The 52,730-nt window shown below is 68.0% G+C and carries 56 protein-coding genes and 2 pseudogenes; 42 read left to right on the top strand and 16 right to left on the bottom strand.

Annotated features, from left to right (window positions below; all coding sequences use genetic code 11):
* Nucleotides 1–21 precede the first annotated feature (21 nt).
* The 3 genes from N416_RS0101890 to N416_RS0101880 are packed head-to-tail and all read right to left on the bottom strand — an operon-like array spanning nucleotide 22 to nucleotide 2,840.
* Nucleotides 22–1,251 carry an amidohydrolase family protein gene (locus tag N416_RS0101890; protein WP_024440443.1) on the bottom strand — a complete coding sequence of 410 codons (1,230 nt, stop codon included), beginning with the start codon at nucleotides 1,249–1,251 and terminating at the stop codon, nucleotides 22–24.
* A gap of 16 nt (nucleotides 1,252–1,267) precedes the next feature.
* A complete protein-coding gene (locus N416_RS0101885; protein WP_024440442.1) occupies nucleotides 1,268–2,416 on the bottom strand; it encodes a thiolase family protein in 1,149 nt (382 codons plus the stop codon).
* A 10-nt stretch (nucleotides 2,417–2,426) separates the two neighbouring features.
* Nucleotides 2,427–2,840 carry a Zn-ribbon domain-containing OB-fold protein gene (locus N416_RS0101880; RefSeq protein WP_024440441.1) on the bottom strand — a complete coding sequence of 138 codons (414 nt, stop codon included), beginning with the start codon at nucleotides 2,838–2,840 and terminating at the stop codon, nucleotides 2,427–2,429.
* A 113-nt stretch (nucleotides 2,841–2,953) separates the two neighbouring features.
* Here N416_RS0101880 and N416_RS0101875 point away from each other — a divergent pair, with 113 nt between their 5' ends.
* Together N416_RS0101875 and N416_RS0101870 are read left to right on the top strand one after the other, a co-directional pair.
* A complete protein-coding gene (locus N416_RS0101875) occupies nucleotides 2,954–3,973 on the top strand; it encodes an NAD-dependent epimerase/dehydratase family protein (RefSeq protein WP_024440440.1) in 1,020 nt (339 codons plus the stop codon).
* The gene (locus tag N416_RS0101870) at nucleotides 3,970–4,761 is read left to right on the top strand and encodes a thioesterase family protein (protein ID WP_024440439.1); all 792 of its coding nucleotides are present in this window, start codon (nucleotides 3,970–3,972) and stop codon (nucleotides 4,759–4,761) included. Before N416_RS0101875 ends, N416_RS0101870 begins: the two co-directional genes overlap by 4 nt.
* Nucleotides 4,762–4,773: 12 nt before the next feature.
* Here the strand turns inward: N416_RS0101870 and N416_RS0101865 are convergent, their stop codons facing one another.
* On the bottom strand, nucleotides 4,774–5,988 hold the full coding sequence (locus tag N416_RS0101865; RefSeq protein ID WP_024440438.1) for a CaiB/BaiF CoA-transferase family protein: 1,215 nt from the start codon (nucleotides 5,986–5,988) through the stop codon (nucleotides 4,774–4,776).
* Between the two features lie 104 nt (nucleotides 5,989–6,092).
* Between N416_RS0101865 and N416_RS0101860 the strand changes: the two genes are divergently transcribed.
* Nucleotides 6,093–7,628 (top strand): aldehyde dehydrogenase family protein, encoded by a 1,536-nt coding sequence (locus N416_RS0101860; protein WP_024440437.1) that lies wholly within the window; start codon nucleotides 6,093–6,095, stop codon nucleotides 7,626–7,628.
* A 34-nt stretch (nucleotides 7,629–7,662) separates the two neighbouring features.
* On the opposite strand, the gene N416_RS0101855 is transcribed toward N416_RS0101860, so the two are convergent.
* The 3 genes from N416_RS0101855 to N416_RS0101845 all read right to left on the bottom strand — a co-directional run bounded on the left by N416_RS0101855 (nucleotide 7,663) and on the right by N416_RS0101845 (nucleotide 11,033).
* Complete coding sequence (locus N416_RS0101855; protein WP_024440436.1) at nucleotides 7,663–8,874, bottom strand: cytochrome P450; 1,212 nt, start codon at nucleotides 8,872–8,874, stop codon at nucleotides 7,663–7,665.
* A 74-nt stretch (nucleotides 8,875–8,948) separates the two neighbouring features.
* Entirely contained in the window at nucleotides 8,949–10,229 is a 1,281-nt protein-coding gene (locus N416_RS0101850; protein ID WP_024440435.1) for a cytochrome P450, read from the bottom strand.
* Nucleotides 10,230–10,247: 18 nt separating this feature from the next.
* Nucleotides 10,248–11,033 (bottom strand): SDR family oxidoreductase, encoded by a 786-nt coding sequence (locus N416_RS0101845; RefSeq protein ID WP_024440434.1) that lies wholly within the window; start codon nucleotides 11,031–11,033, stop codon nucleotides 10,248–10,250.
* A gap of 125 nt (nucleotides 11,034–11,158) precedes the next feature.
* Here N416_RS0101845 and N416_RS0101840 point away from each other — a divergent pair, with 125 nt between their 5' ends.
* A complete protein-coding gene (locus N416_RS0101840) occupies nucleotides 11,159–11,977 on the top strand; it encodes an NAD(P)-dependent oxidoreductase (RefSeq protein ID WP_024440433.1) in 819 nt (272 codons plus the stop codon).
* Between the two features lie 14 nt (nucleotides 11,978–11,991).
* Complete coding sequence (locus N416_RS0101835; RefSeq protein ID WP_024440432.1) at nucleotides 11,992–13,419, top strand: aldehyde dehydrogenase family protein; 1,428 nt, start codon at nucleotides 11,992–11,994, stop codon at nucleotides 13,417–13,419.
* 5 nt (nucleotides 13,420–13,424) lie between these two features.
* On the opposite strand, the gene N416_RS0101830 is transcribed toward N416_RS0101835, so the two are convergent.
* The 3 genes from N416_RS0101830 to N416_RS0101820 are packed head-to-tail and all read right to left on the bottom strand — an operon-like array spanning nucleotide 13,425 to nucleotide 16,686.
* Nucleotides 13,425–15,074, bottom strand: coding sequence for an acyl-CoA synthetase (locus N416_RS0101830; RefSeq protein ID WP_024440431.1), 1,650 nt, complete (start codon nucleotides 15,072–15,074; stop codon nucleotides 13,425–13,427).
* Nucleotides 15,062–15,679, bottom strand: coding sequence for a cysteine hydrolase (locus N416_RS0101825; RefSeq protein WP_024440430.1), 618 nt, complete (start codon nucleotides 15,677–15,679; stop codon nucleotides 15,062–15,064). Before N416_RS0101825 ends, N416_RS0101830 begins: the two co-directional genes overlap by 13 nt.
* Nucleotides 15,676–16,686 (bottom strand): aromatic ring-hydroxylating dioxygenase subunit alpha, encoded by a 1,011-nt coding sequence (locus tag N416_RS0101820; protein ID WP_024440429.1) that lies wholly within the window; start codon nucleotides 16,684–16,686, stop codon nucleotides 15,676–15,678. Before N416_RS0101820 ends, N416_RS0101825 begins: the two co-directional genes overlap by 4 nt.
* A gap of 91 nt (nucleotides 16,687–16,777) precedes the next feature.
* Between N416_RS0101820 and N416_RS0101815 the strand changes: the two are divergent.
* The 3 genes and pseudogenes from N416_RS0101815 to N416_RS0101810 all read left to right on the top strand — a co-directional run.
* A pseudogene (locus N416_RS0101815) lies at nucleotides 16,778–17,032 on the top strand (NAD(P)-binding protein); the annotation flags it as partial.
* Between the two features lie 86 nt (nucleotides 17,033–17,118).
* Nucleotides 17,119–17,202, top strand: a pseudogene (locus N416_RS23685) (nuclear transport factor 2 family protein); the annotation flags it as partial.
* Entirely contained in the window at nucleotides 17,199–18,245 is a 1,047-nt protein-coding gene (locus tag N416_RS0101810) for a TIGR03857 family LLM class F420-dependent oxidoreductase (protein WP_024440427.1), read from the top strand. The pseudogene N416_RS23685 and the gene N416_RS0101810, both read left to right, overlap by 4 nt.
* Before the next feature lie 10 nt (nucleotides 18,246–18,255).
* Here N416_RS0101810 and mftR read toward each other — a convergent pair whose 3' ends face one another.
* On the bottom strand, nucleotides 18,256–18,852 hold the full coding sequence (mftR, locus tag N416_RS0101805) for a mycofactocin system transcriptional regulator (protein ID WP_024440426.1): 597 nt from the start codon (nucleotides 18,850–18,852) through the stop codon (nucleotides 18,256–18,258).
* Between the two features lie 105 nt (nucleotides 18,853–18,957).
* On the opposite strand from mftR, the gene mftA reads away from it, so the two are divergent.
* The 7 genes from mftA to mftG all read left to right on the top strand — a co-directional run bounded on the left by mftA (nucleotide 18,958) and on the right by mftG (nucleotide 25,550).
* Nucleotides 18,958–19,053 (top strand): mycofactocin precursor MftA, encoded by a 96-nt coding sequence (gene mftA, locus N416_RS22360; protein ID WP_081654424.1) that lies wholly within the window; start codon nucleotides 18,958–18,960, stop codon nucleotides 19,051–19,053.
* Between the two features lie 2 nt (nucleotides 19,054–19,055).
* Nucleotides 19,056–19,361, top strand: a complete 306-nt coding sequence (mftB, locus tag N416_RS0101795) for a mycofactocin biosynthesis chaperone MftB (RefSeq protein WP_024440425.1) — start codon at nucleotides 19,056–19,058, stop codon at nucleotides 19,359–19,361.
* Entirely contained in the window at nucleotides 19,358–20,551 is a 1,194-nt protein-coding gene (gene mftC, locus N416_RS0101790; protein ID WP_024440424.1) for a mycofactocin radical SAM maturase, read from the top strand. Before mftB ends, mftC begins: the two co-directional genes overlap by 4 nt.
* Before the next feature lie 2 nt (nucleotides 20,552–20,553).
* Nucleotides 20,554–21,744, top strand: a complete 1,191-nt coding sequence (gene mftD, locus N416_RS0101785; protein ID WP_024440423.1) for a pre-mycofactocin synthase MftD — start codon at nucleotides 20,554–20,556, stop codon at nucleotides 21,742–21,744.
* A 195-nt stretch (nucleotides 21,745–21,939) separates the two neighbouring features.
* Nucleotides 21,940–22,686 (top strand): mycofactocin biosynthesis peptidyl-dipeptidase MftE, encoded by a 747-nt coding sequence (mftE, locus tag N416_RS0101780; protein ID WP_036457006.1) that lies wholly within the window; start codon nucleotides 21,940–21,942, stop codon nucleotides 22,684–22,686.
* Nucleotides 22,683–24,095: a mycofactocin biosynthesis glycosyltransferase MftF gene (mftF, locus tag N416_RS0101775; RefSeq protein ID WP_024440421.1), complete on the top strand. Its 1,413-nt coding sequence runs from the start codon at nucleotides 22,683–22,685 to the stop codon at nucleotides 24,093–24,095. Before mftE ends, mftF begins: the two co-directional genes overlap by 4 nt.
* Nucleotides 24,096–24,101: 6 nt before the next feature.
* A complete protein-coding gene (gene mftG, locus N416_RS0101770) occupies nucleotides 24,102–25,550 on the top strand; it encodes a mycofactocin system GMC family oxidoreductase MftG (protein ID WP_024440420.1) in 1,449 nt (482 codons plus the stop codon).
* Here mftG and N416_RS0101765 read toward each other — a convergent pair.
* Nucleotides 25,532–26,785, bottom strand: coding sequence for a cytochrome P450 (locus N416_RS0101765; RefSeq protein ID WP_024440419.1), 1,254 nt, complete (start codon nucleotides 26,783–26,785; stop codon nucleotides 25,532–25,534). The genes mftG and N416_RS0101765 overlap by 19 nt on opposite strands.
* A gap of 114 nt (nucleotides 26,786–26,899) precedes the next feature.
* Here N416_RS0101765 and N416_RS0101760 point away from each other — a divergent pair, with 114 nt between their 5' ends.
* Complete coding sequence (locus N416_RS0101760) at nucleotides 26,900–28,552, top strand: carboxylesterase/lipase family protein (RefSeq protein WP_024440418.1); 1,653 nt, start codon at nucleotides 26,900–26,902, stop codon at nucleotides 28,550–28,552.
* A gap of 70 nt (nucleotides 28,553–28,622) precedes the next feature.
* Here the strand turns inward: N416_RS0101760 and N416_RS0101755 are convergent, their stop codons facing one another.
* Nucleotides 28,623–29,096, bottom strand: a complete 474-nt coding sequence (locus N416_RS0101755) for a hotdog fold domain-containing protein (protein WP_024440417.1) — start codon at nucleotides 29,094–29,096, stop codon at nucleotides 28,623–28,625.
* A gap of 457 nt (nucleotides 29,097–29,553) precedes the next feature.
* Between N416_RS0101755 and rpsJ the strand changes: the two genes are divergently transcribed.
* From rpsJ to rpsQ, 11 genes are read left to right on the top strand one after another with little or no spacing between them, the layout of a single operon-like run.
* Nucleotides 29,554–29,859 carry a 30S ribosomal protein S10 gene (rpsJ, locus tag N416_RS0101750; protein ID WP_003883485.1) on the top strand — a complete coding sequence of 102 codons (306 nt, stop codon included), beginning with the start codon at nucleotides 29,554–29,556 and terminating at the stop codon, nucleotides 29,857–29,859.
* 14 nt (nucleotides 29,860–29,873) lie between these two features.
* Complete coding sequence (gene rplC / locus N416_RS0101745; RefSeq protein WP_024440416.1) at nucleotides 29,874–30,527, top strand: 50S ribosomal protein L3; 654 nt, start codon at nucleotides 29,874–29,876, stop codon at nucleotides 30,525–30,527.
* Nucleotides 30,527–31,183: a 50S ribosomal protein L4 gene (gene rplD, locus N416_RS0101740; RefSeq protein WP_024440415.1), complete on the top strand. Its 657-nt coding sequence runs from the start codon at nucleotides 30,527–30,529 to the stop codon at nucleotides 31,181–31,183. Before rplC ends, rplD begins: the two co-directional genes overlap by 1 nt.
* Entirely contained in the window at nucleotides 31,183–31,485 is a 303-nt protein-coding gene (gene rplW, locus N416_RS0101735) for a 50S ribosomal protein L23 (protein ID WP_024440414.1), read from the top strand. Before rplD ends, rplW begins: the two co-directional genes overlap by 1 nt.
* Nucleotides 31,486–31,512: 27 nt before the next feature.
* Complete coding sequence (gene rplB, locus N416_RS0101730; RefSeq protein ID WP_024440413.1) at nucleotides 31,513–32,349, top strand: 50S ribosomal protein L2; 837 nt, start codon at nucleotides 31,513–31,515, stop codon at nucleotides 32,347–32,349.
* A gap of 17 nt (nucleotides 32,350–32,366) precedes the next feature.
* Complete coding sequence (rpsS, locus tag N416_RS0101725; RefSeq protein ID WP_024440412.1) at nucleotides 32,367–32,648, top strand: 30S ribosomal protein S19; 282 nt, start codon at nucleotides 32,367–32,369, stop codon at nucleotides 32,646–32,648.
* Nucleotides 32,645–33,253 (top strand): 50S ribosomal protein L22, encoded by a 609-nt coding sequence (gene rplV, locus N416_RS0101720; RefSeq protein ID WP_024440411.1) that lies wholly within the window; start codon nucleotides 32,645–32,647, stop codon nucleotides 33,251–33,253. Before rpsS ends, rplV begins: the two co-directional genes overlap by 4 nt.
* Nucleotides 33,253–34,101: a 30S ribosomal protein S3 gene (gene rpsC / locus N416_RS0101715; RefSeq protein ID WP_024440410.1), complete on the top strand. Its 849-nt coding sequence runs from the start codon at nucleotides 33,253–33,255 to the stop codon at nucleotides 34,099–34,101. The genes rplV and rpsC overlap by 1 nt, the downstream gene beginning before the upstream one ends.
* A 2-nt stretch (nucleotides 34,102–34,103) precedes the next feature.
* On the top strand, nucleotides 34,104–34,520 hold the full coding sequence (rplP, locus tag N416_RS0101710) for a 50S ribosomal protein L16 (RefSeq protein WP_024440409.1): 417 nt from the start codon (nucleotides 34,104–34,106) through the stop codon (nucleotides 34,518–34,520).
* Complete coding sequence (gene rpmC, locus N416_RS0101705; RefSeq protein WP_024440408.1) at nucleotides 34,520–34,762, top strand: 50S ribosomal protein L29; 243 nt, start codon at nucleotides 34,520–34,522, stop codon at nucleotides 34,760–34,762. Before rplP ends, rpmC begins: the two co-directional genes overlap by 1 nt.
* Entirely contained in the window at nucleotides 34,762–35,079 is a 318-nt protein-coding gene (gene rpsQ / locus N416_RS0101700; RefSeq protein WP_024440407.1) for a 30S ribosomal protein S17, read from the top strand. Before rpmC ends, rpsQ begins: the two co-directional genes overlap by 1 nt.
* 82 nt (nucleotides 35,080–35,161) lie before the next feature.
* Here the strand turns inward: rpsQ and N416_RS23680 are convergent, their stop codons facing one another.
* Nucleotides 35,162–35,500, bottom strand: coding sequence for a hypothetical protein (locus N416_RS23680; RefSeq protein WP_024440406.1), 339 nt, complete (start codon nucleotides 35,498–35,500; stop codon nucleotides 35,162–35,164).
* Between the two features lie 47 nt (nucleotides 35,501–35,547).
* Nucleotides 35,548–35,805, bottom strand: coding sequence for a hypothetical protein (locus N416_RS23675; protein WP_231383957.1), 258 nt, complete (start codon nucleotides 35,803–35,805; stop codon nucleotides 35,548–35,550).
* Between the two features lie 240 nt (nucleotides 35,806–36,045).
* Between N416_RS23675 and N416_RS0101685 the strand changes: the two genes are divergently transcribed.
* The 14 genes from N416_RS0101685 (at nucleotide 36,046) to N416_RS0101620 (ending at nucleotide 46,024) form a co-directional block, all read left to right on the top strand.
* Nucleotides 36,046–38,394, top strand: a complete 2,349-nt coding sequence (locus N416_RS0101685; RefSeq protein ID WP_024440404.1) for an arylsulfatase — start codon at nucleotides 36,046–36,048, stop codon at nucleotides 38,392–38,394.
* 4 nt (nucleotides 38,395–38,398) lie between these two features.
* The gene (locus N416_RS0101680; protein ID WP_024440403.1) at nucleotides 38,399–39,268 is read left to right on the top strand and encodes a formylglycine-generating enzyme family protein; all 870 of its coding nucleotides are present in this window, start codon (nucleotides 38,399–38,401) and stop codon (nucleotides 39,266–39,268) included.
* A gap of 286 nt (nucleotides 39,269–39,554) precedes the next feature.
* Nucleotides 39,555–39,923, top strand: coding sequence for a 50S ribosomal protein L14 (gene rplN / locus N416_RS0101675; RefSeq protein ID WP_024440402.1), 369 nt, complete (start codon nucleotides 39,555–39,557; stop codon nucleotides 39,921–39,923).
* Nucleotides 39,924–40,241, top strand: coding sequence for a 50S ribosomal protein L24 (gene rplX, locus N416_RS0101670; RefSeq protein ID WP_024440401.1), 318 nt, complete (start codon nucleotides 39,924–39,926; stop codon nucleotides 40,239–40,241).
* A gap of 2 nt (nucleotides 40,242–40,243) precedes the next feature.
* A complete protein-coding gene (gene rplE / locus N416_RS0101665; protein WP_024440400.1) occupies nucleotides 40,244–40,807 on the top strand; it encodes a 50S ribosomal protein L5 in 564 nt (187 codons plus the stop codon).
* A gap of 2 nt (nucleotides 40,808–40,809) precedes the next feature.
* Nucleotides 40,810–40,995 carry a type Z 30S ribosomal protein S14 gene (locus tag N416_RS0101660; protein WP_024440399.1) on the top strand — a complete coding sequence of 62 codons (186 nt, stop codon included), beginning with the start codon at nucleotides 40,810–40,812 and terminating at the stop codon, nucleotides 40,993–40,995.
* 19 nt (nucleotides 40,996–41,014) lie between these two features.
* Nucleotides 41,015–41,413 carry a 30S ribosomal protein S8 gene (gene rpsH / locus N416_RS0101655; protein ID WP_013830245.1) on the top strand — a complete coding sequence of 133 codons (399 nt, stop codon included), beginning with the start codon at nucleotides 41,015–41,017 and terminating at the stop codon, nucleotides 41,411–41,413.
* 13 nt (nucleotides 41,414–41,426) lie between these two features.
* Nucleotides 41,427–41,966: a 50S ribosomal protein L6 gene (rplF, locus tag N416_RS0101650; protein ID WP_024440398.1), complete on the top strand. Its 540-nt coding sequence runs from the start codon at nucleotides 41,427–41,429 to the stop codon at nucleotides 41,964–41,966.
* Nucleotides 41,967–41,968: 2 nt separating this feature from the next.
* Nucleotides 41,969–42,376, top strand: a complete 408-nt coding sequence (gene rplR / locus N416_RS0101645; protein WP_024440397.1) for a 50S ribosomal protein L18 — start codon at nucleotides 41,969–41,971, stop codon at nucleotides 42,374–42,376.
* Between the two features lie 34 nt (nucleotides 42,377–42,410).
* Complete coding sequence (gene rpsE, locus N416_RS0101640; RefSeq protein ID WP_105295603.1) at nucleotides 42,411–43,106, top strand: 30S ribosomal protein S5; 696 nt, start codon at nucleotides 42,411–42,413, stop codon at nucleotides 43,104–43,106.
* Between the two features lie 2 nt (nucleotides 43,107–43,108).
* On the top strand, nucleotides 43,109–43,291 hold the full coding sequence (gene rpmD, locus N416_RS0101635) for a 50S ribosomal protein L30 (RefSeq protein WP_019738973.1): 183 nt from the start codon (nucleotides 43,109–43,111) through the stop codon (nucleotides 43,289–43,291).
* Nucleotides 43,288–43,728, top strand: coding sequence for a 50S ribosomal protein L15 (gene rplO, locus N416_RS0101630; protein WP_024440395.1), 441 nt, complete (start codon nucleotides 43,288–43,290; stop codon nucleotides 43,726–43,728). The genes rpmD and rplO overlap by 4 nt, the downstream gene beginning before the upstream one ends.
* A gap of 133 nt (nucleotides 43,729–43,861) precedes the next feature.
* The gene (gene sppA, locus N416_RS0101625) at nucleotides 43,862–45,631 is read left to right on the top strand and encodes a signal peptide peptidase SppA (protein WP_024440394.1); all 1,770 of its coding nucleotides are present in this window, start codon (nucleotides 43,862–43,864) and stop codon (nucleotides 45,629–45,631) included.
* 87 nt (nucleotides 45,632–45,718) lie between these two features.
* Nucleotides 45,719–46,024, top strand: coding sequence for a DUF732 domain-containing protein (locus N416_RS0101620; protein ID WP_024440393.1), 306 nt, complete (start codon nucleotides 45,719–45,721; stop codon nucleotides 46,022–46,024).
* A gap of 22 nt (nucleotides 46,025–46,046) precedes the next feature.
* On the opposite strand, the gene N416_RS0101615 is transcribed toward N416_RS0101620, so the two are convergent.
* Nucleotides 46,047–47,279 (bottom strand): EstA family serine hydrolase, encoded by a 1,233-nt coding sequence (locus tag N416_RS0101615; protein ID WP_024440392.1) that lies wholly within the window; start codon nucleotides 47,277–47,279, stop codon nucleotides 46,047–46,049.
* Nucleotides 47,280–47,703: 424 nt separating this feature from the next.
* On the opposite strand from N416_RS0101615, the gene N416_RS23065 reads away from it, so the two are divergent.
* Nucleotides 47,704–52,692, top strand: a complete 4,989-nt coding sequence (locus N416_RS23065; RefSeq protein ID WP_155943301.1) for a PE family protein — start codon at nucleotides 47,704–47,706, stop codon at nucleotides 52,690–52,692.
* Nucleotides 52,693–52,730 lie beyond the last annotated feature (38 nt).

Raw genomic sequence — 52,730 nt, 5'->3', positions numbered from 1 at the left:
TGAACGCAGCGTCAACGAACGTCAGGCGTCGGCGAGCTCCGGTGGCGTGAGCGCGGCCGGATCCGGGTTCGCCAGCGGGCGTCCCATGAACCGGCGAGCGTTGTCACCCATGAAGTCATAGGTCCGCCGGACGTCCATGCCCTCGGCGTACTTCCAGAATCCATTCGGCTCGGCCAGCCCCTCGGGATGCGGATAGTCCGACCCGAACAGCACCTTGTCCCAGCCGACGGTCTCCACCACATCGGAGACGGCGCCCTCCCAGAACGGGCTGACCCAGATGTTGCGCCGGAACACGTCGTGCGGATGCTCCGGGAAGTTCTGCGGCATCTTCTTGTAGAGGTCCCCGAAGTCATCGAAGAGCGGCCGGATCCAGGAACTGCCGTTCTCGACGCTGGCGATGCGCAGCTTGGGGAAGCGGGTCAGGGTGCCATGGCAGATCAGCGCGGTGATCATGTCAGCGATCTCCCGGTGCCCCAACACCATCCAGCGGAATGCGCTCTGAGTCATGAAGTTCTGCGTGTAGGGCGGTTCCCAGCGGCCGACGTAGTCGTCCAGCGGCGGGAAGCTGGCATGCAGCACGATGGGTAGGCCGGCAGATTCCACATCACGCCAGAATGGGTCGAACTCCGGCAGCGCCGGGGAGCGCCAACCGTGGATACCGTTGACCGGTCCGGGTTTGATCAGCGCCACCGCTGCACCCTGGCTGAGGATGTACTCCAGTTCCCGCTGGGCGCCCTCGACTTCGGAGAGGTTGATGATCGGCGTGGAGAACACCCGGCCGCCGTAGTTATAGGTCCAGTGTTCGGCCATCCACTGGTTCAACGCGTGGATGATGGCCAAGGTGAGCTCGGGGTCGTCGGCACTGGAGTGCTCGACCAGGCTGGCCAGCGTGGGGTAGTTCAACGCTTCGGTGACGCCCTGGCGGTCAAGTTCGGCGACCCGGTCCGTGGGGTTGCGGGTGGCCGCCGGTGCTTCGATGGCGGGGCCTTGCATCTCGCGCAGAGTCAGGCCCTCGGTGTTCTCCCCGGCGAAGAACTTCTCGTGTGCACCCGGCGCGGCGACCCGCTCGAAGGTGGGGTTGGGGATGAAGTCGCTCACCTTGCCGTTGATGATGATCCGGGTCTGACGGCCGATCTGGGCGAATTGGACTGCCCGCGCGTACTTCTCCGGCAGGTGTTTGGTCAGTGCCTCGGGGGTTTCGTACATGTGTTGGTCGGCATCGAAGATCGGTGCGTCACGGAACTGACTCATGGCGTGGTCCTTGCTGCTAGCGGGTCAGGATGGTGGCCGCAGCGGTGCCCGGTGCGCCGTAGAGCTGGGCGAACCCCACCTTCGGCTCGCCCGGCACCTGGCGATCGCCCGCTTCACCGCGTAGCTGGCGGACCAGCTCGTGAATCTGGCGCAGTCCCGAGGCGCCGATCGGTTCGCCGTTGGCGATCAGGCCGCCGTCGGTGTTGACCGGCAGTGGCCCGCTGATCTCGGTCGCGCCGTCGGCGAGCAGCTTCTCCTGGTCGCCGTCGGCGCAGAAGCCGCACTCGGCCATGTGGATGACCTCGGCCCCGGCATCGGTGTCCTGCAACTGGATCACGTCGACGTCTTTGGGTGCGACACCGGCCTTTTCGAAGGCGGCGCGGGCGGCGTACACGGTGGGAGCCACGTCCTCGGTGACCGGGGCGAAGGTGGTGTTCACCTCGTAGGCGCCGTAGCGCCGGGTGCGGACCTCCACCGCGCGCAGGTACACCGGCTTGTCGGTGTAGCGGTGCGCGATGTCGGCGCGGCACATCACCACCGCCGCCGCGCCCTCGTCGGGGGCGCAGAACATGTACTGGGTCAGCGGGTAGTTCAGCATCGCCGAGCCCAGGATGTCCTCCTCGGAGATCGGCTTGCGCCGGAAGGCGTTGGGGTTCAACGCGCCGTTGCGGAAGTTCTTGGCGGCGACCTTGGCCAGCGTCTGCTGGGAGATGCCGTGATCATGCAGGTAACGATTGGCCTTCATGCCGAAGAACTGGGTGGTCAGATACTGGCCGTTCTCCGCGTACCACCGCGGCATCCCGACCAGCGCCGGGTCTTCGGTGAACGCCCCGCGGGGGTGTTTGTCCAGGCCGACGGCAATGCCGATGTCGTAGTCGCCCAGCGCGATACCGTCCGCGCAGACCTTGACCGCGCTGGCCGCGGTGGCACACGCGTTGAACACGTTGGTGAACGGGATGCCCGACAGCCCGACCATCCCGACGATCGCGTCCGGGTTGGCCACCGTCCAGCTGCCGCCGGTGGCGGCGCCGATGTCTTTCCAGTCCACCCGCGCGTCGGCGACCGCGGCGAAGATGGCGTCGACCCCCATCGCCATCGCAGACTTGCCCTCGAAGCGCCCGAACGGGTGCAGCCCGACTCCGATGATCGCTACCTCATTGGCCATTGCCGATCTCCTAAACCGGCCGGAAGGCGAAGGTGATGATCTCGTTGCCCTCGGCGTCGGAGGTGAACGGCACCATGACCAACTCAACCGGCATGCCGAATTCCAGTGTGTCCGGGTCGTTCTCGGTGAGGCGGCCTTCGACCCGGATGACATCGCCGAGCTGTACCAGACCCACGCCGTACGGCACGAAGTCCTTTCCGGTGGGGCCCAGATACGGCGCCCCAGGCGGAAAGCCCTGGGTGGTCCAGGCCACCAGGGTTCCGGTGCGCGGCAGCAGTTCCCGGCTCATCTTGTCGCCGCTGCAGCTCGGGCAGCGCGGCTGGGCCGGAAAGACCGTGGCGTCGCAGTCCGCGCAGCGACTGCCGACCAGCTGTGGGCTTACCTCCGGCCAGGTCGAGATGTCGGGAGCTAGCGCCTTCTGCATGGGACCTCCCCGCAATGGGTCTATTAACTGTAATGCTTACAGTAATGTACGATGGCGCGAGTTGACCAGCGGGGTTCTCCCAGTGCCCGACGGTCACGGTAAGGGGCCCGGGGATGACTTCGAACGATGAGTCGGCGGTCGATCGGCGGCGTGCGCTCGTCATGGGCGCCAGCGGAAACGTCGGTGCCTGCGTCACCCGCCACCTGGTCGCCCGCGGTGACGATGTGCGGGTGCTGTTACGCCGTTCGAGTTCTACCCAGGGGATCGACGGACTCGACATTCAGCGGCACTATGGCGACATCTTCGACACTGAGGCCGTCGCCGCGGCCATGGCGGATCGTGACGTCGTGTATTACTGCGTCGTCGACACCAGGGCTGAACTCCGCGACCCCGCGCCGTTGTTCCGCACCAACGTCGAGGGGCTGCGCAACGTCGTGGAGGTGGCCGCCGACGCCGACCTGGACCGGTTCGTGTTCCTGAGCACCATCGGCACTATCGCGGTGGGCCGTAACGGCGAAACGGTGGACGAAGAGACGCCGTTCAACTGGGCCGACCAAGGCGGCGCTTACATCGCCTCCCGTCGTGAGGCCGAACGCGTGGTGTTGTCTTATGTCGCCGACCGCGGCCTGCCGGCCGTGATCACGAACGTGTCGAATCCGTACGGCCCACCGGATTGGCAGCCGCGCCAAGGCATGCTCGTTCAGTTCGCCGCGCTGGGCAGGATGCCGGCCTACGTGCGTGGCGTGGGTTCGGAGGTGGTGGGAATCGACGACGCCGCCCGCGCGATGCTGCAGGCCGCAGACCGCGGACGGATCGGTGAGCGTTACATCATTTCCGAGCGGTATATGAGCCAGCGCGAGATGCTCACCATCGCAGCAGAAGCGGTCGGAGCCACACCGCCACGTATCGGTGTACCGATGTCGATCCTGCATGTGGCGGGCCACCTGGTGAGCGCCCTGGGCGCTCTGCTGCGTCGTGACTTCGCGTTCACCGCAACGGGGGCACGCCTGATGGCGCTGACATCGCCCGCCGACCACGGCAAGGCCACCCGGGAACTGGGATGGCACCCGGAACCGACCGAGCACGCGATCCGCCGTGCCGCACAGTTCTACCTGGAGCGCAGTACGACATGATTCCTTTTGTGGTTCGTCGTGACGGCGACCTGGTGCCGAACCCGATCGCGCACGGCGGGTGGGGGCCGACCCTCGGGGGACAGGTGGTGGGCGGACTGCTGGCCCGTGCCGTCGAGCAGCACGTGGGAGACGACGGCCTGCAGCCGGCGCGACTGACCGTCGAGATCCTGCGCCGGGTGGCCTGTGCACCGCTGCGGGTCGATGCGTCGGTGGTTCGCTCCGGCTCGCGGATGCGTGCGATCGACGCCGAGATGACGCAGGGCGGCGAGCTGGTGGCCCGTGCTTCGGCGCTGTACCTGCGCCGCGGTACGCAGCCCGACGGTGACTTCTTCACCACCGAGGTCCACCTGCCGCCGGTCCCGGAAGAACCGGCCAGACTGGACGATTCGGTGCCCATGTTCATCCGGGCCTACGGCACCGAGGACGGCACAGTCATCCCGTGGCAGCACGCCGGGCCTCGCTATGCGTGGCTGCGTGAGATCCGCGACCTGGTCGAGGGCGAAGAGCTGACGCCGTTCGTCCGGGCGGCGATGGCCGTCGACGTCACCGCCTCGCTGACGAATTTCAGCACCAAGGGGCTGGGGTTCATCAACGCCGACTACACCTTGACCCTGAGCAGGCTGCCCGTCGGCCCGTACATCGGCCTGGCGGCGCTGACCCACTACAGCGACGCGGGCGTGGCGACCGGAAGCGCGAGCCTGTTCGACACTCTCGGCCCGATCGGCAGCGGTGTGTCGACCGCCATCGCGAACCTCAATTTCGACGCCGACCGGAAATACGATGGGTAGGTCCGGCGCCGGCTAGGCGATAGCGCCTGACTCCTTGAGCTTTTCGATGCGGTCCCAGTCGATCCCGAGTTCCATCAAGACGATCTCAGTGTGCTCGGATGCCTGCGGGGAGCGGGTCGTCTCCAGCGGTTCATGGTTGAACTGGACCGGACCGCGGACCACTTTGAACGCCGGCCCACCGTCGCCGGCTTCGACTTCGACGATCATGTCGTTGGCGATGGCCTGTTCGTCGGAGCCCAGGTCGACCAGGCTCTGGAACGGTGCCCACTGGCCCCTCATGGTCTTGAGGTGCTGACGCCAGTATTCGAAGGGCTTGGAGCCGATTGCGTCGACGATCAGTGCGCCGGCCGCCTCGGCGTTCTGCATCAGCGGCAGGACGTCGGAGAAGCGGGGGTCGTCGGCGGCATCGGGAATGCCCAAATGCTCGAAGGTGTCCCGGATGTATCCGGTCGGGCTGACGATGCACAGATTGATGGTGCCGCCGTCGGAGGTGGTGTAGTTGCCCAGGAACGGATTCGCCGGTAAGCCGCCGGATTGCGGCATAAGTGCACGCATGGCTTCGCCGGTCTCCATGCCCTGGGTCACGCTGGCGCCGGCCGCCCACCATGCGGTGGAAAGCAGCGAGACGTCGACCTCGAGGGCTTCCCCGGTGCGCTCGCGATGCAGCAGCGCGGCAGCGACGCCGCCGGCGATGTTCATGCCGCCGACCGAGTCGCCGAACGCCGGGATCCCCTGGGACAGTGGCGCACCGAGCTGCTCGGGGCTCAGGGCGTGCCCCACTCCGCTGCGGGTCCAGAACGCGGTGCCGTCGAAGCCGCCGGTGTCGCGCTCGGGGCCCTTGTCGCCGTATGCGCTGCCGCGGGCATAGATGATGTTCGGATTCGCGGCGCGGATGTGCTCCACATCGAACTTGTTCTTCTGCCGTGCCCGGGGCAGGTAGTTGGTCAGAAATACGTCGGCGGAGGCGGCGAGCTCGTAGAGCACCTGCTGGCCGTCCGGGGTTGAGACGTCGATGCCGACGCTGCGCTTGCCGCGGTTGGGATGTTCGATCAGCGGATGTCGGTCGGGGTCGAGTTCGAAGCCGCCCATTCGGATGAAGCCGCGCTGGGTGTCGCCGCGCACCGGGTGCTCGACCTTGATGACGTCGGCTCCCCAGTCGGCCAGGATCGCCCCGGCCGCCGGGACGAACGTGAACTGCGCGACCTCCAGTACCCGGAAGCCGTCCATGACCTTGATCAACTCAGCGCGCTCCTGCCGCCGTGCGAACCTCTGGAGAACCAATTGAAGTATTCTACTGTAATATTTACGGTTGGGGTTCCGAAAGGGATGGGGTGAGCGCCGTCGGACAGCGGGCCAGCAGCGTGGAGATAGGCGAACGGGCTGCTGCGGCGGCCGAGTCGCGCCTGCTGATCGACGGCAAATTGGTGGCGGCGGCCTCGGGTGCGGAGTTCGGCAATCACAGCCCGGCCACCGGGCAGTTGTTGGGGACCACCGCGGCGGCCGATCGCAGTGACATGCACCAGGCGATCGGTGCGGCCCGGCGGGCGTTCGATGACACCGATTGGTCGACCAATCGCGAGCTGCGCAAGCGCTGTCTGACGCAACTGCAGTCGGCGCTGGAGGCGGAGAAGGAAGAACTGCGCACCGAGCTGATCGCCGAGGTCGGCTGCCCGGTGATGACGACCCAACTGGCACAGCTGGATTGGCCCCTCGTCGACGGGCTGCGCTACCCGGGACGGTTGATCGACGAATTCGAGTGGGAGCGGCGACTCGACGGTGGCGGACTGTTCGGCGACCGCAACGTCCGCACCGTCGTCAAGGAGCCGGTCGGTGTGGTTGCGGCGATCACGCCGTCCAACTTTCCGGTCGAGGTGATCCTCAACAAGCTGGGGCCTGCCCTGGCGGCCGGCAACACCGTGGTGCTCAAGCCCGACCCGAACACCCCGTGGAACGCCACCCGGCTGGGCCGCCTGGTCGCTGAGCGCACCGACATCCCGGCCGGGGTCCTCAACGTGGTGCCCACGCCGTCCAACGAGGTCGCCGGACTGCTCGGCACCGACCCGCGGGTCGACATGGTCTCCTTCACCGGATCCACCGCGGTCGGCAAGCTGCTGGCCCGCAACAGCGCCGACACCATGAAGCGGACCTTCCTGGAGTTGGGGGGAAAGTCGGCGCTGATCGTGCTCGACGACGCCGACCCGGCCAAGGTGATCCCCGGAGCAGTCGGAGTGTGCGTGCACGCCGGGCAGGCCTGCGCGGCCACCACCCGGATGCTGGTGCATGCCAGCCTCTTCGACGAGTTAGTCGCCTCGGTCACCGCGGCCTTCGCGGCCGTCACCGTGGGCGACCCGGCGCTGCCGCAGACCCTGGTCGGCCCGCTGATCAGCGCCGCACAGAAGCAGCGCGTGCTCGACGCCTACGCGCAGGCTCGCCGCGACGGTGCCGAGATCACCACCGGCGGCGGCGAAGTCACCGGCCTGCCGGACGAGCTGGCGGGCGGACACTACGTGCAGCCGACGGTGATCGTCGGGGTCGACAACAGCGCCGCCATCGCGCAGCAGGAGGTGTTCGGGCCGGTGCTGGTGATGCTGCCGTTCAGTGACGACGACGAGGCGGTGCACATCGCCAACGACAGCGCCTACGGGCTGGCCGGTGCGGTGGTCTCGGCATCGAACGGACGGGCACTGGACGTGGCGCGCCGGATCCGCACCGGCGCAATCGGCGTCAACGGCGGCATGTACTACGGCGCCGACGCGCCGTTCGGCGGCTACAAGAGCAGCGGCTGGGGCCGGCAGTGCGGAATCGAGGGATTCGCGCAGTACTTGGAGACCAAGACGATCGGCTACCGCAAACCGCGCGGCACCTGACCCGCAGCCGCCGCGCGGGCGTGAGCCGGCAGACTTATCGGGCGGTGAAGGTCACCGGCAGCGAACGCGGGGAGCGAAACGGCTGCCCGTAGATGTGCGGGTTGTCATCGGTGAGCAGGGTGATCTCGCCGAGGCGGTCGAGCAGACATTCCATCGCGACCCGCATCTCCATGCGGGCCAGATGTAGGCCCATGCAGGTGTGCTCGCCGGCGGCGAACGTGATGTGCGGAATCCATTTGCGGAAGATGTCGAATTCCTCCGGCCGTTCCCACCGGGCCTCGTCGCGGTTCGCCGACCCGATGCAGACGTCGACGACGGCGCCGGCGGGAACTTCGACGCCGGCCACCGCGGTGTCGCGGATGGCGGTGCGCTGCACCGTGGTCAGCGGCGTCTCGTAGCGCAGCCCTTCCTCGATGGCGGCGCCGATCAGATCGTGGTCGGCGCGCACCGCGGCGAACTGTTCGGGATGGGTGAGCAGCAGGTACAGCAGGTTGCTGGTGGCCCGATACGTGGTCTCCAGGCCGGCCGGCAGCAACAGGCGAAGAAACGAGAAGATCGCTTCGTCACTGAGCTTTTCGCCATCGACCTCCGCGGTGACCAACTCGCCGATGATGTCGGAGGTCGGGTGGGACTTGCGTTTTTCCATCTGGGCCAGGAAATAGTCCTTCAACTCCGCCGAAGCGGCGAATGCCCGCTGGTAGTCGGCGGCGTAGCTGATCAGCTCGATCGCGCGCTGGCGGAACCAGGGCAGGTCCTCTTCGGGCAGGCCCAGCAGCTTGGAGATGACCCGGGTGGGGAATTCGAAGGTGAAGCCGGACACCAGATCGGCGGTGCCGTCGGCGATGAACTCGTCGATCAGAGCGCTGCAGACCGGGCGGACCACCTCTGGTTCCCAGTGCACCAGGGATTTCCGCTTGAACGCCGCCGAGACCAGATTGCGATGCTTGCGGTGCGGTTCGCCCTCCATTGCCAGGATCGTCGGTCCGATGAACAGCCCGATCGTGACGTCGTAGATGTGCGAGTTGAAGGAATCCGCCTCGCGGAAGACCTGATTCACCGCCTCGAAGGAGACCGCGGCGAATGGGGTCTTGGGCCGAAGCGATGCCGGGGTCTTGGAGTAGTCCATCACCGTTCCGGGGAAGACTCCGAGTCCCTCTCGCTTGCTCCGGAAGTACGGATAGGGGTTCTTCAGGTAGTCGGCCGGCTTGTCGAGTGCGGCAGCGATGTCGTCGACCTGGCTGTCCACGGCTGATCTCCCGTCGGGTGTAGCTACATACTGTAAGGATTACAGTAGATGATTGAGCAAGTATGGCACCAGGGTCAGGCCAGGCTGATCGGCAGCCGCTTGATGCCGTGCACGAAGGTGCTCTGCAGGTATTCCGGCTCGCCCAGGGTGACCTCGGGCAACCGGGTGAGCAGTTCGTAGAACAAGTGGCGCAGCTCCATCCGGGCGACGTGGGTTCCCAGGCAGTAGTGCGCGCCACCGCCGCCGAAGCCCAGGTGTGGGTTGGTGGCACGGGTGACGTCGAACTCGTGCGGCCGGTCGAACGCCGACTCGTCGCGGTTGGCCGAGCAGTAGTACATCGCCACCTTCTCGCCGGCCTTGATCTCGGTCCCGGCGACCTCGGTGTCCACCACCGCGTGGCGGGCGAAGACGAGTACCGGCGTCGCCCAGCGCACGAACTCCTCGACCGCCCCGCCGATCCGATTGTCGTAGTCGGCCAGCAGCCAGTCGCGCTGCTCGGGATGTTCGACGAGGGCCTTGAATGCGTGCGTGGTGGCCTGCTTGGTGGTGTCGTTGCCCGCAGAGCCCAGCAGCACCATGAATGAGCCGAGCTCGGAGTCGGTGAGACGGTGGCCGTCGACCTCGGCATTGACCAACGCGGTCATCAGGTCATCGTGCGGTTCGGCGCGGCGGCGCTGTGCCAGCTCGACGCCGGAGCCGGCAAGCACGCCCAACTGCGTCATGACGTGTACGGCCCGCTCCTCCAGTGAGGTGTACTCGTCGTCACTACTGCTGAACAGGCACTCGGCCGCGTAGGCGACCTTCTGCTGGTCGGCAGGGTCGATGCCGATCATGTCGGAGACGGTGCGCATCGGCAGTATGCCGGAACAGCTTGCGACGAAGTCGATCTGGTCGCCGCTGCGCAACTGGGTCAGGAGGTCGTCGACGATGCTGCGGGAGTTGGCCTTGATCTGATCCTCGATGCGCCGGACCTGCCGCGGCGTGAATCCCGAGCTGATGAGCTTGCGGTATCGGGTGTGATCGGGTGGGTCCATCGCCAGGAAGAACGTCATGTTGCGCTGGATCTCGGCCGGCATCGGGTCGACGCTGACGCCTTCGCTGGAACAGAACAGCTCTTCGTGCTGGCTGATGAATTTGACGTCGGCGTGCCGGGTCGCCGCCCAGAATCCGGTCTCCTGATGGGGGAACACGGACTCCATCGGCCGGTGCCAGGTCAGGCCCGGTTCGCTGCGCAGCGTCGCGAACGTCTCGTCCCGGGTCCGGAAGTCCTTGCCCCAGAACTCGGTTTCGGAGATGTCGTGGCGATGGTAGGGGTGCGGCGATGTCGGTGTGGCGGGTGATGAATCCAGTGTCATGGTTTCCTCTCGGGGGGCCTACGCGGGGATGGGTGTGCCGGCGGTGATCGCGGTGATGAACCCGCCGTCGACGAGAACGTCCTGGCCGGCGATCCATCTGGCGGCGGGGGAGCCCAGGAAGTCGATCACCGGCACGATGTCGTCGACGCCGGCGTGCCGGCCGACAGTGGCGCGGACGGTGTCGAGCAGCTGTTTGCCCATCGACTGCTCGAAGTCGGGCAGGATCGGCGTTTCGACGGGGCCCGGACTCACCGTGTTGATCCGTACGCCGTACTCGGCGTGTGCCGTCGCGGCGCGCCGCTTGGCGTACAGGATCATCGCCTGCTTGGAGGTGCTGTAGACCGGGTAGGCCGGGTCCTGGCCGGCCTGCCAGCGCAGGACTGCCTGCGCGTCGGTCGCTTCGAGCAGGCCGTTGAGCACCGCGATGCGCTGCTCCCACCCGAGTGCCGCCGTCGACGCCACCGCGACCACCGCCCCACCGCGACGAAGTCGCGGCAGCAGGCCCTCGGTCATCAGGCGCATGCCCAGATAGTTGACTGTCAGCACATCGGCAGTCGAGGCGGTGCCCGGTAGTCCGGCGACGTGGGCCAGCAGGTCCCAGCCGTCGCCGATCCCGGCGGCGAACTCAGCGATGGCCGCCGGATCCCGGAGGTCGCAGCGGGCGTATTGCGACGCCGGCGTGTCCTGGGTGCCCACGTCGACGGCCAGAACGAAATCTCCGCGCTCGTAGAAGTGCGCGGCGGTGGCGGCGCCGATTCCCGACCCCGCGCCCACGACCACGACCTTGCGCTGCGGGTTGGTCATCCTGGCCAGCCTTCTGGTGTACCCGAAAAGTCGACAGTAAGCACGACTGTAACTAATTCGGCGCTTGCGGACAATGTTACGGTTGCCCTTACCGGATAGCCGAAAGCCGCCTTGAGGAGCCGAGAATGAGCGCAACCGGCCAAGTCGTCGGATTCGTGGGAGCCGGCCAGATGGGCGAACCGATGGTCGCGCGCCTGGTCGCCGCCGGCTATCGCGTGCAGGTGTACGCGCGCCGGCCCGAGGTGCGCGAGCGGCTCGCAGACGTCGGCGCCGTACCGGTCGACTCGGTGGCCGCGACCGCCCGCGATGCCGGCATCGTGATCAGCTGCCTGTTCTCCGACGCGCAACTGCGTGAGGTTGCCGGCGGACCCGACGGGCTGATGGCCCATGCCGACTCCAGCACAGTCGTGGTTTCCCACACCACCGGGACGGTGAGCACGTTGACCGACTTGATCGCAGCGTTTCCCGATGGGCCGGTGCTGGTCGATGCGCCGGTCAGCGGCGGCGCCCACGACATCGCCGCGGGTAACCTGACCGTGCTGCTCGGCGGCCCCGACGACGCGGTGGCCCGCGCCCGCGAGGTGCTGGCCGCCTACGCCGATCCGGTGATCACCACCGGTCCGCTGGGCACCGCGCTCAATCTCAAGCTGATCAACAACGTGCTGTTCGCCGCCAATGCGCAACTGGTCGCCGCCGCGGTCGAGCTGGGCAAGAGCCTCGGGGTTCGCGACACCAGTCTTTTCGAGGCGCTGTCGCAGTGCAGTGGCGGCAGCCGGGCTGCGGGTTATGTGCAGTCGGCCGGGGGAGTGGACAGCTTCGCCAAAGTCGTTGCGCCCTTTATGCGCAAGGATGTGGCGGCCTGCATCGAGGCCGCCGCGGACCGGGGCGTCGAACTGGGTCAGTTGCGGACCGTGGCCGAGAACGGGCCACTGGACCTGTCGTGACCGAACTGCGCAACCTGCTGGAGACCCAGCGCCGGTCCTTCGTCGCCGACGGGCCGCCCGATGCGGCCGTGCGGCGTAACCGGATCGACAGGCTGGTGGCTCTGGTGCTGGACAACACCGACGTTCTGGTGGATGCGATGGCGCAGGATTTCGGCACCCGGTCGCGGGCCGCGTCGTTGGCCACTGAGTTGGTCGGCATGATCCCGGTGATCGAGCACACCAGATCCCATGTCCGGCAATGGATGCGGTCGTCGAAGGTGATGCGGGCAGCGCGACTGGCCGGGTTGCGGGCTGAGGTTCAGCCCAGCCCGCTGGGCGTGGTCGGGATCATCGGCCCGTGGAACTTCCCGCTTCAGCTGGTGGTTGTGCCGGCGGCGGCAGCGTTCGCGGCGGGAAATCGGGTGATGATCAAGATGTCCGAGATCACCGAGCACACAGGCGAATTGATGAAGCAGCTCGCACCGTCCTACTTCGCTGACGACGAACTGTCCGTCGTCACCGGCGGGGCCGCGGTGGCGGCCGAGTTCGCGGGACTGCCGTTCGACCACATGTTCTTCACCGGATCGCCCTCGGTGGGCGCGTTGGTGCAGCGCGCCGCGGCCGACAACCTGGTGCCGGTGACCTTGGAGCTGGGCGGGAAGAACCCCGTGGTGGTCGCACCCGATGCCGACATCGCGCGCTCGGCGAAACGGATCGCCACGGCCCGGATGGTCAACGGCGGCCAGGTCTGTGTGTGCCCCGACTACGTGCTGGTTCCCGAGCGCGACGTGGAGGCGTTCATCGACACCGCCCGCTCCACGCTGCAGCAGATGTTCCCGACCATTATCGCCAACGGCGACTACTGCTCCAGCGTCAACGAAGCCAACTTCGATCGGGTGCTGGGCCTGATCGACGACGCACGGGAGCGCGGTGCGCTGGTGGAGGCCGTCGCACCCGACGGGGAGGTGTTGCCCGACCGCGGCACCCGCAAGATCGCCCCGACCATCGTGCGCAACATCGATGCGAACATGCGCATCGCCGAGGAGGAGATCTTCGGACCGGTGCTGGCGGTGCAGCCCTACCGCAGCCTCGACGAGGCGATCGATCAGATCAACGCCCGCCCTGCGCCGCTGGTGGCCTACTGGTTCGGACCCGCCGGCAAGAACTTCCGGGATTTCGTGCGCCGCACCCGAAGCGGTGGGGTTGCGCGCAATGACTTTGCCGCGCAGATGATTCCCGCCGGTGCCCCTTTCGGCGGGGTGGGGCGCAGCGGAATGGGCGCCTATCACGGCAAGGCGGGCTTCGACGCGTTCAGTCACCACCGGACGGTGGTCGGCTCCGACCTGCCGTTCAGCATGACCGGCAGTGCGGCGCCGCCGTTTCGGCCCGCGATGCGCTTCTACGCCGACGCGATGCTGCGCTCGGCGCGCAACCGGACTCGCCGGCGGATCAAACGCGGCTGACGACGCTAGCCCTGCTCGGCCTGTTCGCGCGCCCACCGGTAGTCGGCCTTGCCGGCCGGGCTGCGCACGATCGTCGACCGGAACACGACTGCTTTGGGCAGCTTGTAGCGGGCGAGTGACCCGCCGGCGTGCTCGATGAGTTCGGCGGCCGTGACGGCGGCATTCTCGGCAAGGGCCACCACGGCCACCACCTCCTGGCCCCAGCGTTCGCTGGGCCGTCCGGCGACCACCACGTCGACGACACCCGGATGTGAGGCGAGCGCCGTCTCGACTTCCTCGGCGAAGATCTTCTCCCCACCGGAGTTGATCGTCACCGAATCCCGGCCGAGTAGCTCGATCGAACCGTCGTCCAGGTGCCGGGCCCGGTCGCCGGGAACGGCGAAGCGCGCCCCGTCGATCACCGGGAACGTCGCGGCGGTCTTGGTTGCATCGCCCTTGTAGCCCAGCGGGACGTAGCCGCGCTGGCCGAGCCAGCCCAGCCCGTCGTGCCCGGGTTGCAGCACGGCCCCAAGGTCCTCGGCCACCACGCAGGTGTCCGGTCCGCCGGCGAAGGTTCCGGTGGAGACGGCACCCGAGGTCGACATGTGACGCATCTGGGCGCCGGTCTCCGACGAGCCGACCCCGTCGATCACCATGGCGCCGGGCAGGGTCTCGACGATCTGCTGTTTGACATATGGCGTCAGCAGGGCGCCGCCGTTGGCCACCACCAGCAGCGACGACACGTCGGCGCTGCCCTTGCGGATCGCATCCAGCAGCGGCCGGGCCATCGCGTCGCCGACCACGGTCACCGACATCACTTTTTCCCGCTCTATGGCGCGTACCACGTCATCGGCGTCGAAATGGTCCACAACCGAAGGGAAGACCAGGGTTTGGCCAGTGTTGATCGCGGTCATCACGGCCCACTGCGCGGCGCCGTGGATCAGCGGCGGCAGGATCATCAGCTTGATCCCCGGGTTCGCCCCGGCCGGCCCCACGATGTCATCGATGGAGCTGACCTCTTCGGCGGTCATCAGGTTGCGGCCGCCGAACGAGCCCATGAAGATGTCGTGCTGACGCCAGAGCACGCCCTTGGGCATCCCGGTGGTGCCACCGGTGTAGAGCACATACAGGTCGTCGGGTGAGGGTTGCACCGGTGGCGGCTCCGGGGAGCTGTCCGCCAGCACCGTTTCGTAGTCGACCGCCCCGTCGAGCAGGGCGTTGCCGGAGTCGTCGGCGATCTGGATGAGCACCTTTAGCTGGGGAAGCTCGGGGAGCACCTCGGCCAGGGTGGGGGCGAACGCGGCGTGATATACCAGCGCGGTGGCGCCGGAATCAGCCAGCAGGTAGGCCAATTCCTTGCGCACGTAGCGGTAGTTGACGTTGAACGGCGCCACCCGGGCCCGGAAGCTGCCCAGCAGGGTTTCGACGAACTCGTTGCCGTTGTAGGCGTAGATCCCCAACAGATCCTGGCCGGTCTCGTGCGCAGACAGGTCCGACCGCGGCGTGTGGCACCCCAGCCCGCGAGAGTGCAGGTAGGACGCCAGCCGGTTGGACCGCTCGAGGATCTGCGCGTAGGTGTAGCGCCGGTCGCCCTGGATGATCATGTCGCGGTCGGGAATCGCCGCGGCCACGGCGTCGGTGACCTCCGGCACGGTGAACTGGGTCAGGGTTGCCACGTGTCCATCAGCTCCTGTGTGGTGGTGATCGTCGCCAGCAGCGACAGCGTGTTGTCGATGATGGCAGCACCGTACTCGGCCGGGACACCGGCCACCGCGTCGCGGGGCACCACCACGCGGTAGGCGGCGTTGACCGCGTCCATCACCAGGTTGGGGATGGCGACGTTCAGCGAGACCCCCACCGCGACAACGGTGGATATTCCCAGGTTGCGCAGGATTGCATCCAGATCGGTTCCGCCCATCGGCCCGAGGCCGTGGTAGCGGCTGAGTACCAGGTCAGCCGGCTCCGGCCCGAACTCGGGCAGCAGGGTGGCACCGGCGCTGCCCGGATCGATGCGCACCGCGCGGCGGCCGGCGGAAAACAACCGCGCGTTGTGGTTGGAACCCAAGCCGTCCGGGCGACGGTGCACCAGGCAGTGCACCACCGCAACGCCGACCGACCGCGCCGCCGGCAGCAGCCGGCTGATGTTGGGCAATGCCTCACGGCGCGCCTCGTCGGCGAGGGCCGCCAGGCCAGCGTCAGGCCCCACCACCGCGCCCTGCAGCTCCTGGGTGATCAGTGCGGTGTGCGCAGGCGCTACCAGGTCCGCCAGCGCGGCGGTCATGTCAAGACGGCCTCGGTGGGCGGCACATCGTAAAACTGTGTCGCCCATTTCCGCAGCGTCATAAACGGTTTCGCGTCGACTTTGGACAGTGCCGGATTCTGGATGTAGCGCTGGTAGCGCCAGATTCCCAGGTCGTCTTCGACGGTGGTCAGGAACTGCTTCTCGACCCGCGTGCGCACGTCATCCGGCGGTGCCTCGGAGTCATCACCGGGAATCCGCGGCCACCAAATCGAATAGAACAGGTCCGAGCGGCCCTCGTCGACCGGGGTGCAGGTGAAGATCAGCCGATGCTGCTGCACGCCCTCGAAGATGCTGATCGCCCCGCCGAGCCCGAACAGATGGCTGTGGAACCGCAACGCCATCTGCTCCGGGTCGTCGGCGCGCTCGTCGGGCCAGCCTGCGACGAACTGCCATTCCTGGTCGGCCATCTTCCAATCGAGCATCCTCGGCGTCACCGTCGCGTGGTGCACGTACCGGAAATGTGCGCTGTCAGCGGCATTCTCGGCGACGATCTGCGGGTGGACCGGTTCGCCCTCCAGGCGTCGGGAGAACTCCGGGTAGGCCCGGTAGTAGTCCTGCGGACCGGCGGGGAACTGCGGAAACTTGCCGAAGATGTCGGGCATCTCCCAGTGGGGTTCGGCGCCGTCGGGGTGGTGCCATGCGAACACGCAGCCGTGCTGTTCGCGGACCGGGTAGACCCGCAGGCGCAACGCCTTGTTCGGCCGGTCCGGCTGATAGGGGATGAACTTGTTGCAGCCGTCGGGGCCCCACTGCCAGCCGTGGAACGGGCACTCGACCCGGTCTTCGACCACCGTGCCGCCGTGGCCCAGGTGGGCGCCCATGTGCTTGCAGTGCGCCTCCATCACATGCACTTCGCCGTCGGCGTCGCGGTAGGCGACCAGGTCCTCGCCGAAGTAATGCAGAGCACGGGTGGTTCCGGCGGCGAACTCCGGTGACCAGCCGATCATGAACCAGCCGGTGACCTTCCAGGTGAACGGAACCTTCATGGCATTTCCTCCCACGGCATCCAACTGAATACCGTACCGTAAACCCATCGATAGGCAACCCTGCGGAGCGTCGACGAAAGGCGGCCGAACGATGGCTGACGCCGATGAGCCCGAGGTTCTCGACGCGCTGATCATCGGCGCCGGCTTCTCGGGCCTGTATGCCCTGCATTACCTGCGCCAGTGCGGGGTCCGCGCCCGCGTGCTGGAGGCCGCCGAAAACGTCGGCGGGACATGGCTGGTCAACCGGTATCCCGGCGCACGCTGCGATATCGAAAGCGTCGAGTACTCCTACAGCTTCTCCGAGGAGATCCAGCAGGAGTGGACGTGGACCGAGACCATGCCGGCCGGGTGACGCTCGGTCACCACTGCCGAGGCCGATGCGCTCGACGTCTTTCCCGGCCGGGACACGCCGGTGGTTCGCGAAGTCCTGGTTCCAGTATGGAAGTGTTCCGCGTGATCGACGGCAGGATCACCGAGGTGTGGAATGACGGCTACAAGCAAGGGGTTTGGGCATGACTGACCGGGTCCTCGACGAACTGGGCTACTACTTGCTGGCCGGCGCCGGCGGGGAAGGCCCGGCCGCACTGATGGATGAAGCCCGCCGTGGGGAGGGCCTCGGGTTCGGGACCGCGTTCATCTCCGAGCGCTGGAACGTCAAAGAGGCGTCGTCGCTGGTCGGGGCCGCGTGTGCGGTCACCGACCGGATGCAGATCGCCACCGCGGCAACCAATCACAACACCCGCCATCCATTGATCACCGCGTCATGGGCGACCACCATGCACCGATTGTCCGGGGGACGGTTCACCCTGGGCATCGGCCGCGGTGTGGCTGCCATGTACGCCGCGTTCGGGATCCCGAACGTCACCACCGCGCAGATGGCCGACTTCGCGCAGGTGATGCGCCGACTCTGGACAGGCGAGGTGATCTTGGGTCACGACGGGCCGATCGGCCGCTATCAGGTGCTGTTCTTGGACCCGGACTTCCATGAAGACATCCGGCTGGCGCTGGTGGCGTTCGGGCCGAAGACGCTCGAGTTGGGCGGCACGTTGTTCGACGACGTCATCCTGCATACCTACTTCACTCCGGAGACCTTGCAGCGCAGCGTGAAAACGGTGAAGGACGCCGCGGAACGAGCCGGCCGCGACCCTGCCAGCGTGCGGGTGTGGTCGTGCTTCGCCACCGTGGGCGATCACCTGCCCGAAGATCTGCGGCTCAAAAAAACGGTGGCGCGCCTGGCCACCTATCTACAGGGCTACGGCGACCTGCTGGTGCGCACCAACAACTGGGACCCGGCCGTGCTGCAGCGCTTCCGCGAAGACCCGGTGGTGACATCGATCCCGGGCGGTATCGACCACAAGGCCACCGCCGCGCAGATCGAGCACATCGCGACGTTGATCCCCGACGAGTGGCTGGAACCGGCGGCCACCGGCTCCGCCCGGCGCTGCGCCGAGCGCATCCGCGAGGAGTTCGGCTACGGTGCCGACGCGCTGATCATGCACGGTGCCACCCCAGACGAACTGGAGCCGGTAGTGGCCGCCTATCGCGATATCGCGGGGTAACTGCTGATACTCAGTCCAGGCCACCGCGGATGGCGTCGAACGCCTCGCCGAGGACCTGTGGCAACACCAGCGACTCATCGCCCAGCCAGCGTTCGTATGCGCTGAGCGCCACCCCCAGCATCATCCACGCCACCGTCTGCGGACGCAGCTCATCGGCGTCCAGACCCGCCCGGCGTGCCACGAACTCCGCGATGACGTTGCGCCAGCCGGCGTACATCGTCATCGAGTAGGCCTGCAGCTCATCGGTCTGCAGGATCACCCGCATCCGTCGGCGGTGCCGCGCTGTCTCACTCGCGCCGAATGTGTTGAACGCCAACAGCGCCGCACGCAGCGCGTCACCGAGTGGCGCCGCGGGCTCGATAGCGTCCAGCAGTTCCCGCAATTGGTGCAGGTGCGCGTCGAAGTCTCCCCACGGGATGGCGTTCTTGCTGGCGTAGTACCGGAACACCGTGCGACGGCCGATGCCGGCGGCCTGCGCTATGTCATCAACGCTGACCTCGCCGAATCCGCGGGCGGCGAACAGGTCGATCGCCACGTCGGTGATGTGCTGCGGGGTGGTGGAGCGACGCCGCCCGGCGCGTGGCTGCGGACCCGGCGTACCGCCCATCTGACAGCCCCACTTCCTTTACGGCACTCGATGCCATATTCTGTCCGAGATTGTGACCGACACGACAGTCCTTTGTCGAACCCGAACGTGAGAAAGGCCCGCGTCATGGACCAGAACCAGCAGAACGACACCAATGCCGAGCTCGTGACCGAAAGCCTGGTCGAAGAGGTGTCCATCGACGGCATGTGCGGCGTCTACTGACCATGCCGGAGGTCGCCGTGGCCTCGGAGGCAACAGCGTTCGACCCCGACCGCGGCTGGGAGCTGCACCCGCAGGTGGCGCTCCGCCCGGAGCCGTTTGGTGCGCTGCTGTACCACTTCGGCACCCGTAAGTTGTCGTTCCTGAAGAACCGCACCATTGTCGAGGTGGTGCGGTCTCTTCCGGACCACGACGATGTCCGATCCGCCTGCCGCGCAGCCGGAGTCGACGATGTCGATCAGGGTCCGTACCTGCATGCGCTGCGCGTGCTGGCGGATTCGAAGATGCTGATGCCCAGGGAGGGCCAATGACTTCCGTGGCACCGGTGCCCCGGCTTATCGAACAGTTCGAGCACGGGCTTGACGCTCCGATCTGCCTGACGTGGGAGCTGACCTACGCCTGCAACCTGGCGTGCGTGCACTGCCTGTCCTCGTCGGGTAAGCGCGACCCCCGCGAGCTGTCCACGCAGCAATGCAAGGACATCATCGACGAACTCGAACGCATGCAGGTGTTCTACGTCAACATCGGTGGCGGGGAACCCACAGTGCGCTCGGACTTTTGGGAACTGGTGGACTACGCCACCGAGCACCACGTCGGGGTGAAGTTCTCCACCAACGGTCTGCGAATCACCCCCGAGGTGGCGGCCAAGCTGGCAGCCAGCGACTACGTCGACGTCCAGATCTCCCTGGACGGCGCCACCGCAGCGGTCAACGACCCGATCCGCGGCCCCGGCTCGTTCGACATGGCGATCCGGGCCCTGGAGAACCTCGCCGCGGCCGGATTCTCCGACGCCAAGATCTCAGTCGTCGCAACCCGCCACAACATCGACCAGCTTGATGACTTCGCCGCCCTGGCCAGCCGCTTCGGCGCCACGCTGCGCATCACCCGGTTGCGGCCATCGGGACGAGGCGCCGACGTGTGGGATGACCTGCACCCGACCGCCGACCAGCAGGTTCAGCTCTACGACTGGCTGGTGGCCAACGGGGAGCGGGTGCTCACCGGCGACTCCTTCTTCCACCTGTCCGGCCTCGGCGCGCCCGGCGCGCTGGCCGGGCTGAACATGTGTGGTGCGGGGCGCGTGGTGTGCCTCATCGACCCCATCGGTGATGTCTACGCCTGCCCATTCGCCATCCACGACCGTTTTCTGGCCGGAAACGTGCTGTCCGACTCAGGATTTGGGACGGGCTTCGGCAACGTCTGGAAGAACGCCCCGCTGTTTCGTGAACTGCGGGAGCCGCAGTCCGCCGGCGCCTGCGGAAGCTGCGACCACTACGACAGCTGCCGGGGCGGCTGCATGGCGGCAAAGTTCTTCACCGGCCTGCCACTGGATGGACCCGATCCGGAATGCGTCCAGGGTTACGGTGCACCAGCGCTGGCCGCCGATCGCACCAAGCCCCGCCCAGCCACGGACCACTCCCGCGGCAAGCCGATCACCACTGTGGTGCCGTTGACGCTGTCGATGCGTCCGCCGGCCCGCCTCTGCAATGAAAGTCCAATCTGATCATGGCTCGTAATGTCTGGTTCGAAACTGTCGCTATTGCCCAGGAACGAGCCAAAAAGCGGCTCCCGAAGTCCGCTTACTCCTCGCTGATCTCGGCCAGCGAAAAGGGTCTGACGGTCAGCGACAACGTGGCGGCGTTCAGCGAACTGGGATTCGCCCCGCACGTGGTGGGTGTACCGGCCAGCCGCGAACTGTCGACAACCGTGATGGGGCAAGAGATCTCGATGCCGGTGATGATCTCGCCGACCGGCGTGCAGGCGGTCGACCCGGAGGGCGAGGTGGCCGTCGCGCGGGCGGCCGCGGCGCGCGGCACCGCGATGGGTCTCTCATCGTTTGCCAGCAAGCCGATGGAAGAGGTCATCGCGGCCAACCCCAAGACCTTCTTTCAGATCTACTGGCTGGGCGGACGCGACGCGATCGCCGAGCGGGCAGAGCGTGCCCGGGCGGCCGGGGCCGTCGGGATGATCGCCACCACCGACTGGAGCTTCTCGCACGGGCGGGACTGGGGCAGTCCCACGATCCCGGAGAAGATGGACCTCAAGACCATGGTCAAGATGATGCCGGAGGCTCTCACCAGGCCCGGATGGTTCCTGCGCTGGGCCAAGACCATGCGTCCGCCGAGCCTGCGGGTGCCCAACCAAGCGGGCCCCGGCGAGGCCGGGCCGCCGTTCTTCCAGGCCTACGGGGAGTGGATGGGCACCCCGCCGCCCACCTGGGAAGACATCGCCTGGCTGCGTGAGCTGTGGGGCGGGCCCTTCATGCTCAAGGGCGTGATGAGGGTGGACGATGCGAAACGTGCTGTGGACGCGGGTGTTTCGGCCATCTCAGTCTCCAACCACGGCGGCAACAACCTGGACGGCACCCCGGCGACGATTCGGGCGCTTCCGGCCATCGCCGAGGCTGTGGGCGACCAGATCGAAGTGTTGCTGGACGGTGGCATCCGGCGGGGCAGCGATGTCGTCAAGGCGGTGGCGCTGGGAGCGCGTGCGGTGATGATCGGACGCGCCTACCTGTGGGGGCTGGGCGCCGCCGGACAGCCCGGGGTGGAGAACGTCTTGGACATCCTCCGGGGCGGCATCGACTCGGCCCTGATGGGCCTCGGCCGGGCCTCGGTGCACGATCTGACTGCGGACGACATCCTGATTCCGGCCGGATTCACCCGGGCGCTCGGCGTGCCCGCCGCCGGGGTCTAGGCGGCCGGCCGGGGTCCGCCTCTCGTCGGAGCTGCGTATCCACCTGCTAAATCGGCGCCAGTCCTGATACGCCCGTGGCGTACGGGACGGACGTGATCAGCTGAGACCATTTCGGGCCTCTGCCGCGAAAAATTAACGCCTGTCGTAGTCGCCAACAACTGGTGTACGACAGGTGAATTCGCTTACCATCGTCCGATGGCGGTTGGCGGCGAGCTCGGTAGATCGACGTGGAGCGAGCTGCAGAACCAGCTACAAGGTCAGCTGCCGGGGCGGGGGATGATGCTTCTGGTCCCGGTGGGGTCGACCGAGCAGCACGGCCCGCACCTACCGCTGGACACCGATACCCGGGTCGCGCGGGCGCTCGCCCAGCAGCTGGCCGAGCGGTCGGCGGGTGCCGGGGCGGGGCCCGGCACGGCGGTCGCGCCGGCCATTGCCTACGGGGCCAGCGGCGAGCATCAGAGCTTTGCCGGCACCATCTCGATCGGCACCGAGGCGCTGATCCAGCTATTGCTGGAGTACGGCCGCTCCGCCTGCTGCTGGGCGCAGCGGGTGGTCTTCGTCAACGGCCACGGCGGCAATGTGCCGGCCCTGGTCGAAGCGGTACGCCTGCTGCGGTTCGAAGGCCGCGACGTGGCCTGGCTTCCGTGCGCCGCCCCGGGCGCCGATGCTCACGCAGGTCACACCGAAACGTCTCTGCTGCTGCATCTTTCGCCGGACAGCGTGGGGTTCGACCGGGCGTTGCCGGGCAATCGCGCGCCATTGGCGGAGTTGCTGCCCGCAATGCGCGACGGCGGCGTCGCCGCGGTGAGCGCCGTCGGGGTGCTGGGGGACCCCACCACCGCTACCGCCGGTGAGGGACAGCGAATCTTCCGCGAGATGGTCGACGCCGGGCTGGCGGCCATCGGTGCCTGGGCCCCCGGCCCGGATGGGATGCTGCGATGAGCGCGGCTCGGCTGCCGGACGGCTTCGCCGTGCAGGTCGATCGGAAGGTGCGGGTCCTGGGGCGGGGATCCACCCTGCTGGGCGGTTCGCCGACCCGGCTGCTCCGGCTGGCGCCGGCCGCCCAGGGGATGCTGTCCGATGGCCGGTTGGAAGTACGCGACGCCGTCAGCGCACAACTGGCCAGAACCCTGCTCGACGCCACCGTCGCCCACCCACGGCCCGCCGGCGGGCCATCATATCGAGACGTGACTGTGGTTATTCCGGTGCGAGACAACATCATCGGGCTGCAACGGCTGGTAACGGCGTTGCGCGGACTGCGCGTCGTGGTGGTGGACGACGGATCGCAGATCCCGATCCGCCAGGAAGATCTGACCGCAGCCCACTGCTGCGAGGTGCAGGTGCTGCGCCACGAGGAGAACCGGGGCCCGGCGGCCGCACGTAACACCGGGTTGAGGGCCTGCACGACGGATTTCGTGGCGTTCCTGGATTCCGACGTGGTGCCGCGCCGGGGCTGGCTGGAGGCCCTGTTGGGGCACTTCTGCGACCCGGCCGTGGCTCTGGTCGCCCCCCGCATCGTCGGCATGGCCGACAGCGGTCACCTGGTCGCGCGGTACGAGGCGATCCGTTCGTCGCTGGACCTGGGCGGTTGCGAAGCGCCGGTGGTGCCATACGGCAAGGTCGCCTACGTCCCCAGCGCGGCCATCATCTGCCGCTCCAGCACGCTACGCGAGCTGGGTGGCTTCGACGAGGCACTGCACTCCGGTGAAGACGTCGACCTGTGCTGGCGGTTGGTGGACGCGGGCAGCAGGCTGCGCTACGAGCCGATCGCGCAGGTTGCCCACGATCATCGGGTGGATCTGCGGGACTGGGTGGCGCGCAAAGCTTTTTACGGAGGCTCGGCGGCACCGCTGTCGGCCCGTCATCCCGACAAAGCCGCACCCGTGGTGATCTCCGGTTGGGCGCTGGCGGGTTGGGCGTTGATGGCGCTCGGCTCGGCGCTGGGCTATCTGGTCTCGCTGGCGATCGCCGCGCTGACCGGACACAGGGTGGCCCGGTCTATGCGAGGCCCAGACACCGCGCCGGCGGATGTCCTGATGGTGACGCTGCGCGGACTGGCGAGCGCCGGGCTGCAGCTCGCCTCGGCACTGTGCCGGCACTACTGGCCGGTCGCCATACTGGCAGCGTGTGTGTCACAGCGGTGCCGCAAGGCGCTCCTGCTGGCGGCCGTCGCCGACGGGGTGGTGGACTGGCTGCGGCACGCCCGCAGTGAAGACGAGTCCCGGCCCCTGGGGCTGCCGGCCTATCTGCTGCTCAAACGAGTCGACGATCTGGCCTACGGCGCCGGCCTGTGGACCGGGGTGGTGCGCGAACGCAACCTTGCCGCGCTCAAGCCGCAGATTCGCAGCTAGGCCGCCTTGACCGTTCCGGTGGTACACAGCGATGCGCTGGTGGTGGGGGCTGGAAGCGCGGGATCGATTGTCGCGGCCATGCTCTCGTCGGATCCTTCGTACACCGTCACGGTGCTGGAATCGGGCCCAGGGCTCCAGGATCCGGTCCTAGCCGCCCAGACCGCCGACGCGCTGACGTTGCCGATCGGCCCTGCCAGCCGGCTGGTGCATCGCTACCGCGCCGAGCTGATCAGCGGGGCCGGCAATGCGCTGACGATCGTGCGGGGGGCGGCTGTGGGAGGCTCCGGCGCGGTCAACGGGGGGTATTTCTGCCGGGGGCTGCCGGCAGACTTCGCCGGCTACCCGGCGGGCTGGGCGTGGGAGCAGTTGCTGGAGTCCTTTCGGGCCGTCGAGACCGACCTCGACTTCCAGGGCCCCCAGCACGGCGACGCCGGCCCGATACCGGTTCGTCGCACCCGTGAAATGTGCAATAACACAAAGCGATTCAATGATGCCGTGCAGCGAGCAGGGTTCGATTGGATCGACGATCTCAACGACGCGACGCTGACCACGAAATACGGCGCGGGCGCCGTGCCGCTCAACATCACTGCCGACGGCGTACGCGCTGGGCCGGGTATCGCATACCTGCGGCCGGCGCTGTCGCGGGACAACCTTACGGTGCTCACCCAGACTCGGGCGGTCCGCATCGCCATCGAAGCCGGCCGAGCCATCGCAGTCGAAGCGATCGGCGATCAGGGTCCCCTCACACTGACGGCGGATCGAATCGTGCTGTGCGCCGGGGCGATTGGTTCAGCGCACCTGTTGATGCTGTCCGGTGTCGGTGAGGAGACGATGCTGCGCGACGCGGGTGTCGCGGTGCGGGCAGCGCTTCCCGTCGGCGCGCACTGTGCGGATCACCCGGAATGGCTGGTGGCGGCGGAATGGCCGGGCACGCCGGGTCGCCCCGTGTTGGAGACCGTGCTGCATTATGAGAACTTGGAGATCCGGCCCTACACAGCAGGTTTCGCCACCATGGTCGGTGAGGCCGTCACGCCCGATCAGCCGCAGATCGGGGTTGCGCTGATGACTCCACGTGCTCGCGGCCGGATAAGCCTGATCTCGGCGGACCCGCAGGTAGCGCCTCGCATCGAACACCGCTATGACACCGAGCCCGAGGATCTGCTGGCGTTGCGCCGCGGAGTGGACCTGGTCAAGCAGATGCTGCCGTTGCGCGATGTTGGTGCCGAACCACGCTGGTCGACATCACAGCACCTGTGCGGTAGTGCGCCGATCGGAGCCGACGGCGACCAGACCGCGGTGCTCGACGCGCAATGCCGGGTGCGTGGCATCGACGGGCTGTGGGTGATCGACGGCTCGGCGCTGCCCCGGATCACCAGTCGCGGGCCGCACGCGACGATCGCGATGCTCGCGCACCGTGCCGTGACACTGCTGTGCGGTCAGGACCGCAGCCGGTAGCGGATCGGCAGGTGCTTGAGGCCGCCGACGAACGTCGTCGACACCAACTGCGGCTCACCGGCCAGTTCGATGGCCTCCAGCCGCGGCAACAGAGCGTTGAAGAAGCTACTGATCTCCATACGCGCCAAAGCCGATCCCACACAGAAGTGCACACCATGGCCGAACGCCAGATGCTTGTTCGGGTCGCGCCCGACGTCGAAGGCGAACGGGTCGTCGAACACGTCCTCGTCGCGGTTGGCCGAAACGTAGGACAGATAAACCGATTCGCCCTCGGCGATGGGCACACCGCGCACCTCGGTATCGGCGGTGGCGGTGCGCATGAACTCCTTGACCGGCGTCACCCAGCGGATGATCTCCTCGACCGCGGTCGGCATCAGACGCAGGTCCGCTCGCAGCCGCTCGCGCTGATCGGGGTGTTCGACCAGTGCCCGCAGGCCACCGCTGATCGCCGCGCTGGTGGTGTCGTGGCCGGCAGTGGCGATGATGACGTAGTAAGAGGCGCTGTCCACATCCGACAGCGGTGCGCCGTCGATGGTCGCGTTGGCGATCGTGGAGGCCAGGTCCTCGGTGGGTTGTGCGCGCCGCGCCGCGGTCAGCGCTCCGAAGTAGGAGAAGAAGTCGAGCAGCACCGGCAGCTGTTCCTCGGGAGTCAGGCCGCGGCGGTACTCCTCGTCGTCGCCGCCGAACAATTCCTGGGTCAGCCGCAGCATGCGACCGAAGTCCGTCTCCGGCAGCCCCAGCAGCGACATGATGACGAACAGCGGGTAATTGACCGCGACCTCCTGGACGAAGTCGCACTCCGGGCCGAGTTGCACCATCTTCTCGACGTACTGTGCGGCGAGCTCGTCAATGCGGGTCTTGAGCATTCGCATGGCCTTGGGGCGGAACCAGTCTGAGACGATTGCGCGCATCTTGTGGTGTTGCGGATCGTCCATGTGGATCAGCGTTCGCAGACCCATCCCGGACTCCAGCAGGGATTGCTGTAGGTCGTCGGCGTCGGCTGGCGCCAGCAGGGGACGCGGCGCGTTGATCCACAGCTGGTTGTCGCGTTCGATCTCCATGATGTCGGCGTGGCGGGTGATGGCCCAGAACGGGCGGTAGGGCCGATGGTCGACCAGCGACACCGGTGCGTGTGCGCGCAGATGGGTCAGGGCTGCGTGCAGACGGGGCTCATCGGCATAGGCGCTGGGGTCGACGAACACCTGGGCGGCCTGGTCGATGATCGGTGTGCTCATACCCTGCTCCTCGACAATATTTTTGACACGTGTCAGGTTTGAAGCCAGTGTTGCGGATCTCCGGCCGTCGTGGCGGTGCTTTGGGCTGATCCACCCCGATTAGGCTCTTCGACCATGTCGATCGGATCGTGTCGGTGGGGTCGCCGGGTCGGCGCCGTCGTCTTGGCGCTGGCCGCGGTGCTGGCCGGCGGGTGCGCGCGCTCGGACGGGGCGGCGTCGCACCCGAGCGTGGGGCCCCGGGCGGTCGCGCTCAACGCCGACGTGGTGCGGACCGGCTCTGGCCTGCTGAGGGGCGCCGTGGGTCCGGATCACCGGCTGTTTCAAGGGATCCCGTACGCCGCGCCGCCGGTGGGGCCGTTGCGGTGGCAACGCCCGGCGCCGATGCCGGCGTGGCCGGGCGTGCGTGACGCGGTCAGACGCGGGCCCTGGTGCATCCAACCGGACGCCGCCGACGTGGACCCGATCAGCGAGGACTGCCTGACGCTCAACGTCTGGACGCCCACCGGCTCAGCCGCCGAACCGCTCCCGGTCATGGTGTGGATCCACGGCGGCAGTTTCATGCGGGGGGCCGGCGACATCTACCACGCGCAACGGCTTGCCGTCCGCGGACGCGTCATCGTCGTCACGATCAACTACCGGCTGGGGGCGCTGGGCTTCCTGGCCGACCCGGCGCTGGGGGACCCCGGCAACTATGGCCTGGCCGACCAGCAGGCGGCCCTGCGTTGGGTTCGCGACAATATCGACGAATTCGGCGGTGACCCAGACAAAGTGACGATCGCCGGCGAGTCTGCCGGCGGTATGTCGGTCTGTGACCACCTGGCCGCCCCCGACTCCGCCGGCCTGTTCCGGGCCGCCATCATTCAGAGCGGGCCGTGCCAGGCCCAGGTCGAGGTATCCGAGGCGCAGCGGATCAGCCGTGAGTACACCGAATCGCTGGGATGCGGCGAGCGAGCCACCGCACCGCAGGACCCGGACGAGCAGACGGCGTCGTGCCTGCGGGCGTTGCCGCCCGAGCGGCTGGCCAAGCCGTTGTGGTACTCGCGGTTCGGCACGGATCGCCTCAGCGGGCCGGTGGTCGGCGGCGCGCTGCTGCCCAAGGATCCGGTGCGGGTGTTCCGGGAGTCGCCGGCCGAGGGCGGGCCGGCGGGCACGCCGGTGCTGCTGGGGGTCAACCGTGATGAGTTCACCATGTTCGTCGCGCTGCGATATCTCCGCGTCGGACAGGAGATCACCGCCGCGGAATACCCCGAGGAGCTGCGCGATACCTTCGGCCGCGACTCGGCCGCTGCGGTCGCCGAGCACTATCCGCCGGGCCGGTTCGACGGCAGCGTCTCGCTGGCCTACGCGGCCGCTGCGACGGACGACATCTTCGCCTGCCTGGCCGACCGGATGGCCCGGGGCCTGAGCGGCGGCGCGCCCGTCTACGGCTACGAATTCGATGACCCGCACGCACCGGCTCCGGAGTTGTTCGACCAGGTGCCGTTCCCGATCGGCGCGACCCACTCGCTGGAGATGCGCTATCTCTTCGACATCGGCGGTGCCCCGCCGCTGGACCCCGCCCAGCGCCGGCTGTCCGACCAGATGATCGAGTACTGGACCGGGTTCGTGGTGACCGGTGCGCCGATCGCCGTGGATCAACCCGACTGGCCCGCGATCGGAACCGGCCCCGACCGGCGGTGGATGTCGCTGCGGACCGACGGAAGCCGGACGATCACCGACTTCGCCGCCGAGCACCAGTGCGACTTCTGGGCGACCTTGCGCGGCTGACTCTCACTTCTTCATTGGGCGGGCCGGCTCGGCTTCATTGGGCGGGCCGGCTCGGCGGGCAGAGCACAGTTCAGGCCGGCGTGACCCAGGTGGTGATGTCGGCGTGCACCACCTCGACGCCGGACTTGTCGGTGATGCTGACCGGCACCACCACCTCGGTGCCTTCGACGATCGAGCCGAATTCCGGCGGATCCAACCGGGCGGTCGCCCGCAACGACGTGGTCGCCTTGGCCAGGTAGGCCACGTTCATCGCCTTGGGGATCCAGCGGTGGCTGCGCGGGACGGTGGCCTCCATCAGCATCCCCATCGCGACCTCGGCGGCGTTGCAGGACGCAATCGCGTGCACGGTGTGCAGGTGGTTGTAGACGAAGGGCCACTTGGGCACCAGCACTTCTGCCAGCCCGGGCTCCATCCGCACCACGTGCGGCAGCACCGACGCGAAGTAGGGGACCCGGGCCATCGCCGCGGCAGAGAACAGTCGAGTGCCGCCGGGGATCCCCGCCAGCCGTCGCCAGGCCTGATAAGTACTGGTAGATCCGGTCACATCGAGCTACCTTACCGGCAAGTAAGTTCAGCGGGCGGGCGGCTCGGGGGCAGCCGGGCCGAAGGCTCGGGAGCTCGATCGCGGGGTTGATGCCGCGGTTCCAGAGTCGGCTCTCCTTCGTCGAGCGTCGCCAAACCGCGGGGATTTGGCCGCTGACCCGATCTGGGGCATACTATTCAGGTTCGCCTGCGCCGGGGTTGTCCCTGGCTGGGCATACGACCAGCGCCCACCCGGGCGCGTCCGGTCCCATTCTCGCGGTACGGAGCTTTTTCGCCGTGCACGGGTCCGTGTGAGGGCGACACGCCCGACCGCGGGGACCGGTGGACCAGGACAGGTAAACAGCGGCGGCAGCGCCCAGCGCAGTGTCGACACCGGACCCACGGGTCCGAAACAGACGAGCTGGGGCACGAAGGGTTCGAAAAACGAACCCCCTTTGCAGGAGTGAGGTAGCAGAAGCGTGGCGGGACAAAAGATCCGCATCAGGCTCAAGGCCTACGACCACGAGGCGATTGACGCCTCGGCGCGCAAGATCGTTGAGACGGTCACTCGTACCGGTGCGTCCGTAGTCGGCCCGGTGCCGCTGCCGACCGAAAAGAACGTGTATTGCGTCATCCGGTCCCCGCACAAGTACAAGGACTCGCGGGAACACTTCGAGATGCGCACCCACAAGCGGCTGATCGACATCCTCGATCCCACGCCGAAGACCGTTGACGCCTTGATGCGCATCGATCTGCCGGCCAGCGTCGACGTCAACATTCAGTAGGAGCACCGAAAACCATGGCACGCAAAGGTATTTTGGGTACCAAACTGGGCATGACGCAGGTGTTCGACGAGAACAACAAGGTCGTGCCGGTCACGGTCGTCAAGGCCGGGCCCAACGTGGTGACCCGCATCCGTACCCCGGAGCGCGACGGCTACAGCGCCGTCCAACTCGCTTACGGCGAGATCAGCCCCCGCAAGGTGAACAAGCCGGTCACCGGTCAGTACGCCGCTGCGGGCGTGAACCCCCGCCGTCACCTCGCCGAGCTGCGACTCGACGACGAGGCCGCTGCAGCCGCCTACGAGGTCGGCCAGGAGCTGACCGCTGAGATCTTCGCCGACGGCACCTACGTCGACGTCACCGGAACCTCCAAGGGCAAGGGTTACGCCGGCACCATGAAGCGGCACGGCTTCCGCGGTCAGGGCGCCGGTCACGGCGCTCAGGCCGTGCACCGCCGGCCGGGCTCGATCGGTGGCTGCTCCACCCCGGGCCGGGTGTTCAAGGGCACCCGGATGTCGGGCCGGATGGGCAGCGACCGGGTCACCACTCAGAACCTGGTGGTGCACAAGGTTGACGCCGAGAACGGTGTGCTGTTGATCAAGGGCGCCATTCCGGGCCGCAACGGTGGGCTGGTTCTGGTCCGCAGCGCGATCAAAAAGGGTGAGAAGTAATGGCCGGCATCAAGATTGACGTCAAGACTCCGGACGGCAAGAAGAGTGGCTCGGTTGAGCTGCCCGCCGAGCTGTTCGACGCTCCCGCCAACATCGCGCTCATGCACCAGGTGGTGATCGCTCAGTTGGCCGCGGCCCGTCAGGGTACGCACTCGACCAAGACCCGCGGTGAGGTCAGCGGCGGTGGCCGTAAGCCTTACCGGCAGAAGGGAACCGGCCGGGCCCGCCAGGGTTCGACCCGGGCGCCGCAGTTCACCGGTGGTGGCGTGGTGCACGGCCCCAAGCCGCGCGACTACAGCCAGCGCACCCCCAAGAAGATGATCGCCGCCGCCCTGCGTGGAGCGTTGTCGGACCGGGCGCGCAACGGCCGGATCCACGCGGTCACCGAGCTGGTGAGCGGACAGACCCCGTCGACCAAGGACGCCAAGACGTTCCTGGGTTCGATCACCGACCGCAAGCAGGTGCTGGTGGTCATCGGCCGGGCCGACGAGACGGGCGCCAAGAGCGTGCGCAACCTGCCGGGTGTGCACATCCTGTCCCCGGACCAGCTCAACACCCACGATGTGCTGCGGGCCGACGACGTGGTGTTCAGTGTCGAGGCGCTGAACTCCTACATCGAGGCTCACACCGCCAAAACCGAGGAGGTTTCGGCCTGATGGCGACCATCACCGATCCCCGCGACATCATCCTCGCGCCGGTCATCTCCGAGAAGTCCTACGGGCTGATCGAGAACAACGTGTACACGTTCGTCGTGCACCCCGACACCAACAAGACGCAGATCAAGATCGCGATCGAGAAGATCTTCGCGGTCAAGGTTGCGTCGGTGAACACCGCGAACCGGCCGGGCAAGCGCAAGCGGTCCCGGACCGGCTACGGCAAGCGCAAGGACACCAAGCGCGCCATTGTGACTCTGGCGCCCGGCAGCAAGCCGATCGACCTGTTCGCCGCACCGGCCTGACCGGAGTGAGAGAGAGATCTAACTGACATGGGAATCCGCAAGTACAAGCCGACGACCCCCGGTCGTCGCGGTGCCAGCGTCTCCGATTTCGCTGAGCTCACCCGCTCTCACCCGGAGAAGTCGCTGGTTCGGCCGCTGCACGGCCACGGTGGGCGTAACGCCCACGGCCGGATCACCACCCGGCACAAGGGTGGCGGTCACAAGCGTGCCTACCGCGTGATCGATTTCCGTCGCCACGACAAGGACGGCGTCAACGCCAAGGTCGCGCACATCGAGTACGACCCGAACCGCACCGCCCGCATCGCACTGCTGCACTACCTGGACGGCGAGAAGCGCTACATCATCGCCCCGCAGGGTCTGTCGCAGGGCGACGTGGTCGAGTCGGGCGCCAACGCCGACATCAAGCCGGGCAACAACCTGCCGCTGCGCAACATCCCCGCGGGCACCCTGGTGCACGCCGTGGAGCTGCGCCCGGGCGGCGGCGCCAAGCTGGCCCGCTCCGCTGGGTCCAGCATTCAGCTGCTGGGTAAGGAAGGCGCCTACGCCTCGCTGCGTATGCCCTCCGGTGAAATCCGCCGCGTCGACGTGCGCTGCCGCGCCACTGTCGGCGAGGTGGGCAACGCCGAGCAGGCCAACATCAACTGGGGTAAGGCCGGACGTATGCGGTGGAAGGGCAAGCGCCCCACCGTCCGTGGCGTCGTCATGAACCCGGTGGACCACCCGCACGGTGGTGGTGAGGGCAAGACCTCCGGCGGCCGGCACCCGGTCAGCCCGTGGGGCAAGCCGGAGGGTCGCACCCGCCGGCCGAACAAGCCCAGCGACAAGCTCATCGTCCGACGCCGGCGCACCGGCAAGAAGCGCTAGGAATCGGAGGGAAAGCGATGCCACGCAGCCTCAAGAAGGGTCCGTTCGTCGACGAGCATGTGCTCAAGAAGGTCGACGTCCAGAACGAGAAGAACACCAAGCAGGTCATCAAGACCTGGTCACGTCGGTCGACGATCATCCCGGACTTCATCGGGCACACGTTCGCCGTACACGACGGCCGCAAGCATGTCCCGGTATTCGTCACCGAGTCGATGGTCGGGCACAAGCTCGGCGAATTTGCTCCGACGCGCACCTTCAAGGGACACATCAAAGACGACCGGAAGGCTAAGCGCCGGTGAGTGCCACGACTGAATTTCCGTCCGCTGTCGCCAAGGCCCGCCATGTGGGTATCTCGGCCAGCAAAGCCCGCCGGGTGATCAACCTGGTCCGCGGCAAGTCGGTGTCCGACGCGTTGGACATCCTGCGCTGGGCACCGCAGCAGGCCAGCCTGCCGGTGGCCAAGGTCATCGCCAGCGCGGCGGCCAACGCCCAGAACAACAACGGCCTGGACCCGTCCACCCTGGTGGTGGCCTCCGTCTACGCCGACGAGGGCCCGACCGCCAAGCGGATCAAGCCGCGCGCCCAGGGGCGTGCGTACCGGATCCGTCGGCGCACCAGCCACATCACTGTGGTGGTGGAGAGCCGGCCGTCCTCCGGCGGCGGTTCGGCGCAGTCGGCCAGCGCTGCCCGGGCGCGCCGTGCACAGGGCAGCAAGGCCGCCGCTGCGACGGCCCCGGCCACCAAGGCGGCCAAGGCGACCGAGAAGGCGCCGGCGAAGAAGGCTTCCGCAGCCAAGGCTGCCGAGAAGACGACTGAGAAAGCGGCGGCGAAGAAGGCGCCCGCCAAGAAGGCGGCAACCAAGAAGGCGCCTGAGACGTCCGACGCGAAGGAGGGCTCGGAGTAATGGGCCAGAAGATCAACCCGCACGGCTTCCGGCTCGGGATCACCACCGACTGGAAGTCGCGGTGGTACGCCGACAAGCAGTACGCGGACTATGTCAAGGAAGACGTGGCGATCCGCCGGCTGCTGTCGAGTGGCCTCGAGCGCGCCGGCATCGCCGACGTCGAGATCGAGCGCACCCGTGACCGGGTCCGCGTGGACATCCACACAGCTCGCCCGGGCATCGTCATCGGCCGCCGCGGCACCGAGGCCGACCGGATCCGTGCCGACCTGGAGAAGCTGACCGGCAAGCAGGTGCAGCTGAACATCCTCGAGGTCAAGAACCCGGAGTCGACGGCGCAGCTGGTGGCCCAGGGCGTTGCCGAGCAGCTGAGCAACCGCGTGGCGTTCCGTCGCGCGATGCGTAAGGCGATCCAGTCGGCGATGCGTCAGCCCAACGTGAAGGGCATCCGGGTGCAGTGCTCGGGTCGTCTGGGCGGAGCTGAGATGAGCCGCTCGGAGTTCTACCGCGAAGGCCGGGTGCCGCTGCACACGCTGCGGGCCGACATCGACTACGGGCTGTACGAGGCGAAGACCACCTTCGGCCGGATCGGCGTCAAGGTCTGGATCTACAAGGGCGACATCGTCGGTGGCAAGCGCGAGCTGGCCGCTGCCGCACCGTCGGCCGACCGTCCGCGCCGGGAGCGCCCGACAGGCACCCGCCCGCGCCGCAGCGGCGCCTCGGGTACCACCGCGACCAGCACCGACGCCGGGCGGGCCGCTGAGAGCACCGAGAACACCGCTGCTGCAGAAACGGTCCAGGAAAGCGCAGTGACCGCGGAGCCGCAGGCAACGCAGAGCACGGAGAGCTAGTCATGTTGATTCCCCGTAAGGTCAAGCACCGCAAGCAGCACCACCCCAAGCAGCGCGGTATCGCCAGCGGCGGCACCGCGGTGACGTTCGGTGAGTACGGCATCCAGGCACTGGAGCACGCCTACGTCACCAACCGGCAGATCGAGTCGGCTCGTATCGCCATCAACCGGCACATCAAGCGTGGCGGTAAGGTGTGGATCAACATCTTCCCGGACCGTCCGCTGACCAAGAAGCCCGCCGAGACCCGCATGGGTTCCGGTAAGGGCTCGCCGGAATGGTGGGTAGCCAACGTCAAGCCGGGCCGGGTGCTGTTCGAGCTGAGCTACCCGAATGAGGCCATTGCCCGCGCCGCACTGACCCGGGCGATCCACAAGCTGCCGATCAAGGCGCGCATCGTGACCCGAGAGGAGCAGTTCTGATGGCAGTGGGAGTTACCGCTGGCGAACTGCGCGAGCTGAACGGCGACGAACTCGTCGAGCAGCTGCGCGAGTCCAAAGAGGAGCTGTTCAACCTGCGTTTCCAGATGGCGACCGGGCAGCTCACCAACAACCGTCGGCTCCGCACGGTGCGCCACCAGATCGCGCGCATCTACACGGTGTTGCGCGAACGGGAACTGGGCCTGGCGTCCGGTCCCGCTGGTTCTGAAGGCGAGGCATCGTAATGGCACAGGCTGCAAAGGCTAACGCCGCGGAGAAGGGTCCCAAGCACACTGCGCGCACCGAGACCCCGCGGGGCCGCCGCAAGACCCAGATCGGCTACGTGGTCAGCGACAAGATGGAAAAGACCATCGTCGTCGAGCTCGAGGACCGCGTGAAGCACCCGCTGTACGGCAAGATCATCCGGACCACCAAGAAGGTCAAGGCGCACGACGAGAACAACACGGCCGGCATCGGCGACCGTGTGTCGCTGATGGAGACCCGTCCGTTGTCGGCGTCGAAGCGCTGGCGCCTGGTCGAGATCCTGGAAAAGGCCAAGTAATTCGGCGCCGTCGTAACGACGCCGTAGTAACGACCGAGCCCCGCGACCTGCGTCGCGGGGCTTCGTCGTGCCTGGGGGCAGGTCACGCCGGTACTGTGACGCGCGCCAACGGTTGCGGCGCGGTGGCACCGAGCGGAACCTGCACCGAATCCTGGCCGTTGAGCACTCGCGCCGGCACCGCCAGGGTGCGTTGTTTCGGCGTCGGCAGGCTGGTACTCAACGCCGTCAATTGGCGGCCATTGAGACGGTTCAATCCGGCCGACGCGTTCCTGCGCAATCTGCTCGCGCTGTGATAGCGCACCAGCACCGCGATCCGGGTGCGGCCCTGGTGTCGCGTCAGGCGCACCGTGACCGCGGTCGTGTCGGTCTCCGGCAGCCACAGCTTCTCCAGATTCTGTGTGCAGATGTCGCGCGGCGACATCCAGAACGTGGCCGCGAACCGCTTGGGCCCCTTGCGCTCTTTCTGCTTCAGCCGGCGTCGGCGTCGGCGGATCCATCGAATAGCCGAGCCAGCGCGATTGCCGTCAGCGGCACCCTGCGGTGGGTGATCAGTGCTGCCGTGGTGAGCACGGCCGCCAGGCCCACCGCCGGCCACCAGGCGCGTTCGGCAGGCCCGAGCTGCACCGGCCAATGACCGGCAACCCACAAGATGGCGATGTCGATCAGAAACACCGTGGTCACCCGCAGCCAGGACAGATTGAGCCCCAATGAATGCTGCGCCCTCATCGATGTGTCCGTCTCATGGTTCCCCCCAGACTGCATGAAAATGCGGTGACCGGGCGACCCGCTGCGGGCGCGAGCCAAACATCCAAGATCCGCCGCTTCCGAGGAGCCCGCCCGATCACCGCCGGGCCGGGACAACCGAACATCGAGGACGCGCGAGCGGCCCCGGCCTTCAAACGCTGCCGCGCCGTCACCGGGCCGGTAGTGTCTCATCCGTTCCGGGGGTCGACGACGGAGTGAGCAATGGTGGAATTCACGGGCAAGGTCAGTCTCGATATCCGGGATTCGGAGCCGGACTGGGGGCCGTTCGCGGCGCCGACGGCTCCCGAAGGCGCGCCCAACGTGTTGTATCTGGTCTGGGACGACACCGGCATCGCCACCTGGGACTGCTTCGGCGGCCTGGTGGAGATGCCCACCATGAGTCGGATCGCCGAGCGTGGCGTTCGACTGTCGCAGTTCCACACCACCGCCCTGTGCTCTCCGACCAGGGCTTCGCTGCTGACCGGGCGTAACGCCACCAGTGTCGGCATGGCCACCATCGAAGAGTTCACCGACGGCTTTCCCAACTGCAGCGGGCGCATTCCGTTCGAAACCGCCCTGCTCAGCGAGGTTCTCGCCGAACAGGGCTGGAACACCTTCTGTGTCGGCAAGTGGCACCTGACCCCGCTGGAAGAGTCCAACCTGGCCGCCACCCGCCGGCACTGGCCCACCCAGCGGGGCTTCGAGCGGTTCTACGGCTTCATGGGCGGCGAGACCAACCAGTGGTACCCGGACCTGGTGTATGACAACCACCCGGTCGCGCCGCCGGCCACACCCGAGGACGGCTACCACCTGTCCAAGGACATCGCCGACAAGACAATCGAATTCATCCGCGATGCGCAGACCATCGCACCCGGCAAGCCCTGGTTCGGCTACGTCTGCCCGGGTGCCGGCCATGCCCCGCACCATGTGTTCGCCGAGTGGGCCGACCGCTACGCCGGACGCTTCGACATGGGCTACGAAGCGTACCGAGAGGTCGTGCTGGCCAACCAGAAGAAGCTGGGGCTGGTACCGCAGGACACCGAGCTGTCCGAGGTCAACCCCTACGCCGGCGTCACCAGTGCCGACGGCCAGCCCTGGCCGCTGCTGGACACGGTCCGCCCGTGGGACAGCCTCGATGACTCCGAGAAACGGCTGTTCGCCCGGATGGCCGAGGTGTTCGCGGGTTTCCAGACCTACACCGATGCCCAGATCGGGCGGATCCTGGACTACCTGGAGGAGTCCGGTCAACTCGACAACACCATCGTCGTGGTGATCTCCGACAACGGCGCCAGCGGTGAGGGCGGTCCGAACGGCTCGCCCAACGAGAACAAGTTCTTCAACGGCTACATCGACACGGTCGAAGAGGCGATGAAGCTCTTCGACCAGCTGGGCAGTCCGGAGACCTACAACCACTACCCGGTCGGTTGGGCGATGGCGTTCAACACGCCCTACAAGCTCTACAAGCGCTATGCCTCCCATGAGGGTGGCATCGCCGACCCGGCGATCGTCAGCTGGCCCAACGGTATCGCCGCGCGCGGCGAGGTGCGCGACACCTACGTCAATGTGTGCGACGTGACCCCGACGGTCTATGACCTGCTCGGTATCACGCCGCCGGAGACCGTGCGCGGCGTCGCCCAGCAACCGCTGGAAGGCGTGAGTTTCAAAGCGGCGCTGCTTGATCCGGGTGCGGACACCGGCAAGCACACCCAGTTCTACACGATGTTGGGCACCCGCGGAATCTGGCACCGTGGCTGGTTCGCCAACACGGTGCATGCGGCGACCCCGTCGGGCTGGAGCCACTTCGATGACGACCGGTGGGAGCTCTACCACCTCGCGGAGGATCGCAGTCAGTGCCACGACCTGGCCGCAGAGCATCCGGAGAAACTCGAAGAGCTGCAGGCGCTGTGGTTCGCCGAGGCCGAGAAGTACAACGGTTTGCCGTTGGCGGACTTGAACATCTTCGAGATGACCACCCGCCAGCGGCCCTATCTGTCCGGCGACCGTAACGGCTACACTTACTACCCGAACACCGCCGAGGTGCCGTTGGGGGCGTGCGTGGAGCTGCGTGGCCGGTCATTCTCGGTATTGGCGCGTGTCACGGTCGATTCCGCTACCGCGGAGGGACTGCTGTTCAAGCAGGGCGCCCGGCACGGCGGTCACGCACTGTTCGTCCAGGACGGCAAACTGCACTACGTCTACAACTTCCTCGGTGAGCGCGAACAGTGGTTGTCATCGCCCGGTCCGATTCCGTCGGGTCAGCACATTTTCGGAATCCGGTTCGAGCGCACCGGAACGGTCGAAGGCAGCCACACGCCGGTCGGAGAGGCCTCGTTGTACATCGACGATGAGGTGGTCGCCACCCTGCCCGACATGGTCGCCCAGCCGGGCGCGTTCGCGTTGGCCGGTGGTGGAGTCAGCGTCGGACGTAACACCGGCCAGGCGGTGTCTTCGGCGTACCGTGCACCGTTCCCCTTCACCGGCGGGACCATCGCCGACGTCGCCGTGGATGTCAGCGGCGAGCCGTACCTGGATGTGAAAAGGACTGTTGCGGCAGCATTTTCGCGAGACTGATGTGATGCTGACGGACCTCGTCGAGATCCCGGCCGGGGTGTTCCGGATGGGCTCGACGAGTTTCTACCCCGAAGAGGCGCCCATCCACACCGTGGCGGTGCAGTCGTTCGCGCTGGAACGTCATCCGGTGACCAACACGCAGTACGACGCATTCGTCGCCGCAACCGGCTATGTGACGCTGGCCGAGCAGGAACTCGATGCCGCACGGTACGGCGACACCGAACCGGGCGCACTGGTGTTTCACCGCAGTGACGGACCGGTCGACCTGCGCGACTGGCGGCAGTGGTGGCGCTGGATCCCCGGCGCCAGCTGGCGGCATCCGTTCGGACCGGACAGCTCCGTCGAGGACAAGCCGGACCACCCGGTGGTCCAGGTGGCCTATCCCGACGCGGCGGCGTACGCCCGGTGGGCGGGGCGGCGATTGCCGACCGAAGCCGAGTGGGAGTACGCCGCCCGGGCCGGGAGCACGAGCACTTATGCGTGGGGGCAGCAGGAGAAGCCGAGCGGTGCGTTGATGGCCAACACCTGGCAGGGCGACTTTCCCTACCGCAACGACGGCGCCCTGGGCTGGGCCGGGACCTCGCCGGTGGGCACGTTTCCGCCCAACGATTGGGGACTGGTCGACATGATCGGCAACGTCTGGGAGTGGACGGCCACCGAGTTCTCGGCCCACCACCGGCTCGACACCCCGCCGAAGGCCTGCTGCGCGCCGGCCGGCCCCGCCCACCCGGATATCAGTCAGACCCTCAAGGGCGGATCGCATCTGTGCGCGCCGGAGTACTGCCACCGCTACCGGCCCGCGGCCCGGTCCCCGCAGTCGCAGGACACCGCCACCAGCCATATCGGGTTTCGGTGCGCGGCCGATCTGCGCTAGCCGCCACCTGCCCCGGGGTCGTTGGGATGCTGGAGCAGAGGGCTGGCCTGGACCAGAACGGCGGCCGTCGTCCCCAGGAGGCGCTGGCGCCCTGCGTCCCGCTTGGCCAGCAATTTGGTGTTGAGAGATCCGTCGCCTAAGCTCAAGGGGTTGCCGTCAGCAGACCTCGGCCAGCGCAAGTTGGCCCTGCGTGCACTTCGGCAATGAAGAAGACCATGCACGACCGGGGAGAATCCGGCATGCCGCTTGGCGTGCCGCGCGTCGACTCGATTATTTAGGAGATCTGGTGATTCAGCAGGAATCGCGGTTGAAGGTCGCCGACAACACCGGCGCCAAGGAGATCTTGTGCATCCGGGTGCTCGGCGGCTCGTCGCGGCGATACGCAGGCATCGGTGATGTCATCGTCGCAACCGTCAAAGACGCCATCCCGGGCGGCAACGTCAAACGGGGTGATGTCGTCAAGGCCGTCGTGGTGCGCACCGTCAAGGAGCGTCGCCGCGCCGACGGCAGCTACATCAAGTTCGACGAGAACGCGGCCGTGATCATCAAGGCCGACAACGACCCGCGCGGAACCCGCATCTTCGGGCCGGTCGGTCGCGAACTGCGCGAGAAGAAGTTCATGAAGATCGTCTCGCTGGCACCGGAGGTGTTGTAGATGAAGGTCCATAAGGGCGACACCGTCCTGGTCATCGCCGGCAAGGACAAGGGTGCCAAGGGCAAGGTCCTGCAGGCTTTCCCCACCCGCAACCGCGTGCTGGTCCAGGGCGTCAACCGGATCAAGAAGCACGTCGCGAACTCGGCCAACCAGGCCGGCGCCTCCTCGGGCGGGATCGTCACCCAAGAGGCCCCGATCCACGTCTCCAACGTGATGGTCGTCGACTCCGACGGACAGCCCACCCGGATCGGTTACCGCGTGGACGCCGAGTCCGGCAAGAAGGTTCGCGTCTCCAAGCGCAACGGCAAGGACATCTAGAGATGACGACTGCAGAGAAGATTCAGCCGCGGCTGAAGGTGAAGTACCGCGAAGAGATTCGTGACTCGCTCCAGCAGCAGTTCAACTACGCCAACGTGATGCAGATCCCGGGCGTGGTGAAGGTCGTGGTGAACATGGGTGTCGGCGAAGCCGCCCGGGACGCCAAGCTGATCAACAACGCGGTCACCGACCTGGCCGCGATCACCGGCCAGAAGCCGGAGATCCGTAAGGCCCGCCTGTCCATCGCACAGTTCAAGCTGCGCGAGGGCATGCCGATCGGTGCTCGGGTCACCCTGCGCGGTGACCGGATGTGGGAGTTCCTGGACCGGCTCACCTCGATCGCTCTGCCGCGTATCCGCGACTTCCGCGGACTGTCGGCCAAGCAGTTCGACGGTTCCGGCAACTACACCTTCGGGCTGGCCGAGCAGTCGATGTTCCACGAGATCGACGTGGACTCCATCGACCGTCCGCGGGGGATGAACATCACCGTCGTCACTTCGGCGACCAACGACGACGAAGGACGAGCGCTACTGCGGGCGCTCGGCTTTCCGTTCAAGGAGAACTGACCATGGCTAAGAAGGCGTTGGTTATCAAGGCGGCCCGCAAGCCCAAGTTTGCGGTGCGCGCCTACACCCGCTGCAACAAGTGCGGCCGCCCACGCGCGGTGCTCCGGAAGTTCGGCCTGTGCCGAATCTGCCTGCGCGAAATGGCGCACGCCGGCGAGCTGCCCGGTGTGCAGAAGAGCAGCTGGTGAGGGTGGAGGAGCAGCCTAAATGACTATGACGGATCCGATCGCGGACTTCCTGACCCGTCTGCGTAACGCCAACTCGGCGTACCACGACGAGGTGACCCTGCCGCACTCGAAGATCAAGGCGAACATCGCCGAGATCCTCAAGCGTGAGGGTTACATCACCGACTACCACGTCGAAGACGCCCGGGTGGGCAAGGCGCTGGTGGTCAACCTCAAGTACGGCCCGAACCGGGAGCGCAGCCTCGCCGGTCTGCGCCGGGTGTCCAAGCCGGGCCTGCGGGTCTACGCAAAGTCGACCAACCTGCCACGGGTGCTCGGCGGCCTGGGCGTGGCGATCATCTCCACGTCCTCGGGTCTGCTCACCGACCGTCAGGCGGCCAGGCAGGGCGTGGGCGGCGAAGTCCTCGCGTACGTGTGGTGAGGGAGTAGCAGACATGTCGCGTATTGGTAAGCAGCCGGTCCCGGTTCCTGCCGGGGTCGACGTGACCATCGATGGTCAGAACGTTTCGGTCAAGGGGCCCAAGGGCACCCTGGAGCTCGCGGTGGCGGAGCCCATCAACGTTGCTCGCAACGATGACGGCGCCCTCGTGGTGACCCGGCCGGACGACGACCGGCGCAACCGGTCGTTGCACGGCCTGAGCCGCACCCTGTTGGCCAACCTGGTCACCGGTGTGTCGGAGGGCTACGTCCGCAAGATGGAGATCTTCGGCGTCGGCTACCGCGTCGCGCTCAAGGGCAGCGACCTGGAGTTCGCGTTGGGCTACAGCCACCCGGTGCTGATCAAGGCTCCGGAGGGCATCACCTTCGCGGTGGAGACGCCCACCAAGTTCTCGGTCTCGGGCATCGACAAGCAGAAGGTCGGCCAGATCTCGGCGAACATCCGCCGTCTGCGTCGTCCCGACCCCTACAAGGGCAAGGGCGTGCGCTACGAGGGTGAGCAGGTTCGCCGCAAGGTCGGAAAGACAGGTAAGTAGTCATGGCGCAATCACAAACAGGCACCCCGGACCGCAAACCCGTCGGGCAGAACATCTCCGAGGTTCGGCGTGCGCACCGGATTCGTCGGCACGCGCGGCTGCGCAAGAAGGTGTCCGGCACCGCCGAGCGTCCGCGCTTGGTCGTGCACCGCTCCTCGCGGCACATCCACGTCCAGCTGGTCGACGACCTTGCTGGTCACACGGTGGCCGCGGCGTCCTCGATCGAGGCCGACGTGCGGGGTGTGGACGGCGACAAGAAGGCCCACAGTGTGCGGGTCGGCCAGCTGATCGCTGAGCGTGCCAAGGCCGCCGGCGTCGAGAACGTGGTGTTCGACCGCGGTGGCTACACCTACGGTGGGCGCATTGCGGCGCTGGCCGACGCGGCGCGCGAGGGCGGATTGAACTTCTGATGACTGACGTGAAGATGACTGGAAGGACCGCATGATGGCGGAGCAGCCGACAGGGGCCTCCTCGGCAGGTCCCGACACGGGCAGTGCCCCCCGCAGCGACGGGCGCGACAACCGTGACAACCGCGGTGGACGTGGTGGCCGCGATGGCGGCCGTGGCGGCCGCGACAACCGGGACGGCGACAAGAGCAACTACCTGGAGCGCGTCGTCGCGATCAACCGGGTGTCCAAGGTGGTCAAGGGTGGCCGCCGGTTCAGCTTCACCGCTTTGGTGATCGTCGGCGACGGCCACGGCTTGGTCGGCGTCGGCTACGGCAAGGCCAAGGAAGTGCCTGCCGCGATCGCCAAGGGTGTGGAGGAAGCCCGCAAGGGCTTCTTCCGGGTGCCGCTGATCGGTGGAACCATCACCCACCCCGTCCAGGGTGAAGCGGCCGCCGGCGTGGTGTTCCTGCGCCCGGCCAGCCCGGGTACCGGTGTGATCGCCGGCGGCGCGGTGCGTGCCGTGCTGGAATGCGCGGGCGTGCACGACATCCTGTCCAAGTCGCTGGGCAGCGACAACGCGATCAACGTGGTGCACGCCACCGTTGCCGCGCTGAAGATGCTGCAGCGTCCCGAAGAGGTGGCGGCCCGTCGTGGCCTGCCCATCGAAGATGTTGCGCCGGCCGCGATGCTCAAGGCACGTCGCGAGAGCGAAGCTCTGGCTGCCGCCGCGGCGCGGGAAGGCACGGCGTAATCATGGCTAACCTGAAGATCACCCAGGTCCGCGGCACCATCGGTGCGCGCTGGAAGCAGCGCGAGAGCCTGCGCACCCTGGGCTTGCGCAAGATCCGCCAGTCGGTGGTGCGTGAGGACAACCCGCAGACTCGTGGGCTGATCCGGGTTGTTCACCACCTCGTGCAAGTGGAGGAAGCAGAATGACCATCAAGTTGCACGACCTGCGCCCAGCGCCCGGGTCGAACACCAAGAAGACCCGCGTCGGCCGCGGTGAGGGTTCCAAGGGCAAGACCGCGGGTCGCGGCACCAAGGGCACCAAGGCACGGAAGAACGTGCCGGTCCGGTTCGAGGGTGGGCAGATGCCGATCCACATGCGGCTGCCCAAGCTGAAGGGCTTCCGTAACCGGTTCCGCACCGAGTACGAGGTCGTCAATGTCGGTGACATCAACCGGTTGTTCCCGGAGGGTGGCACCATCGGTCTCGACGAGCTGGTCGCCAAGGGCGCAGTCCGGAAGAATACCCTGGTCAAGGTGCTCGGCGACGGCAAGTTGACAGTCAAGGCCGACGTCACCGCGCACAAGTTCAGCGGCAGTGCCCGAGACAAGATCACCGCAGCCGGGGGCACCGCCACCGAGCTGTAGATCGCCGCGGCGCGACGAAGCTACAGAATCGCACTCCACCGGCCCGGTGGGGTGCGATTCTGCGTTCGACGGCGAGTTCCTGCGCGCACCGGGTGACCCGGATCTGTCCGGCCGCGCCGGTAGGCTCAAAATCATGTTCTCCTTGCTGACCGGCGTCCCCGGCCTGGACGACCTGCGCGGCGTCGCCCGTCGCATCGACACCGCCCGGCACCACGGCGTGCCCGATGGCGTCATCCTCGAACTCGACCTGCAGGAGCTGCCCCACGAGACCGGTGCCTTCGACCCGCTGGCCCTGATCCGATCCGGTGGCCGGCCACCGGTGCTGCGTGATGTGGTGGCCGCCATCCACCGGGCTGCCGAGGACCCGCGCGTCGCGGGATTGATCGCCCGCGTGCAGCTGTCGGCGGCGGCCGCCGGACCGGTGCAGGAGCTGCGGGCGGCGATCGCCGAGTTCGCGGCCGTGAAGCCATCGCTGGCGTGGGCCGAAACCTACCCGGGCACGCTGTCGTACTACCTGGCTTCGGCGTTCGGCGAGGTCTGGATGCAGCCGTCGGGGACGGTCGGGCTGATCGGCTTCGCCACCAATGCGACCTTCCTGCGCAGCGCGCTGGGTAAGGCCGGCATCGAGGCGCAGTTCGTCGCCCGCGGCGAGTACAAGTCGGCGGCCAATCTGTTCACCCAGGACTCCTACACCGACGCGCACCGCGAGGCCGACACCGCGTTGGTGGAGAGCCTGCACGCCCAGGTGCGCGCGGCCGTCGCCGAATCCCGGAAACTGGACGCCGGCGCGGTCGATGCCCTCGCCGACAAGGCGCCGCTGCTGCGTGACGACGCGGTGGCCTCGGGCCTGATCGACCGGATCGGATTCCGCGACGAGGCCTACAACCGGATCGCGGTATTGGCCGGTGCGCAGGACACCACCGGTGCCGACGACGACGCACCACCGCGGCTGTATCTGGGGCGCTATGCCCACGCCACGGCCGGCGGTTCGGGGCCCACCCTGCCTGGGCGTAAGCCCAAGCCGGCGATCGCGGTAGTGACGGTCTCCGGGGCGATCGTCAGTGGCTCGGGCGGGCCGCAGTTGTCGCCGCTGGGCAACCGCAATGTCGGTGGCGACACGATCGCCGCGGCGCTGCGTGAGGCCGCGGCCGGTGACGAGGTCGCCGCGATCGTGCTGCGGGTGGACAGCCCGGGCGGCTCGGTCACCGGGTCCGAGACCATCTGGCGCGCGGTGCAGCAGGCCCGCGCGGCGGGCAAGCCGGTAGTGGCCTCGATGGGCGCGGTCGCGGCCTCCGGCGGGTACTACATCTCCGCGGGCACCGACGCCATCGTGGCCAATCCCGGCACCATCACCGGATCCATCGGGGTGGTGACCGGCAAGCTGGTCGCCCGTCAGCTCAAAGACCGCCTTGGAGTGGGAACCGACACGGTACGTACCGGCGCCAACGCCGATGCCTGGTCGATTAACGCCCCGTTCACCGCCGAGCAGCAAGGACAGGTCGAGACCGAAGCCGACCTGTTCTACAACGATTTCGTGGCTCGGGTGGCGCAAGGGCGCAACCTGTCCACCGATGCGGTGGACGCGGTGGCACGCGGACGGGTATGGACCGGTGCCGACGCGGCCGAACGTGGGCTGGTCGACGAACTGGGCGGGCTGCGCACGGCGGTACGCCGCGCCAAGGTGCTGGCCGGGCTCGACGCGGACGCGCAGGTCCGCACCGTGTCCTATCCCGGCTCGTCGTTGTGGGAGTTCGTCCGGCCGCGCCAATCGTCGCAGCCGGCGGCAGCGCTGTCCGATGCCGTCGCCGGTCTGCTGGTGCGGTCGCTGACCGGGATGGTCGACCAGGTCGAACGCTCGGTCAACGGCGCGCAGGTGCTGTGGCTGGGGGAGTCGCGCTGGTGAAAGGCGTAACGCAGAAGCAACAATTCTCTTCGCCGCAGTAAAAGCTCGGAAACACGTCTTTAACCGACGCCGCCCATGCTTAGAGCCATGAAACGGTTACTGATGCTGGCAGGCTTGAGCGCGATGGTCGTCTTGGCCGCCCCCGCCAACGCCGCGCCGTCGGGCGTCGATGGGCAGTTTCTGGCCACCCTCTCCGGTGCCGGGCTGAGCCACCGCGCCGGCGACCAGGCAACCGTGTCGGCCGGCCGTGCGGTGTGCCAGCTGATGGACGCCGGACTGTCCCCGATGGACACCGTTGTCGCGGTGCAGGCCACCAACCCGGGCTTCACCATCCAGACGGCTGGACAGTTCGCCGCGATCTCGACGGCGCACTACTGCCCCCAATACATGTAGTTCGGTCTGCACGCCGTCGTCGTTAGGACTGCAGCCGGCAGCTCAACACGTCGCGGAACAATGCCTGGCGCAACGCGAGTTCGCGCGGATCGCTGTAGAGGTGAAATCCCAGGCGATTCATCACATACGAGTAGCCGATACCGGTGTTGGGATCGGCGAATCCGAAAGAGCCACCGAAACCCGGTGTGCCATAAGCCCTGTCCGACGACCCAAAGGCGGAACCAAACGCCGGCTTGGACAGGCCCAGCGAGAACACCACCTCGACGCCCAACACTTTGTCGCGTTCCCCGCGAGCCGGTGGTGCCGGCTTCGCGGTGAGTTCGTCGTGCACACCGGGACTCAGCGGTAGTGCTGGATCCGCGGTGGCCGCTGCGCCGTAGAGCCGCGCGATCGCCGAAGCGGAACCGATCCCGTTAGCGGACGGGATCTCCACGGCGCGCACCTCGTCGCGGTTGTAGTCGCCGTCCCAGGGTTTGACGTCGCGTGGCATGGAGCTGGCTCGTCCCAGCAGCCCGAACGGATTGAACGACGCGGCCACCAGGGCCGCCGGCATCACATTGAGGTGCAGTAGGGACTCGGCGCGCTTCCACTGGTGCAGCACCGCCACTTGATCGCGGGTTACCGAAGTCGGCAGGCCGATATGCAGGTTCAGCCCGAGCGGCCGGGCGATCTCGTCGGCGAAGAACCGGCCCAGGGTGCGACCCGCCGGGTCGGTGCGACGGATCAGCTCAGATTCATACCAGCCCAACGTGATCGCGTGATAGCCGTGCCGGGTGCCGGGCGCCCACAGGGGTTTCTGGGCGGCCAGCATGGGCGCCAGTCGTGCCGGGGCGGCGACGTCGGCCAGCGTGGGGGCGGGCTTCAGCGAGCTCAGTCCGGCCTGATGGCCCAGCAGCTGGCGGATCGTGACGTCACCCTTGCCGGCCTGGGCGAACTCGGGCCAATGGGTTACCACCTTGTCGTCGTAGCCGAAGAGTCCCCGCGAGACCGCCAGTGCCACGGTCAGGGCCGCCACGCCCTTGGTGGTGGAGAAGACGTTGACCATGGTGTTCTGCTGCCATGGTTGGCGGGTAACCCCGTCGCGGTAGCCGCCCCACAGGTCAACGACCTTGACGCCGTCGCGGTACACCGCGACCGCGGCGCCCACCTCACGGCCTGCTGCGAAGTTGGTCCGGAATGCATCGGCGACCTTGCCGTAGCCCACCTCGACGTCGCCGTCGATCAGATCCTGGGGAACCTTGACCTTGAGCACCATGGGGTGGTTATACCGCTGCCGGTCACCCGGCTATCGCCGAATGGCGATTTCCCATCCGCAACTGGTCCAGACGGTTGTCCTGCCGAGGCCTGCGATCGTGCGATAGGGCCGTTAGTCCTTTTTCAGGGCCGTTGCTATTTCAATATGGGGGCTGACCCGTAAGCAATATTACCTAATTCGTGGCGGTGGTCACAGCCGTCTGTAAATCGTGATGTCGCCCATATGGCGCACCTCTCAATTTCGGCTAATTCTCAGGTCAATCATGGTTTATCGCAGCGCGAGGCTCTGGGACTACCTAATTTTCAATTCGTCGGCGACGTCAAATTCGGCTAGCTTGCAGCGCGAGTGATTCGTAACGGTTCGCGGATTTCATGCTGAACCGGCGATTAATTAGGCAATGAATTCAGAAATTGGGAGATTCGGCATGAAACAGAGTCGTGACCGTCGGCAAAGTGCCCGTGGCTTCGCTGGGCGGGTGGCCGGCGCCGGAAGCGCAGTCGGCGCATTCCTGGCCTTCGGGGTGAGCCCGGTCGCAACCGCTCCGTCCGCCAGCGCAGACTTCGACGACCTGTTCTCGCAGCCCATCCTGGAGATGTTCGACTCGTGGTCCGCGGGCTCGGACCTGTGGCTCACCGGGTCGTCGGCCGACGTCCTGGACGGCCTGGACGCGGGTGCCGCGTTCGACTCCAGCATTTTCGCCTTCGACCCGACACAGCCGTTGGGCCCCTGGCTGGCGGAGATGGACCATGTGCTCTACACGGGCTTCCAGAACTACGTCTACCTACCGCTGTACGCCATCAGCCAAGACCTGATGGGCTACGCCGAACCGCTGCTCAACCTCGTCAACCAGCCCTTCGTCGACCTGTTCGGCCGGGGGCTGATCGGTAACGGCATCGACGGCTTCGACGGTGTCAACGACTCGCTGCTGGGCAGCTCGGGACTCTTCGGCAACCTCGGCGACGGTGGCTTCCTGTTCGGCGACGGCGGCGCCGGGGTGGCCGGTGACGCCATCAATGCCGACGGTGGGATCGGCGGAGCGGCCGGACTGATCGGCAACGGCGGCGCCGGTGGCGCCGGACTCGCTGGTATTGCCGGTGGCGACGCCGGTAACGGTGGTGACGGCGGTGCCGGTGGCTGGCTGCTGGGCAACGGAGGCCTGGGCGGTGCCGGCGGTGTCGGTGGAATCGGCGGTGGCGCAGGTGGTTTCGGTGGAACCGGCGGCGCGGCCATCTTCATCGGCAACGGCGGGGCCGGTGGTGCCGGTGGCGCCGGAGGTTTCGGGGGCGACGGTGCCGACGGAGCCACGTTCGGCGCGAGCGGTGATCACGGCGGCTTCGGCGGCATCGGCGGCAACGGTGGTGCCGGCGGCCGCGCGGGCTTGCTGTTCGGTGCCGCGGGCAACGGCGGCAATGGTGGTGTCGGCGGCGACGGCGGCGCCGGCGGTGATGGTCAGAACGGCCTGCATGGCACCAACGCCGGTGGCGCCGGCGTCAGCAGCGGCCTGCCCGGACAAGACGGCATGGACGCCGGTAACGGTGGCAACGGCGGCAACGGAGGCGCCGGTGGAAACGCGGGCAAGGGCGGCGCGGGCGGATTCCTCGGCATCCACCCGGCTGGTGCGTCCGGTGTGGCCGGGGCCGGCGGCAGCGCCGGTGACGCCGGCAATGCCGGCAATGGCGGCAACGGCGGCAACGGCGGCAACGGCGGTAACGACGGAACGGGCCTGTCCGCCGGCGACGGCGGTAACGGTGGCGCCGGCGGTGACCGTGGCATCGTCGGCATCGCGGGCCTCGGTGGTCTGAACAGCGACGGCACCCGCGCCGCCTCCGGCGCGGACGGTGCGGTGGCCATCAGTGGTGGCAACGGCGGTCACGGTGGTAACGGCGGCAACGGCGGCGTGCTCGCCGACGGCCAGGGTCAGAACGGTGGTGCTGCCGGAAACGGTGGCGCCGCAGGCCGGATCGGCGACGGCGGTAACGGCGGTAACGGCGGTCATGGCGGCGACAGCGCCGCCGGTGCCGACGGCGCCAACCCCGGCGACGCCGGTGTGGACGGCAAGGTCGGCGGTCACGGCGGCAACGGTGGACACGGTGGCGCCGGTGGACGCGATGCCGGGAACTCCGGCAATGGCGGCAACGGTGGCAACGGCGCGGATGGCGGCGACGGCGGAGCCGGTGCCAACGGCGCGGACGGGATCCTTCCGGGCCAGGACGGCCAGGATGGTGGTCGCGGCGGCAGTGGCGGTGACGGTGGCGCCGGCGGTAACGGTGGCAACGCGGGAGTCGTCTACAACGGCGTGGTCGGGCTCAACGGCAACGGCGGCGACGCCGGTAACGGCGGCAACGCCAACACCCCCGGCAACGGTGGCAACGGCGCGGCCGGCAACGCCGAAAACCCCAACGGCGGCAAGGGCGGCAACGGTGGTGACCCCGGTACGGCGGGCGTCGCCGGAGTCGCCGGCGTGCACGGCACCGGCGGCAACCCGGCCAGCGGTGTCAACGGTCTCGACGGCGTGGCCGGGACCGGAGTGACTGGCATTCACGGCAACGGCGGCAACGGCGGCGCGGGCTATGACGCCTCCGCTGACCCGAACGCCGTTCCGGGTGCCGACGGCGGGGCCGGCGGTGCCGGCGGCCACGGTGGTCTGATCGGCAATGGCGGCAACGGTGCAGCCGGCGGTAGCGGTGCGCTGGGCGCAGTCGGTACTGACGGCGACGTGCCCGGCGCAGCCGGCGGTGCCGGCGGTGCCGGCGGCCACGGTGGTGCCGGTGGCGCCGGCGGCAACGGCGGTGCGCTTGCTGGTAACGCCGGCGACGGAGGCGACGGCGGCAACGGCGCAACGGGCGGCAGCGGCGGTACCGGTCAGGACGGAGCGACCGGGGTGGCCGGCGTCGACGACGGCGCGGGCGGTAACGCCGGCGATGGTGGCAACGGTGGCGTGGGCGGCAATGGCGGCGTGGGCGGCAATGCCGGCACCGCGGCCAACGGCGACGGTGGCAGCAACGGTGACGGTGGGAACGCCGGTGACGGTGGGAACGCCGGGAACGCCGGCAACGGCGGAACCGGTGCCGCCGGTGACGCCGACAACCCCGACGGCGGTAAGGGCGGCGACGGCGGCAACCGCGGACAGGCCGGCCTGGGCGGCACCGGCGCCGGAGCCGGCGCCGGTGGCAGCGGCGGTACCGCCGGAACTGACGGCGCAGTCGGCGCGGACGCCACCGCAGGAGGCAACGGCGGTAACGGCGGTCGAGGATTCGACGCGACCGCACCGGGAAGCAACGGCGGTAACGGTGGTGGCGGCGGTAACGCCGGGGCCATCGGCATCGGTGGTGACGGCGGCGCCGGCGGTACGGGTGCCAACGGCCTGGCGGGTGTGACCGACGGCAACGGCAACGGCACCCTCGGCGGCGATGGCGGCCAGGGTGGTAACGGTGGCGCCGGTGGCGCAGGGGGCACCACCTCCGGTGACGCCGGAAACGGCGGTGTCGGCGGGGCCGGGGGCGTCGGCGGTATCGGCGGAAGCGGCGCCAACGGCACCGCTGGTATCGACGCCACCCTGCCGGGCGGCAACGGTACGGACGGCGGCGACGCCGGCAACGGCGGTATCGGCGGCACGGGTGGTAGTGGCGGCAACGGCGGTGTCGGCGGCACTGCCACCGACGGCAAGGATGGCAACGCCGGCGACGGCGGAGTCGGTGGTGCGGGCGGAAACGCCGGCAGCGCCGGTAACGGCGGTGCCGGTGGCGCCGGCCTAGGCGGTGGTGCCGGTGCGGCGGCCGGCAACGGTGGCGACGGTGGCGACGGCGGCGTGCGTGGTACGGCCGGGGCCGGCGGCCAGGGCGGAACCAGCGGCGACGGAGCCACCCAGGCGGCCAACGGTTCCACCGGTGCCAATGCGACCGGCGGCGACGGTGGCGCCGGCGGCAAGGGCGGTACGGCGACCAACGCGAACCAGACCGGCGGCGACGGCGGCAAGGGCGGTAACGCCGGTCCCGATGGCCGGGGTGGTAACGGCGGTGCGGGCGGCAACGGCTTCAACGGCGCCAACGGCACCAACTCCACGGACTCGAGCGTCGACGGCACCAACGGCGGCAACGGCACCGCCGGCGGTAACGGCGGTGCGGGCGGTCTGGGCGGCACCAACTCCGGCGTCGGGGGCAACGGTGGAACCGGCGGTGCTGGTGGCAACGGCGGCAACGGCGGCCACGGCAGCAACGGCACCACCGGGGGCAATGGCACCACCGCGAACCCGGACGGCTCCGCCGGCGGCGACGCCAGCAGCGGCGGCAACGGTGGCAACGGCGCCAGTGGCGGCAACGGTGGCGCGGCCGGTACCGGGGCCAGCGGCAGCGGCAGCGCCGGTGCTGGCGGCAAGGGCGGCAACGCCGGTAACGCCGGTAACGCCGGCAACGGCGGCAACGGCGGCGACGGGATCGCCACCAACACCACCGGATCGGGCGCGCACGGCGGCCACGGCGGCAACGGTGGTGACGGCGGCGACCGTGGCACAGCAGGAACCGCCGGCACGGGCGGCACCGGCGGTGACGGGAGCCAAGCCGCGAACGGCAAGGCCGGATCGACCGGCACCGGCGGTAACGGCGGCAACGGTGGCAAGGGTGCCGATGCGACCAGCACTGGCCAGTACGGCGGCAACGGCGGCAAGGGCGGCAACGCCGGCGCCGACGGAAACGGCGGTAACGGTGGCGACGCCGGTAAGGGCGCCAATGCCCCGACCGGCCCCGGCACGACCGGGGGGACCGGGTCGGCCGGCACCGACGGCGATCAGTCCGGCAACCCCAACGGCGGCACTGGCGGCACCGGCGGCAATGGCACCGGAATCGGCGGCAAGGGCGGAAACGGCGGCAGCGGTGGTACCGGCGCCGACGCCGGTAGCGCGCCTGGCGAGTCGGCAGGTGCCGGTGGCACCGGTGGTACCGGCGGCAACGGGTCCAACGGCGCCGACGGTGGCTACGGCGGTAAGGGCGGCGACGGCGGCCTCGGCGGCAGCAACTCCGGCAACGGCGGCGACGGCGGCAAGGGTGGCGCCGGCGGTAACGGCAGCAGGGGCGGCGACGGTGGCGCCGGTGGTGCCGGCGCGAGCGGCGGTAACGGCAGCGCGACGAACCCCAACGGTGGCGCCGGCGGTAACGGCGGCAGCGGCGGAAACGGCGGCAGCGGCGGAAACGCGGCCGGCGGCAACCTCGGCGGTAAAGGCGGTGCGGCCAACAACCCCAACGGCACCGCGGGCCAAGACGGTGGCAACGGCGCCGATGGCACTCCGGGTGGCCCCGGCGCCGCCGGGCCTGGTGGCCCCGCCGGCGGTGGCGGTTCGGCTGTCGGCGGCGGCACCGCCGGCCCGCCCGGGCAGCCCGGCGAGGGCGGCAAGGGCGGCGGGGTCATCCCCCCGAGCTGATAGCGCGGCCACCGCGCAACACGACGATGGCCGCCGGT

It is taken from the genome of Mycobacterium sp. UM_WGJ, from assembly GCF_000455125.1.
GTDB lineage: Bacteria > Actinomycetota > Actinomycetes > Mycobacteriales > Mycobacteriaceae > Mycobacterium.
Note: the sequence above shows the minus strand (reverse complement) of the source record. Positions and strands in the feature narration are given on the sequence as shown.

What these genes read in the sequence shown, in the direction of transcription:
- N416_RS0101890 (WP_024440443.1), bottom strand. Translation starts at nt 1,251, where the DNA reads ATGAGTCAGTTCCGTGACGCACCGATCTTCGATGCCGACCAACACATG.
- N416_RS0101885 (WP_024440442.1), bottom strand. Translation starts at nt 2,416, where the DNA reads ATGGCCAATGAGGTAGCGATCATCGGAGTCGGGCTGCACCCGTTCGGG.
- N416_RS0101880 (WP_024440441.1), bottom strand. Translation starts at nt 2,840, where the DNA reads ATGCAGAAGGCGCTAGCTCCCGACATCTCGACCTGGCCGGAGGTAAGC.
- N416_RS0101875 (WP_024440440.1), top strand. Translation starts at nt 2,954, where the DNA reads ATGACTTCGAACGATGAGTCGGCGGTCGATCGGCGGCGTGCGCTCGTC.
- N416_RS0101870 (WP_024440439.1), top strand. Translation starts at nt 3,970, where the DNA reads ATGATTCCTTTTGTGGTTCGTCGTGACGGCGACCTGGTGCCGAACCCG.
- N416_RS0101865 (WP_024440438.1), bottom strand. Translation starts at nt 5,988, where the DNA reads ATGGACGGCTTCCGGGTACTGGAGGTCGCGCAGTTCACGTTCGTCCCG.
- N416_RS0101850 (WP_024440435.1), bottom strand. Translation starts at nt 10,229, where the DNA reads ATGACACTGGATTCATCACCCGCCACACCGACATCGCCGCACCCCTAC.
- N416_RS0101845 (WP_024440434.1), bottom strand. Translation starts at nt 11,033, where the DNA reads ATGACCAACCCGCAGCGCAAGGTCGTGGTCGTGGGCGCGGGGTCGGGA.
- N416_RS0101840 (WP_024440433.1), top strand. Translation starts at nt 11,159, where the DNA reads ATGAGCGCAACCGGCCAAGTCGTCGGATTCGTGGGAGCCGGCCAGATG.
- N416_RS0101825 (WP_024440430.1), bottom strand. Translation starts at nt 15,679, where the DNA reads ATGACCGCCGCGCTGGCGGACCTGGTAGCGCCTGCGCACACCGCACTG.
- N416_RS0101820 (WP_024440429.1), bottom strand. Translation starts at nt 16,686, where the DNA reads ATGAAGGTTCCGTTCACCTGGAAGGTCACCGGCTGGTTCATGATCGGC.
- N416_RS0101810 (WP_024440427.1), top strand. Translation starts at nt 17,199, where the DNA reads ATGACTGACCGGGTCCTCGACGAACTGGGCTACTACTTGCTGGCCGGC.
- mftR (WP_024440426.1), bottom strand. Translation starts at nt 18,852, where the DNA reads ATGGGCGGTACGCCGGGTCCGCAGCCACGCGCCGGGCGGCGTCGCTCC.
- mftA (WP_081654424.1), top strand. Translation starts at nt 18,958, where the DNA reads ATGGACCAGAACCAGCAGAACGACACCAATGCCGAGCTCGTGACCGAA.
- mftB (WP_024440425.1), top strand. Translation starts at nt 19,056, where the DNA reads ATGCCGGAGGTCGCCGTGGCCTCGGAGGCAACAGCGTTCGACCCCGAC.
- mftC (WP_024440424.1), top strand. Translation starts at nt 19,358, where the DNA reads ATGACTTCCGTGGCACCGGTGCCCCGGCTTATCGAACAGTTCGAGCAC.
- mftD (WP_024440423.1), top strand. Translation starts at nt 20,554, where the DNA reads ATGGCTCGTAATGTCTGGTTCGAAACTGTCGCTATTGCCCAGGAACGA.
- mftE (WP_036457006.1), top strand. Translation starts at nt 21,940, where the DNA reads ATGGCGGTTGGCGGCGAGCTCGGTAGATCGACGTGGAGCGAGCTGCAG.
- mftF (WP_024440421.1), top strand. Translation starts at nt 22,683, where the DNA reads ATGAGCGCGGCTCGGCTGCCGGACGGCTTCGCCGTGCAGGTCGATCGG.
- N416_RS0101765 (WP_024440419.1), bottom strand. Translation starts at nt 26,785, where the DNA reads ATGAGCACACCGATCATCGACCAGGCCGCCCAGGTGTTCGTCGACCCC.
- N416_RS0101760 (WP_024440418.1), top strand. Translation starts at nt 26,900, where the DNA reads ATGTCGATCGGATCGTGTCGGTGGGGTCGCCGGGTCGGCGCCGTCGTC.
- rplC (WP_024440416.1), top strand. Translation starts at nt 29,874, where the DNA reads ATGGCACGCAAAGGTATTTTGGGTACCAAACTGGGCATGACGCAGGTG.
- rplD (WP_024440415.1), top strand. Translation starts at nt 30,527, where the DNA reads ATGGCCGGCATCAAGATTGACGTCAAGACTCCGGACGGCAAGAAGAGT.
- rplW (WP_024440414.1), top strand. Translation starts at nt 31,183, where the DNA reads ATGGCGACCATCACCGATCCCCGCGACATCATCCTCGCGCCGGTCATC.
- rplB (WP_024440413.1), top strand. Translation starts at nt 31,513, where the DNA reads ATGGGAATCCGCAAGTACAAGCCGACGACCCCCGGTCGTCGCGGTGCC.
- rpsS (WP_024440412.1), top strand. Translation starts at nt 32,367, where the DNA reads ATGCCACGCAGCCTCAAGAAGGGTCCGTTCGTCGACGAGCATGTGCTC.
- rpsC (WP_024440410.1), top strand. Translation starts at nt 33,253, where the DNA reads ATGGGCCAGAAGATCAACCCGCACGGCTTCCGGCTCGGGATCACCACC.
- rplP (WP_024440409.1), top strand. Translation starts at nt 34,104, where the DNA reads ATGTTGATTCCCCGTAAGGTCAAGCACCGCAAGCAGCACCACCCCAAG.
- rpmC (WP_024440408.1), top strand. Translation starts at nt 34,520, where the DNA reads ATGGCAGTGGGAGTTACCGCTGGCGAACTGCGCGAGCTGAACGGCGAC.
- rpsQ (WP_024440407.1), top strand. Translation starts at nt 34,762, where the DNA reads ATGGCACAGGCTGCAAAGGCTAACGCCGCGGAGAAGGGTCCCAAGCAC.
- N416_RS23680 (WP_024440406.1), bottom strand. Translation starts at nt 35,500, where the DNA reads ATGTCGCCGCGCGACATCTGCACACAGAATCTGGAGAAGCTGTGGCTG.
- N416_RS23675 (WP_231383957.1), bottom strand. Translation starts at nt 35,805, where the DNA reads ATGAGGGCGCAGCATTCATTGGGGCTCAATCTGTCCTGGCTGCGGGTG.
- N416_RS0101685 (WP_024440404.1), top strand. Translation starts at nt 36,046, where the DNA reads ATGGTGGAATTCACGGGCAAGGTCAGTCTCGATATCCGGGATTCGGAG.
- N416_RS0101680 (WP_024440403.1), top strand. Translation starts at nt 38,399, where the DNA reads ATGCTGACGGACCTCGTCGAGATCCCGGCCGGGGTGTTCCGGATGGGC.
- rplX (WP_024440401.1), top strand. Translation starts at nt 39,924, where the DNA reads ATGAAGGTCCATAAGGGCGACACCGTCCTGGTCATCGCCGGCAAGGAC.
- rplE (WP_024440400.1), top strand. Translation starts at nt 40,244, where the DNA reads ATGACGACTGCAGAGAAGATTCAGCCGCGGCTGAAGGTGAAGTACCGC.
- N416_RS0101660 (WP_024440399.1), top strand. Translation starts at nt 40,810, where the DNA reads ATGGCTAAGAAGGCGTTGGTTATCAAGGCGGCCCGCAAGCCCAAGTTT.
- rpsH (WP_013830245.1), top strand. Translation starts at nt 41,015, where the DNA reads ATGACTATGACGGATCCGATCGCGGACTTCCTGACCCGTCTGCGTAAC.
- rplF (WP_024440398.1), top strand. Translation starts at nt 41,427, where the DNA reads ATGTCGCGTATTGGTAAGCAGCCGGTCCCGGTTCCTGCCGGGGTCGAC.
- rplR (WP_024440397.1), top strand. Translation starts at nt 41,969, where the DNA reads ATGGCGCAATCACAAACAGGCACCCCGGACCGCAAACCCGTCGGGCAG.
- rpsE (WP_105295603.1), top strand. Translation starts at nt 42,411, where the DNA reads ATGGCGGAGCAGCCGACAGGGGCCTCCTCGGCAGGTCCCGACACGGGC.
- rpmD (WP_019738973.1), top strand. Translation starts at nt 43,109, where the DNA reads ATGGCTAACCTGAAGATCACCCAGGTCCGCGGCACCATCGGTGCGCGC.
- rplO (WP_024440395.1), top strand. Translation starts at nt 43,288, where the DNA reads ATGACCATCAAGTTGCACGACCTGCGCCCAGCGCCCGGGTCGAACACC.
- sppA (WP_024440394.1), top strand. Translation starts at nt 43,862, where the DNA reads ATGTTCTCCTTGCTGACCGGCGTCCCCGGCCTGGACGACCTGCGCGGC.
- N416_RS0101620 (WP_024440393.1), top strand. Translation starts at nt 45,719, where the DNA reads ATGAAACGGTTACTGATGCTGGCAGGCTTGAGCGCGATGGTCGTCTTG.
- N416_RS0101615 (WP_024440392.1), bottom strand. Translation starts at nt 47,279, where the DNA reads ATGGTGCTCAAGGTCAAGGTTCCCCAGGATCTGATCGACGGCGACGTC.
- N416_RS23065 (WP_155943301.1), top strand. Translation starts at nt 47,704, where the DNA reads ATGAAACAGAGTCGTGACCGTCGGCAAAGTGCCCGTGGCTTCGCTGGG.